This window comes from Streptomyces sp. NPDC051172, assembly GCF_040682555.1.
Lineage (GTDB): Bacteria > Actinomycetota > Actinomycetes > Streptomycetales > Streptomycetaceae > Streptomyces.
Genome location: NZ_JBFBBE010000020.1, coordinates 1 through 57,671, shown reverse-complemented (window position 1 = coordinate 57,671; position 57,671 = coordinate 1). Strand labels below are relative to the sequence as shown.

Genomic DNA, 57,671 nt, shown 5'->3' with positions numbered 1-57,671 from the left:
GCCGGGCTCGCCGCCGCTTGTGCCGATCTGATCGGGCGCGTCTACGCCAGCCGGGTCGTGCTGCTCGTCGGGAGCGGGGACAACGGCGGCGACGCGCTGTATGCCGGGGCGCGGCTCGCCCGGCGGGGGGCGGCCGTTGCGGCCGTGTTGCTGGCGCCCGAACGGGCCCATGCCGGAGGACTTGCCGCCCTGTTGCGGGCCGGCGGGCGGGTCGTAGGCAGCGGGGCGGGCGCCGGGGCAGCTGCCTCCGCCGGGGTCGGTGCCGTCGAAGAGGTGATCCTTCGGGCCGATCTCGTCGTCGACGGGATCGTCGGGATCGGCGGGACGGGTGGACTTCGGCCTGATGCCGCGCAGTTGGCCGCGTGCGTCGAGGAATCCGGTGCCGCCGTCGTCGCCGTCGATCTGCCGAGCGGTGTCGACGCCGATACGGGGGAGGTGCGCGGTGCCGCCATCCGGGCCGATCTCACCGTCACGTTCGGGACGCACAAACCGGGGCTGCTGATCGATCCCGCGCGGGAGTACGCCGGGTCGGTGCGGCTCGTCGACATCGGGCTCGGGGAGGTGCTGCCCGCCGAGCCGGAGCTGGAGGCCCTGCAGCACGCGGACGTGGCGCGGTTGCTGCCCGTGCCGGGTGCCGAGAGTGACAAGTACCGGCGCGGGGTGGTGGGGATCGCCGCCGGGTCCGCGCGCTATCCCGGGGCCGCTGTCCTCGCCGTGTCCGGGGCGCTGAGGGGTGGTGCGGGAGCCGTGCGGTACGTCGGGCCCGCCGGGGACGCCGTCGTCTCGCGGTTCCCGGAGACCCTCGTATCGGATCAGGGGCCCGCGAAGGCAGGGCGGGTGCAGGCATGGGTGGTCGGGCCCGGCGCGGGGGACGACGCCGCGACCGTGGCCGAGGTGCTGGAAGCGGACGTGCCCGTGCTCGTCGACGCGGACGGGCTGCGACTTGCCGAACGGGATGCCGTACGGGCCCGCAGCGCCCCCACGCTCATGACCCCGCACGCAGGGGAGGCCGCCGCGCTGCTCGGTGTGGCGCGGGAGGAGGTCGAGGGGGCGCGGCTGGCCTCGGCGCGCGAACTCGCCTCGCGCTACGGGGCGACCGTGTTGCTCAAGGGGTCCACCACGCTCGTCGCCGACTGGGGTGGCGGGGTCGTGCGGGTCAATGCGACCGGGACGCCGTGGCTCGCCACCGCGGGCAGTGGGGATGTGCTCTCGGGGCTCGCCGGGTCGCTGCTGGCGTCCGGGCTCTCCGCGCTGGACGCGGGGAGTGCGGCGGCCTATCTGCACGGGCTGGCCGGGCGGTTTGCCGCCGACGGGGCGCCGGCCGGGGCGCACGACGTGGCCGAGGCGATTCCGGGGGCGTGGCGGGACGTGCGGAACTGACCGGGCGGCCTGGCCGCCGCTCGGTGCCGTCGATCGGGTGCGGTGTCATCGTGGCTGGTCGCGGCCGACACCGCTGCCGTCGCCCCGGCGGCACTCGTCGGAAAGGGTGAACCCGCCGCGCGCCGCTCCCGGCCTGTCGGCCCTGCGCGTTTCTCTGACTGCATGATCAATAGACATTTTGCGCATATCGCCTGCCAGGGTGTCGCGGTCGTGCTCGCCGCCGTCGCCGTCCTCCCTGCCGGCGCTCCCTCGGCCTCCGCCGCGCCCCCGCCTCCGGACCCGAGGTCGAGCTCGGTTCACCGGCCCACCGACGACGAGGATGCCGTGGCGGACGGGGATCTCGTCGAGGTCGTGCCGCACGAGGACGCCGCCGGGAAGGTGAAGTGCAGCCGGAGGACCGGGCCCTATCAGAGGGCGGTCGAGAAGTGGCTGAAGCTGAAGGTGGACGGGAAGCAGTCGGCCGCCGACTGCCGGGCTGTCCGGGACTTTCAGGAGCAGCACGGGATCAAGCCCGCGATCGGGTTCGCCGGGCCCGCCACCTGGGCCACCATGCAGCTCATCTCCGCCAAGGACGATCCGAACGCGAGGCACAAGTGCCCCGTGCGCAAGCACCGGGTCGCGTGTGTCGATCTCGACCGGCAGGTGACCTGGGTGCAGAAGGGCGGCGAGGTGGTCTACGGGCCCGTCCCGATGCGCAGCGGGCGGGTCGGGCACGCCACCCGGACCGGGTGGCACAAGATCTACTGGAAGCACAGGAACCACTGGTCGACGCTGTACAACGCGCCCATGCCCTATGCCCAGTTCTTCAGCGGCGGGCAGGCCTTCCACGGCGTCCACGACAGCATTTACACAACCCTCGGCTCCTGGGGGTGCATCAATCTGCGGCTGGACGATGCCCGGAAGCTGTGGCGGGTGCTGAAGAAGGGTGACCGTGTGTATGTGTGGGGACACCGGCCCGGGAAGTAGGCGCTTGGCAGGGGGCCGGTGCCTCGGGGGGTGTCCGACCCCTCTGAGACACTGGGGACGCCATGACTGAGACAGCAGCTGCCCCGACCGCGCCCCTGCGCGCCCGCGCCGAGATCGATCTGGCCGCCCTGCGCGCCAACGTGCGGACCCTGCGCGCCCTCGCGCCGGGAGCTGCCCTCATGGCCGTGGTCAAGTCCGACGCGTACGGCCACGGTGCCGTGCCGTGCGCCCGGGCCGCCGTGGCGGCGGGGGCCGCATGGCTGGGGACCGCAACCCCCGAGGAGGCGCTCGCACTGCGGGCCGCCGGTCTGCCCGGACGCATCATGTGCTGGCTGTGGACACCGGGCGGGCCCTGGCGGGAGGCCGTCGAGGCCGACATCGACGTGTCGGTGAGCGGGATGTGGGCGCTGGACGAGGTCACCGCGGCCGCCCGCGCGGCAGGCATTCCCGCGCGCGTACAGCTCAAGGCCGACACCGGGCTGGGGCGTAACGGCTGCCAGCCGGGGGAGGACTGGGCCGAGCTGGTCGCAGCCGCCCTGCGCGCCGAGGCCGAAGGGATCCTGCGCATCACCGGACTCTGGTCGCACTTCGCGTGCGCCGACGAACCCGGACACCCCTCCATCGACCTCCAGCTCACCCGCTTCCGCGAGATGCTCGCCTATGCCGAAGGCCGGGGCGTGCGCCCCGAGGTGCGGCACATCGCCAACTCGCCCGCCACGCTCACCCTCCCCGAGGCCCACTTCGACCTGGTACGGACCGGTATCGCCCTCTACGGCATCTCGCCGAGCCCCGAGATGGGCAGTCCCGCCGACTTCGGGCTGCGTCCGGTGATGACACTGTCGGCGTCCATCGCGCTCGTGAAGCACGTTCCGGGGGGCCACGGCGTCAGTTACGGGCATCACTACGTCACCCCCGGCGCGACGACCCTCGGACTCGTGCCCGTCGGGTACGCCGACGGCGTTCCGCGGCACGCCTCCGGGACCGGCCCGGTGCTGGTCGGCGGCAAGTGGCGGACCGTCGCCGGGCGGGTCGCCATGGACCAGTTCGTCGTCGATCTCGGCGGGGACGAGCCACCGGTCGGCACCGAAGCGGTGCTGTTCGGGCCCGGCGACCGCGGCGAGCCCACCGCCGAGGACTGGGCGCAGGCCGCGGGCACCATCGCGTACGAGATCGTCACGCGGATCGGAACGCGCGTTCCCCGCGTCTACGTGAATGAGCAACAAAGCGGGTAACCGCACAGAGGCCCGACAGTCCACGGACCGCCAGAAGTGCAGCACCCGTAAGCCGAGCAACATCAGGCAGTCGACCGACAGCGGTACCAAACAGGCAACACGTGTAACGCAAGCAACACCTGCATCACCCGACCCAGCGAACAGCAGTAATGATCCGGCGAAGAGGAGCGGTACGTGAGCGAGAGCAGTGCGGAGGCCGTCGCAGCAGCCGTCGCCTCCGCCACGGGGGCGGCCGGGAACTGGCGCAGGGCGACCGGCATCGCGGGCGCCGCGATAGGCGTGGTCGCCGCGGGCGCGGCGGCCGGAGTCGCCATAGAGCGGCTCACCGTCGGCCGCGGAATGCGGAAGAAGGCGCGGCTCGCGCTCGACTCGACCGGACCGTACGGGGCGCTGCGCGGCACGCCCGGCAAGGCCACGGCCGACGACGGCACCGAGCTGTACTACGAGGTCGACGACGTCGACCCGGACGCCGTCCCCGCGCTCGGCCCGCGCCGCCGCCGCCTGTTCGGCCGTAAGGCGCCCGCTCCCGTCACCGTCGTCTTCAGCCACGGCTACTGCCTCAACCAGGACTCCTGGCACTTCCAGCGGGCGGCCCTGCGCGGCGTCGTACGGACCGTGCACTGGGACCAGCGCAGCCACGGGCGGTCCGCGCGGGGTGCGCAGCAGGTGCAGGACGGCGTGCCGGTCAGCATCGACCAGCTGGGCCGCGATCTGAAGGCCGTCATCGACGCCGCCGCGCCGGAAGGCCCGATAGTGCTCGTCGGACACTCCATGGGCGGCATGACCATGATGGCGCTGGCCGACCAGTATCCCGAGCTGATCCGTGACCGGGTGGTCGCCACCGCCTTCGTCGGTACGTCGTCCGGGCGGCTCGGCGAGGTCAACTTCGGGCTGCCGGTCGCGGGCGTCAACGCGGTGCGGCGGGTGCTCCCCGGAGTGCTGAAGGCGCTGGGGCAGCAGGCCGCGCTGGTGGAGAAGGGGCGGCGGGCGACCGCCGATCTGTTCGCCGGGATCATCAAGCGGTACTCGTTCGCCTCGCGGGACGTGGACCCGGCCGTCGCGCGGTTCGCCGAGCGGATGATCGAGGGCACGCCGATCGACGTGGTCGCCGAGTTCTACCCGGCGTTCACGGAGCACGACAAGACCGAGGCGCTGGTGCACTTCGCGGATCTGCCGGTGCTGGTGCTGGCCGGGATCGGCGATCTCGTCACCCCCAGCGAGCACAGCGAGGCGATCGCCGACCTGCTGTCGGACGCCGAACTGGTGCTGGTCCCGGACGCCGGGCACCTGGTGATGCTGGAGCACCCGGAGGTGGTCACCGACCGGCTGGCCGACCTGCTCACCCGTGCGGGTGCCGTCCCGGCAGGAGCTACCGTGGGTGGCTATGGAAGCACCAGCAGCACCGCACAACCCGGCTGAGACCGAGGCCTCCGGGTCCCCCGCCGTGCCTTCTGCGGAGATCACCGTCATCTCCCCCGAGCAGATGCGGGACCTGGGTCGCCGCCTCGCCAAGCTGCTGCGCGCCGGCGACCTCGTGATGCTCAACGGGGAGCTCGGCGCGGGCAAGACGACGCTCACCCGCGGGCTGGGTGAAGGGCTCGGCGTCCGGGGCGCGGTCACCTCGCCGACCTTCGTGATCGCCCGTGTGCATCCGTCGCTGGGCGACGGCCCGCCGCTCGTGCATGTCGACGCGTACCGCCTGGGCGGCGGGCTCGACGAGATGGAGGACCTCGACCTCGACGTCTCGCTGCCCGAGTCGGTGATCGTCGTGGAGTGGGGCGAGGGCAAGGTCGAGGAGCTGACCGAGGACCGGCTGCACGTCGTCATCCACCGGGCCGTCGGAGACACCACCGACGAGGTGCGGCACGTGACCGTGACGGGGCTCGGGGAGCGATGGTCGGCGGTGGACCTGAGCGTGCTGTCCGCCTGATGGCCGCATGGCCGGCGCACAATTCCGTGAACGTTCCGACAAGACGTCGGCAAGATGTTGCATTCGGTGTCTTGTGCGTGGTCACATGGTATCCAGTTCCTAGTTAGGTGTACCTAACTCGGCCTGCCCCCGGGTCCTCAGGAGGCGTCCATGCCGGCCACCGAGAGCAACGCGCAGCCGCAGCAGCCGCAGAAGCCGTACGCCGTCGTAGCCGGTGTCTCCATGCGCGAACTACTGGCGTCGTGTGTCGCGGCGGACGCGGTCTCGACCCCGCCGCGGCTGCCGGACCCCGAGCAGTCCGGGCCATCGGCCCGGCAGCGGGAAGCCGCGTAGAGAAGCCGCTCAGGGGATCACGGCGATCTGTGCGCCGATCGTGGCGAACTCCCACAGGGCGGCGCCGTCCTTGCGGGACTCGCGGATGCCGCCCGTGCGCACTGTCGGGTCGGGTGCCGCCGGCGAGGTTCTGACCGCCGCGCTGAAGCCGACGGGGACGCCTTCCACGCTGGTGAAACGCACGACGTGCTCGATGGTGGTCCCGTCGGTGCCGATGGCGGAGTTCGAGCGGGAAGTGACCCCGTAGACGCCGGGCGCCGGGTCGACATTGCCCGGGGCGACCGTGAAGCTGCGCAGGACCTGGTTGTGCGCGTCGACCAGCCAGACCCGGTCGGAGCCCACCGAGTAGACGACACGCTCCCCGGCGCCGGACGCGGCGGGCGGCAGGTCCGGGTGGCGCTGGGCGCCGGGCGCTCCCGGGACGGCCACGGTGGGTGAGGCGCTCGCCTGCGGCTTGCCGAAGGCGGCCGGCGCGGTCACCGAGGCCCGGTAACCGAGGAAGCCGACGGTGGCCAGGGCGGCCACGGTGAGCCCGAACACGAATCCGGAGCTGCTCCTCGCCACGGCCGCCACCTGCCCCATTCGCCTCGAACGTCATGCTTTGCGGCGACCGTAGCAGCCCGTACACGCCTGACCGGGGCGGCGATGCCCGAGGTGGGGGCCCGTGTCGGACGCCCCGCGACGCCCGGCACGCACCACCCCCTCTCGGGATCGCACGCTGCGCCACGCTCGAACAACCTCGCGCGGAACCCCATGGCGCCGCGGGGCCCGCGCCTCCGGGCGGACGACTGGGCGTCCGACACGGGCCCCGGGAGCCGTAGGCTGTTTGCGTGCTCTTGCTCGCTCTGGATACCGCAACCCCAGCCGTGACCGTCGCTCTGCACGACGGCACGGACGTCATCGCCTCCTCGAGCCAGGTGGACGCCCGCCGGCACGGCGAGCTGCTGCTGCCGGCCGTCGACCGGGTGCTCGCCGAGGCCGGGCTCGGGCTCGACGCCGTCACCGGCATCGTCGTCGGCATCGGGCCCGGCCCCTACACCGGGCTGCGCGTCGGCCTGATGACCGCGGACACCTTCGGGCTCGCGCTCGGTGTCCCCGTGCACGGCGTGTGCACGCTCGACGGTCTGGCGTACGCGGCCGACATCGAGAAGGGCCCCTTCGTCGTGGCGACCGACGCCCGGCGCAAGGAGGTCTACTGGGCGCGCTACGCCGACTCCCGGACCCGGCTGACCGACCCCGCCGTCGACCGGCCCGCCGACATCGCCGACCGGGTGGCGGGGCTGCCCGCCGTCGGCGCGGGCGCGCTGCTGTACCCGGACACCTTCCCGAACGCGCACGAGCCGGAGCACGTGTCGGCCGCCGCGCTCGCGAGCCTGGCCGCCGAGCGGCTGGCCGAGGGCGAGGAACTGCCCGAGGCCCGGCCGCTGTACCTGCGCCGCCCGGACGCCCAGGTCCCCAAGAACTACAAGGTGGTCACCCCCAAGTGACCGAACCCGTGACCTCTCGACTGCGCGAGATGCGCTGGTGGGACATCGACCGCGTGCTCGAACTGGAGAAGGACCTCTTCCCCGAGGACGCCTGGTCCCGCGGCATGTTCTGGTCGGAACTCGCCCACGCCCGCGGCCCCGAGGCGACCCGCCGCTATGTCGTCGCCGAGGACGGCGAGGGGCGGGTGGTCGGGTATGCGGGCCTCGCCGCCTCCGGGGACCTTGCCGACATCCAGACGATCGCCGTCACCCGCGAGCAGTGGGGCACCGGGCTCGGCGGACGGCTCCTCGCCGAGCTGCTGCGGGCCGCCACCGCCTTCGAGTGCGCCGAAGTGATGCTGGAGTGCCGCATCGACAACATCCGCGCCCAGAAGCTCTACGAGCGCTACGGCTTCGAGGCCATCGGCTTCCGGCGCGGCTACTACCAGCCCGGCAATGTGGACGCCCTGGTGATGCGTCTGACCACGCAATCCGACAGCGGCTCCGCCGCGGGACCGACTTCCGAACGAGAAACCGAGATCCATGGCTGACGAACCCCTGGTCCTGGGAATCGAGACCTCCTGCGACGAGACCGGCGTCGGCATCGTCCGGGGCACCACCCTGCTGGCCGACGCCGTCGCCTCCAGCGTCGACGAGCACGCCCGCTTCGGCGGCGTCGTCCCGGAGGTCGCCTCCCGGGCGCACCTGGAGGCGATGGTGCCGACCATCGACCGCGCGCTGAAGGAGGCGGGGGTGAGCGCGCGGGACCTGGACGGCATCGCGGTCACCGCCGGCCCGGGTCTGGCCGGTGCCCTGCTGGTCGGCGTGTCGGCGGCGAAGGCGTATGCGTACGCGCTGGGCAAGCCGCTCTACGGCGTGAACCACCTCGCCTCCCACATCTGCGTGGACCAGCTGGAGCACGGCGCGCTGCCCGAGCCGACGATGGCGCTGCTGGTGTCCGGCGGGCACAGCTCGCTGCTGCTGTCGACGGACATCACCTCGGACGTACGTCCCCTGGGCGCGACGATCGACGACGCGGCCGGCGAGGCCTTCGACAAGATCGCTCGGGTGCTGAACCTCGGCTTCCCCGGCGGCCCGGTCATCGACCGCTACGCACGCGAGGGCGACCCCTCTGCGATCGCGTTCCCGCGCGGGCTGACCGGTCCGCGCGACCCGGCGTACGACTTCTCCTTCTCCGGACTGAAGACCGCCGTGGCCCGCTGGATCGAGGCCAAGCGGGCGGCGGGCGAGGAGGTGCCGGTGCGGGACGTGGCGGCCTCCTTCCAGGAGGCGGTCGTCGACGTGCTGACCCGCAAGGCCGTACGGGCCTGCAAGGACGAGGGCGTCGGGCATCTGATGATCGGCGGCGGTGTGGCCGCCAACTCCCGGCTGCGCGCGCTGGCGCAGGAGCGGTGCGAGGCGGCCGGCATCCAACTCCGCGTGCCCCGGCCGAAGTTGTGCACCGACAACGGGGCGATGGTGGCCGCGCTCGGCGCGGAGCTGGTGGCCCGCAACCGGGCGGCGTCGAACTGGGACCTGTCCGCCGACTCCTCGCTGCCGGTGACCGAGGCGCACGTACCCGGGCACACGCACGACCACGATCACGTCCACGAGGTCAGCAAGGAGAACCTGTACTCGTGACGGTCGCGTTGATGTGGGAGGCGCGGGCGGCCGAGGGCCGGGGCGAGGAGCTGCTCGCCTGGGCGCGGGCCCAGGAACTCCCGGCGCGACCGGTGCGCCGGGAGACCTTCCGGGCCGCGCAGGACCGCGTCCTCGTCATCACCTGGTGGGACGCGGCCCCCGACGCCGAGCTGCCCGAACTGCCCGAGCCGGCCGGCGAGCTGGTCATGCGGGCGGTGCACCGGTGGCGGTTCGAGTCGCTGGGGGAGGGCTGAGCGGCGAGTACGCCAGCTGCCGCTCCCCGTCCTCGTCGGACACCCGCCACAGCAGCTTGCCGTGCCGGCGTTGCCAGAGGCCGCCGACAGCCGCCTTGGCCAGGTAGTCCGAGGCCACCAGCAGAACGAAGACCCAGATGTCGGACCAGACGTAGACGAGGCCGGCCGCCAGCGCGAAGAGGAAGACGGAGCGCACCGCGGTCTCTTCGCGGCCGGACGCCTGGTCGGCCTCCGGCAACGGGCCCGCGGACTCGAAGTCCCGGCGGTGGCCGAAACGGGTGGAGCGCACGAGTGCCGCGATGACCAGGAAGGCGAGGGCCGCGATCGCGGCGTTCTGCGTGTCGGTGGCCGACCACTGCCGGCTCTCCCGCGTGCCGACCGCCATCGCCGTACCGGCCACGATCCCGGCCAGCTTCGCCGCCCCTGACGCCAGTTCGTGGCGCACGTATCCGACCATCGCATCCCCCGGGTTCCTCGGCCCGGGGTCACCCGGCTCCCGACACCTCCGTCTCGCAGCGCAGGCGCCGCTCGCTGCCGAGCACCCGCACCGGGCCGCTGAGCTGGAGGTGTGCCGTGTGTCGTACCTCTGCGCTCGACGTGGCCAACCGTAGTTCGAGGGCGCCCGGCTCGACCACCCGGCGGCCCGAACGGTCGGTGAACGCCGAGAGGTCGGTGTGGAAATGGAAGGTGACCCGGGAGGCCTCTCCCGGGTCCAGCTCCACCCGCCGGTAGCCGATGAGGCGTACGTCCGGGCGGGTCACCGAGGCCACCGGGTCGTGCAGGTAGAGCTGCACGACCTCCGTACCCGCCCGCTCGCCCGCGTTGCTGACGGTGACCGTCACGTCGTACGAGCCGTCCGTGCCGATCTCCGCCCCGGCGGACTCGGACTCCCACGCGAACCTCGTGTACGAGCGGCCGTGGCCGAAGGGGTACAGCGGGGTCGGGTCGAGGTTGCTGACCTCGCCCGCGAGGCCCAGCGGGGGCTGGAGGTACGTCCACGGCTGGCCTCCGGGGTCCCGCGGGACGCTCACCGGGAGGCGGCCCGAGGGGTTGACGCGGCCCGACAGCACTCCCGCCACCGCCGGGCCGCCCTCCTCCCCGGGGAAGAACGCCTGCACCACCGCGGCCAGCCGTCCGTGCCAGCGGCCGAGGGCGTACGGGCGGCCGGTGAGCAGGACAAGCACCACGGGGACTCCAGTGGCGACCAGCGCGTCCAGCAAGTCGCCCTGTACGCCCGGAAGTCGGAGATCCGTCACATCGCAGCCCTCGCCCGAGGTGCCCCGCCCGAACAGGCCCGCCCGGTCGCCGAGGACCGCCACGCACACGTCCGCCTCGGCGGTCCGCGCCACCGCCTCCTCGATCCCCGACAGGTCCGGGTCCGAGGTGTCGCAGCCCTGAGCGAACGTCACCTTGGCGTCCGGGAGTTCGGCGCGCAGCGCCTCCAGGACGGTCGGGATCTCCACGCCCATGGGAACGTCGGGGTGGTGGGCCAGGACGTGGGACGGGAAGGAGTAGCAGCCGAGCATCGCCAGCGCGTCGGCCGCGCGCGGGCCCACCACCGCGACACGGGTGTCGGGCGGAAGGGGAAGGACCCCGGCCGGGTTGTCCAGGAGCACCACCGACTCCTCGGCGAGACGGCGGGCCAGGGCCCGGTTCGCGGCCGAGTCCAGGTCGATCACGGCGGCGGGCTCGGGGTTCCAGTCCTCGTCCAGGAGGCCCAGCTCGCACTTCTGGAGCAGCACCCGGCGGGCCGCGCGGTCCACCAGCGCCTGAGGTACCGCGCCCGCCCGTACCGCCTCCAGCAGGGGCTTGCCGTAGCACTTGAGCGTCGGCAGCTCCACGTCGATGCCGGCCGCCAGCGCCGCGTGCGCCGCCTCGGCGGGGGAGCCCGCCACCCGGTGCAGGGTCTCCAGGAAGCCGATGCCGAAGTAGTCCGCGACCACCGTGCCGGTGAACCCCCAGTCCTCGCGCAGGAGTTCCGTCAGCAGCGACGGGTCCGCGGAGGCCGGGATACCGTCCGTGTCGGTGTACGCCGCCATGACCGAGCGGGCCCCGCCCTCGCGCAGCGCCAGCTCGAACGGCGGCAGCGTCACGTCCGCGAACTCGCGGATGCCGGCCCGGACGGGCGCGAGATTGCGGGCGCCCGCCGAGGACGCGTACCCGGCGAAGTGCTTGAGCGTGGCGACGATCCCGGCGGACTCCAGTCCGCGCACATAGGCCGCCCCGATCGTGCCCACCAGGTACGGGTCCTCGCCGATCGTCTCCTCGACCCGTCCCCAGCGCGGGTCGCGTACGACGTCCAGGACCGGGGCGAGGCCCTGGTGCACCCCGGCCGTGCGCAGGTCGCCGCCGATGGCGCGGGCCATCTCCTCGACCAGCGGCGGATCGAAGCTCGCGCCCCAGGCCAGCGGGACGGGGTAGGCGGTGGCGCCCCAGGCCGTGAACCCGGCCAGGCACTCCTCGTGCGCCACGGCCGGGATGCCGAACCGGCCCGCCTCGGTGATACGGCGCTGGGCGCGGGCCAGTGCCTGCGCGCCCAGCGCCGGGTCCACGGGGGCGGTGCCGTAGGAACGGGTGAGCTGGCCCAGGCCGTGGGTGATCAGCTCGTCCCAGTCGTAGTCGGCGGTCATCTCGCTCTGCAGGGGGGCGACTCCGTCGCCGTCCGTGGCGGCGCCCACCCACACGCCGTACAGCTGGGCGGTCTTCTCCTCGAGGGTCATCCGGGAGAGGAGGTCGTCGACGCGGGCGGCGGCGGGCAGGGCGGGGTCACGCCAGGGGGCGGTGGTCATGAAACTCCTGCTCTGGTCGAGTGGGTGGGGCCCTCTCACGAACGCTGGCAAACTCTGGCGACGAATGTTTCGCTATGTATATCGAATGTTCCGGGAACCTAGGCCCGTCCGGAGGCTTCGTCAAGAGGCCGTGCAGGGATACGATCGCCGCCATGACACCCCCGGAGCCCGTTGAAACGCGGACGACAACCCCGACGGTGGGCCGGTCGGCACAGACCGCGACGCTCGCCGAGATCGCCCGCGAGGCCGGCGTGTCCGCGCCGACTGTTTCGAAGGTCCTCAACGGCCGCGCGGACGTGGCCCCGGCCACCCGCGGCCGCGTCGAGGAACTGCTGCGCGCCCACGGCTACCGGCGCCGACGAGCCGAGGCGAGCCGCTCGCCGCTGATCGACCTGGTCTTCCACGAGCTGGAGAGCGCGTGGGCGATGGAGGTCATCCGGGGCGTGGAGAACGTGGCCCGGGACGCGGGCCTCAGCGTGGTGCTGAGCGAGAGCGCCGGGCGGCTGACACCCGGGCGGACCTGGGCGGACCAGGTCGCCGCCCGCCGCCCGCACGGCGTGGTCCTGGTGCTGTCCGGGCTCGACGAGTCCCAGCGGGCGCTGCTGACCAGCCGCTCCATCCCGTTCGTGGTGATGGACCCGGCAGGCGACCCCGGCGTCGACGTCCCCTCGATCGGCGCGACCAACTGGCAGGGCGGTCTGGCCGCCACCCGGCACCTGATCGAACTCGGCCACACCCGCATCGGCGCCATCACGGGACCGTCCCGGATGATGTGCAGCCGCGCCCGCGTCGACGGCTACCGGGCCGCGCTGGAGACCGCGGGCCTGCCGGTCGACCCGGCGCTGATCGCGACCGGCGACTTCCACCACGAGGCCGGCTACCGGCAGGGCCTGGAGCTGCTGCGTCGCCCGGACCGGCCCACCGCGGTGTTCGCGCTCAACGACCTCCAGGCGCTCGGTCTGTACGAGGCCGCGCGCGAACTGGGCCTGCGCATCCCCGAGGACCTGAGCGTGGTCGGCTTCGACGATCTGCCCGTCGCGCGCTGGGTGGGGCCGCCGCTGACCTCCGTACGGCAGCCGCTGACGGAGATGGCGGAGGCGGCGGCCAGGCTCGTCCTCGACCTCGGGCGGGAGGACCAGGCGCCGGTGGCCACCCGGGTGGAACTGGCGACCAGCCTGGTGGTGCGCAGCAGCACGGCACCGCCACCGGCGTGACGAACGTGCCCTGGGTGGCCGGAAGTTGACGTATTGACGGGTGGTACGGCCGCCTCCACACTCCTCCGAAGCCAATCGGTTGCACGACCGAAACTTTCGGAGGCACCCGCGATGAGATCTCTGAGAACATCTCTGAGTACTTCTCTGAGAACAGGCTCATTCCTGGCGGCTCTCGCCACCGGCGCCGCGCTGCTGTTCACGGCACCCGCGGCGCACGCCGCCGATACCCCGCTGCGCGACCTCGCCGCCGCCAAGGGCAAGGTCATCGGCACGGCGGTGACCGGCTCCAAGCTCACCGGGACGTACGGCGACCTCGCCGGTGCGCAGTTCAACTCGCTGACCCCCGGAAACGCCATGAAGTGGGGCTCGGTCGAGCCCACCCGGGGCAGCTTCGACTGGACGGAGGCCGACCAGATCGTCGCCTTCGCACAGGCCCACAACCAGCAGGTGCGCGGCCACACCCTGGTCTGGCACAACCAGAACCCGAGCTGGCTGACCAACGGCAGCTGGACGGCGGCCCAGCTCGGCAGCCTCCTCCAGAACCACATCTCCACCGAGGTCGGCCGCTACAAAGGCAGGATCACCGCCTGGGACGTGGTCAACGAACCCTTCAACGAGGACGGCACCCATCGGTCCGACCTCTGGTACGACACCCTCGGCGCGGACTACATCGCCAACGCGCTGACCTGGGCACATGCCGCCGACCCGGCCGCCAAGCTGTACATCAACGACTACAACGTCGAGGGCGTCAACGCGAAGTCGACCGCCCTGTACAACCTGGTGAAGGACCTCAAGAACCGGGGTGTCCCGATCGACGGCGTGGGCCTGCAGGCACATCTGATCCTCGGTCAGGTGCCCTCCTCGTTGCAGCAGAACATCCAGCGCTTCGCCGACCTCGGCGTCGACGTGTCGATCACCGAGCTGGACGTGCGCATGGCGCTTCCGGCGGACAGCACGAAGCTCGCCCAGCAGGCCGCCGACTACAGGTCGGTGCTGAACGTCTGCGTGGCCGTCACCCGGTGCGCGGGCGTCACGGTCTGGGGCTTCACCGACTCCGACTCCTGGGTGCCGAGCACCTTCCCCGGCTACGGGGCGGCCACGCCGTACGACGAGAACTACGCGCCGAAACCGGCGTACCACGCGATCGCGGAGGCCCTCGGCGGCACGACGACCCAGCCGCCCTCCGGTGCCTGCACGGCGACGTACAGCGTGACCAGCCAGTGGAACACCGGGTTCACCGGCCAGGTGACGATCGCCTGCTCGGGCGCCTCGCTGTCGTCCTGGAAGGCGAACTGGACGTTCGGCGCGGGCCAGCAGATCACCCAGGCCTGGAACGCCATCTGCAGTCAGTCGGGCGCGGCCGTCACGTGCACGAACGCCTCCTACAACGGCTCGGTGCCGGACGGCGGTTCGGTGAGCTTCGGCTTCAACGGGTCCTGGAGCGGCGGCAATCCGGTGCCGACGGTGACGCTGGGCTGAGCGTGAGAATTTCCGAAGAAAACCGTTTCACGCCGTCGTCACTAACAATCCCCTAATAATTCGGACTTACGTTCCTGTCCGTGACGGGACACGAGGACAGCGCGGACGCGGGCAGACCCGGGGGCCGGCGGTCGAAAGCACTGAAGGCCGTCGGCCTCACCGTGGCGGGCCTGCTGGTGCTGGGCGCGGGTGCGGCGGGCTGGGCGTACTGGCATCTCGACCACAACATCAAGAGCGTCGACATCAACCAGGCCCTCGGCGACGACCGCCCCGCGAAGGCGGTGATCACACCCTCGCCGTCCGCCTCCCCCCTCCCGACCGGTTCCCTGAACATCCTGGTGCTGGGTTCGGACTCGCGCGACGGCAAGGAGAACAAGGCGCTCGGCGGGGGCGACAGCTCCGGCGCCCGCTCCGACACGGCGATGGTCGTGCACATCGACGCGGGCCGGAAGAAGGCCACCGTCGCCAGCATCCCGCGCGACACGCTCGTCACCCGTCCGTCCTGCCCGCTGAAGTCCGGCGGGGCGACGGCGGTGGCGTACAACTCGATGTTCAACAGCGCCTATTCGGTGGGCGGCGCGGTCTGCGCCGTGAAGACGGTCGAGTCGGTCACGAACGTCCGCATGGACCACTACATCGAGATCGACTTCTCGGGCTTCGCGAAGCTGGTGAACGCGCTCGGCGGCGTCACCGTGACCACCGACCAGGACATCAACGACGACGACAGCCACCTCCACCTGCAGGCGGGCACCCACACCCTGAACGGCACGCAGGCGCTGGCCCTGGCCCGTACCCGGCACGGCATAGGCGACGGCAGCGACCTCGGCCGCATAGGCCTGCAGCAGAAGCTGGTGAAGGCGCTGCTGGAGCAGATCTCCTCGACGAACCTGTTCACCGACCCGGCCAAGCTGTACACCGTGGCCGAGGCGGTCACCAGCAGCCTGACCACCGACACCGGCCTGGGCTCGCTGAGCCAACTGGTCGGCCTCGGCGAGAGCCTGAAGGGCCTGTCCCCGGACCGGGTGAAGACGGTGATGATGCCGGTGGTGACCGCGCCCTCGGACCCCAACCGGGTGGTGGCGAAGGAACCGGCGGCGAGCGAGCTGTGGCAATCCCTGCGCTGAAAGTGAGCCGTGGGACTACAACCATCGGGTGACACCGGGGGTCTCCTGGGTGACTGCATTGCCGTAACCAGGGGGATTTCAGATGTCCATCTCGCGTTCGTGCAAAGCAACTTGGTCCGTGCCGTTGATCGCCGGTGTGCTGGCGCTCGGGGGTGTCCCCGCGCTGGCGGGCAGCGCCGCGGCCGCCGCCCCGAAGACCGTCCGGGACGACTTCGACGGCGACGGTTACAAGGACCTCGCCATCGGTGCCCCGGGCGCCACGGTCGGCGGCCAGAAGGGGGCGGGCGAGGTCGTCGTCATGTACGGCGGCCCGCACGGCCTGACCAAGGACCGGCGCACGGTCATCAGCCGTGCCAGCAGCGGCATTCCGGGCAGCCCCCAGGCGGGCGACAGCTTCGGCATCCAGCTGTCCAAGGGCGACCTGGACGGCGACGGGCGCACCGACCTGATCGTCGGGGAGGCCTCCCCGGTACGCGACGCGGTCGTCGTCTGGGGCGGCAAGAGCGGCCTGTCCGGCGGGGTGTCGGTGCCCGCCGCGGTCACCCAGGCCGGCGACTTCGACGGTGACGGCAGGCAGGACCTCGTGCTGTTCCGCGGGGGCCGCTCCGGGCACGACGAACCCGGGGGCACCACGGCCACCGTCTGGACCGGCCCGATCTCCCGTACCGGCAAGCCGGCCGCCACCAGGGCCTTCGGCGCGACCGACTTCCAGTACGACGACGTCCTGGACACCGCCGCCGGCGACGTCAACGGCGACGGACGCGACGACCTCGCGCTGACCGACTACATCGGCGAGGGCGCCTCCACCTCCCGGTTCTACCTGGCCAACGCCTCCTCGGACGCCTTCACGCCCGCCAAGGCCCCCGAAGGCGACGGCGGGGTGGCCTTCGGCGACATCAACCACGACGGCTACGCCGACGTCGTCCGGGGCGCCGAGAACTACAACACGATCACCGTGGCCCTCGGCTCGGCCTCCGGTCTGAGGCCGGAGTCCACATGGAAGACGTACAGCCAGAACACCGAGGGCGTCCCCGGCGGCAAGGAGACCGTGGACGAGTTCGGCGCCGCGGTGGCGGTCGGTGACATCAACGGCGACGGCTACGACGACGTGGCCGTGGGCGCGCCCGCCGAGGAACTCGGCTACAACGACGGGGCCGGCATGGTGAACGTCCTGTACGGCACCCGGAGCGGTCTGACCGGCAAGGGCGCCCAGGGCTTCACCCAGAACACCAAGGGCGTCCCGGGAGCCGTCGAGACGAGCGACAACTTCGGCGGCGCGGTCAGCCTCCTCGACATCAACGGCAACGGCTACGCGGACCTCGCGGCGGCGGCGGCCCACGAGAACGCCGGCGACGGCGCGGTCTGGTCCCTGCGGGGGCGTCCCACGGGCATCGTGACGGACGCGGCGTTCACCTTCGGCGGGCGGACGGTCGGGGCGCCGTACACGAAGGCCGCTTTCGGCTGGGAGCTGTCCTAGCAGGTTCTGGCAGGTCAGGGCTCCGGGAAAAAACTCCGAAGAAATCCGCGGAGTCTGTCGATCCCGGCCTCTCCCGGTCGACGCACTGGTGAGAGGCCGGGAAGGACCGGCCCCGTAGCGATCGAGGAGTCACCATGCCGCGTTACCTGTCGATGGTCCAGATCGACGAGAAGACCGCCCCCGCCGAGGGTCCCAGCGAGGCCCTGATGCAGCGCATGGGCGAGCTGATCGAGGAGATGACGAAGGCCGGGGTGCTGCTCGACACCGCCGGGCTCACGCCGACCGCGCAGGGGACCCGGGTGCGGTGGGAGAACGGGCAGCTGTCGGTGACCGACGGCCCCTTCACCGAGGCGAAGGAGGTCGTCGGGGGGTACGCGATCATCCAGGCCAAGGACATGGCCGAGGCGATCGAGTGGACCAAGCGCTTCCTGAAGGTGCACGAGGAGCACTGGACGGTCACCTGCGAGGTCCGGGAGATCATGGAGGGCTGAGCCGCTTCCTTGGCTGCGGGGACGTACGGGTGTCGAATGGGGGGTTGTGACCTCACAGCCCCCCACCACCGATGCCCGCTCCTGCGTGGAGACGGTCGTGGAGACCGTCTTCCGCATGGAGTCGCCGCGCATCATCGCAGGTGTCACCCGTGTCGTCCGGGACGTCGGCATCGCCGAGGAGCTCGCGCAGGACGCGCTGGTCGCCGCGCTGGAGCAGTGGCCGCGCGACGGCGTTCCCGACAACCCGGGCGCCTGGCTCACGGCCGTCGAGCGGCGCCGGGCCGTGGACCTGGTCCGCCGCCGGGAGAACTACGCCCGCAAGCTGACCGAGATCGGCCGGGACCTGTCGGAGACCGCACCGCCCCAGGAGCCCGCCGACCCCGAGGACATCGACGACGACCTGCTGAGGCTCGTCTTCACCACCTGTCACCCGGTGCTGTCCGCGGAGGCCCGCACCGCCCTCACCCTGCGCCTGCTCGGCGGTCTGACCACGCCGGAGATCGCCCGCGCCTTCCTCGTCCCGGAGCCCACGGTCGCCCAGCGCATCGTCCGCGCCAAGAAGACCCTCGCCACCAGGAACATCGCCTTCGAGGTGCCCTACGGCCCCGAACGCGAGGCCCGGCTCGGCTCCGTCCTCGACGTCATCTACCTGATCTTCAACGAGGGTTACGCCGCCACGGCCCTCGACGACTGGCTGCGCCCCGCACTGTGCGAGGATGCGCTGCGCCTGGCCCGCGTGCTGTCCGCTCTGATGCCCAAGGAGCCCGAGGTGCACGCCCTGACCTCCCTCCTGGAGTTCCAGGCGTCCCGTGCGGCCGCCCGCACCGGCCCCGACGGGGAACCCGTCCTCCTCAAGGACCAGAACCGCCGCCGCTGGAACCGCATGCTCATCGCCCGCGGCATCACGGCTCTCCACCGCGCCGACGCCACTGCCACCGGCGCCCCGGGCCCCTACGCCCTGCAGGCCGCCATCGCCGCCTGCCACGCGCACGCGTACACCTACGAGGAGACCGACTGGAAGAGCATCGCGACGCTGTACGGCCTGCTCGCCGCCCGCGCCCCGTCCCCCGTCGTCGAACTCAACCGCGCGGTCGCCGTCTCCATGGCGGAGGGACCGGCGCAGGGGCTGGCGATCGTCGACGCCCTGGCCGCCGAACCCACCCTGCGCGACTACCACCTGCTGCCCAGCGTGCGCGGCGACCTGCTGGCACGGCTGGGGCGTACGGCCGAGGCGCGCGAGGAGTTCGTACGGGCGGCGGGACTTGCGCGCAACGAGCGGGAGCGGGAGCTGCTGCTGCGCCGTGCGGCCGATCCGTCCTGATCAGGCGGAGTGCCCGAGCAGCATGGTCGGCGCCCCCGCCACCCGGGTCAGGAACACGGTGGCCGAGCCCGGTCCCTGGGGCTTGACCTTCTTCCGCAACTCCTCCGGCTCCACCGCCGACCCCCGCTTCTTCACGGTCAGCGTCCCGACCCCGCGCTCCCGCAGCAGTGCCTTCAACTTCTTGACGTTGAACGGGAGTTGATCGGTGATCTCGTACGAGGCTGCATACGGCGTCGGCCGCAACTCGTCGGCGGTGACGTACGCGATGGTCGCGTCGACCAGCCCGCCGTCCAGCTGCTCGGCCACCTCGGCGACCAGATGGGCCCGGATGACGGCGCCGTCCGGCTCGTACAAGTACCGTCCGACGGGCCGGACTCGGGGGTCCGGCAGGCTCTTCCCGAGCAGCGTGCGCGGCCCCGGCAGCAGTGTCGCCCGCACCGCCCCCGGGTCCGTCCCGAACCACAGCACGGCTTCTTTCACATCCCCGCCGTCCGAGATCCACTCGGCCTCGGCGTCGGCGGGCACGGCCTCGTGCGGAATGCCGGGTGCGACCTTGAGCGCGGCGGCGCGGGACGCCTTGCGGGCGGCCTCGACGGCCCACGACAGGGGTGGCGAGTAGGCCTCCGGGTCGAAGATGCGGCCGCGCCCGCCGCGCCGGGCCGGGTCGACGAACACGGCGTCGTAGCCGGCCGTGTCCACCTCCGTGACGTCCGCCTCGCGCACCTCGATCAGCTCGGCCAGCCCGAGCGCGTCGGCGTTCGCGCGCGCCACGGCCGCCGTCGCCGGATCCCGGTCCACGGCCAGCACCCGGATCCCGGCCCGGGCCAGGGCGATGGCATCGCCGCCGATCCCGCAGCACAGGTCGGCGAGCGAGGTGACCCCCAGCGCCTTCAGCCGCTCGGCCCGGTAGGCGGCGACACTCGCCCGGGTCGACTGCTCCACCCCGTTCGGCGTGAAGAACATCCGCTCCGCGTCCTCGGTGCCGAACTTGGCCGCCGCCCGCTGCCGCAGCCGCGCCTGCCCGAGCGCCGCCGACACCAGCTCGGCGGGATGTTCGCGGCGCAGCCGGGTGGCGACGGCGAGCTCGTCGGCAGGGGCGGTGCCGCGCACCTCGTCGAGGAGAGCGCGGCCTTCGGGGGTGAGCAGGTCGGCGAGGTCGTTCACCGGCCCATTGTGGGCCAGTCGGGGGACGGTACGCCTCCGGCCGCGTGGCGGGCCGGGATCCGGACGGTGGCCTGCGATGATCCGGCACCATGCGAGCAGTAGTACAAAACGATAAAAATCGCGCTTATGGGGTGACGTGGGTCCGCGGTGGAATCGCCGTGCTCGCCGTCGCGGCCATCGCCTCGGGCTGCGCCCAGTTCGGCGGCCCGCCGGTGCACCCGGCCCCCGGCCAGGAGCCGCCCCTGCACGCGCCCCCGGCCCGCGCCCTCGACTCGTACGCCACGAAGCTGCGCTCCGCGTACCTCGCCCGCGCCGCCGCTGCGCGCCACTGGGACCTGGCAGGGGTCCCGCTGACGGCTCCGCCACCGCCCGCGGGGAAGCCGAAGATCAGGGCACGCAAGGGCTTCGAGGTGGACGACCAGGAGGAGCTGAACCTGCCGCCCGTCTTCACGACCATCCCGACCAAGCAGAAGGTCGTCTTCCTGACCATCGACGACGGTGCCGAGAAGGACCCGGCGTTCCTGCGGATGATGAGCGACCTGAAGATCCCGTACTCCGCCTTCCTCAGCGACTTCGCGGTGAAGGACGACTACGCCTACTTCCGCCGGATGCAGTCCGAGGGGGTGACCCTCAACAACCACACGCTCACCCACCCCTACCTCCCGGGCCTGTCGTACCGGGAGCAGAAGCACGAGATCTGCGGGATGCAGAAGATCATGAAGAGGCAGTTCGGCAAGGCCCCGACCGTCTTCCGGCCGCCCTTCGGCAACTACAACCAGGACACCCTGGTGGCCGCCAAGTCCTGTGGCATCAGGTACGCGCCCATCTGGGACGAGGAGGTCTTCGTCGACCACTGGGAGTACCGCGAGGACGACATGGACCTGCACCCCGGCGACATCGTCCTCACCCACTTCCGCGGCCGTGACGAGTGGAACGGCACGATGGTCGACGACATGCGCCGCTTCCTGAACAGGGTCACCGCAGAGGGCTATGCGGTCGCCCGCCTGGAGGACTACCTGTGAGCCTTCGGGGCCTGGCGGCCGCCGTCCTGGCGTGCGTGCTCCTCACCGGCTGCGCCCAGTCCGTCGGCCCCATCGAACGGCTGGGCGAGAAAGCGGCCCAGCGCGTCCGGCCGCACGGGCCCACCGGAACACCCCGGCGGCCGTACTGCCGCTGGGGCCTCACGGCCCCGCTGCCGCCCGCCCCGAAGCCGCGCCGGGCGACGCCGAGAAGGACCCCCGCTTCGTCGGCCCGGTCCGTGAACTGCGGCTGCCGGTCGGCATGTTCCTCACGGACGGTGTGGCCGGGCCGGGGTACGGCCACTTCGCCAGGCTCCGCTCGATCGGCGCGAGCATCCAGGACCACACCCCCGACCACCCTGCCCTGAGCGGCCCGCTTACGGCGGCCGGTCGTTTCAGCCCGTCGTGGGGGTCCCCCCGCTCGAGCGAAGCCGAGAGTGGGGGAGTTTGAGGACGAGGCCGTTCAGGCCGATAGCGGGGGCGCGGGGGCGGCAGCCCCCGGGACGCTCACCGAGCCCCCGGTCGACCGAAACCCCGCCGACGCGCCGCGGGCATTGGCACTCCGCTTGACCGAGTGCTAATCACGGTCATAGTCTCGGCTCTGGCACTCCCCACTGGAGAGTGCCAACTACGCGACGGGCAGGTCCGGCACCCGCGACGACGGATCCACCTGGTCGCCACCTCAGACAGTTAACCCCGTGAGATCTCCGAAGGGGGAGGTCGGATCGTGACGACCACCAGCTCCAAGGTTGCCATCAAGCCGCTCGAGGACCGCATCGTGGTCCAGCCGCTCGACGCCGAGCAGACCACCGCCTCTGGCCTGGTCATCCCGGACACTGCCAAGGAGAAGCCCCAGGAGGGCGTCGTCCTGGCCGTGGGCCCGGGCCGCTTCGAGAACGGCGAGCGCCTGCCGCTCGACGTCAAGACCGGCGACATCGTGCTGTACAGCAAGTACGGCGGCACCGAGGTGAAGTACAACGGCGAGGAGTACCTCGTCCTCTCGGCTCGCGACGTGCTCGCGATCATCGAGAAGTAAGGGGGTCTGGGGGTCACCCCCAGAAATCCTGCACCCGCTTCCTTACCGAAGCACATTGCTTGTGAGCTGCGCCCCGGGTTCCCGCGACCTTATGAAGCCGGGCGTCCGGGGCGCAGTTCGTTTCACCCACGTTTTCCGAGAGGGCTGAACCGCTCCCATGGCGAAGATCCTGAAGTTCGACGAGGACGCCCGTCGCGCCCTCGAGCGCGGCGTCAACAAGCTGGCCGACACGGTCAAGGTGACGATCGGCCCCAAGGGCCGCAACGTCGTCATCGACAAGAAGTTCGGCGCGCCCACCATCACCAACGACGGCGTCACCATCGCCCGTGAGGTCGAGGTCGAGGACCCGTACGAGAACCTCGGCGCCCAGCTGGTGAAGGAGGTGGCGACCAAGACCAACGACATCGCGGGTGACGGCACCACCACCGCCACCGTGCTCGCCCAGGCGCTGGTGCGCGAGGGCCTGAAGAACGTCGCCGCCGGTGCCTCCCCGGCGCTGCTGAAGAAGGGCATCGACGCGGCTGTGGCGGCCGTCTCCGAGGACCTCCTCGCCACCGCCCGCCCGATCGACGAGAAGTCCGACATCGCCGCCGTGGCCGCGCTCTCCGCGCAGGACCAGCAGGTCGGCGAGCTCATCGCCGAGGCGATGGACAAGGTCGGCAAGGACGGTGTCATCACCGTCGAGGAGTCCAACACCTTCGGTCTGGAGCTGGACTTCACCGAGGGCATGGCCTTCGACAAGGGCTACCTGTCGCCGTACTTCGTCACGGACCAGGAGCGCATGGAGGCCGTCCTGGAGGACCCCTACATCCTCATCAACCAGGGCAAGATCTCCTCCATTGCCGACCTGCTGCCGCTGCTGGAGAAGGTCATCCAGACCAACTCCTCCAAGCCGCTGCTGATCATCGCCGAGGACGTCGAGGGCGAGGCCCTGTCCACCCTGGTCGTCAACAAGATCCGCGGCACCTTCAACGCCGTCGCGGTGAAGGCCCCGGGCTTCGGCGACCGCCGCAAGGCGATGCTGCAGGACATGGCGGTCCTCACCGGCGCCACCGTCATCTCCGAGGAGGTCGGCCTCAAGCTCGACCAGGTCGGCCTGGACGTGCTCGGCTCCGCCCGCCGCGTCACGGTCACCAAGGACGACACCACCCTCGTCGACGGTGCCGGCAACTCCGAGGACGTCGTCGGCCGCGTCGCCCAGATCAAGGCCGAGATCGAGAACACGGACTCCGACTGGGACCGCGAGAAGCTCCAGGAGCGCCTCGCGAAGCTGGCCGGCGGCGTGTGCGTGATCAAGGTCGGCGCCGCCACCGAGGTGGAGCTGAAGGAGAAGAAGCACCGTCTGGAGGACGCCATCTCCGCGACCCGCGCCGCGGTCGAGGAGGGCATCGTCTCCGGTGGTGGCTCCGCGCTGGTGCACGCCGCCAAGGTGCTCGAGGGCTCCCTCGGCAAGACCGGCGACGAGGCCACCGGTGTCGCCGTCGTCCGCCGCGCGGTCGTCGAGCCGCTGCGCTGGATCGCCGAGAACGCGGGCCTGGAGGGCTACGTCATCACCTCCAAGGTGGCCGAGCTCGAGAAGGGCCAGGGCTTCAACGCCGCCACCGGCGAGTACGGCGACCTGGTCAAGGCCGGCGTCATCGACCCGGTCAAGGTCACCCGCTCCGCCCTGGAGAACGCCGCCTCCATCGCCTCCCTCCTGCTGACGACCGAGACCCTGGTCGTCGAGAAGAAGGAAGAGGAAGAGCCGGCCGCCGCGGGCCACGGCCACGGCCACGCCCACTGACCTCGCTCAGTAGCGGTACGAAGGCCCGGCGCCCTTGGGGGTGCCGGGCCTTTCGCCGTCCTGCTACTGCTCCAGCCCCTCCAGCGCGCCGAGTTGCGCCATCAGCCCGAGCCGGTCGTACTGCCACCAGCCCTCGACGATCTTCCCTTCCTCATTGCACCGGAAGAGGGTCGTGCCGGTCATGACGACGTTCTTCCCGGCGGACGGGAGCCCCATGAACTCACCGGTCTGGGTGCCGTGCCAGGTCCACCGGGTGCTCACCCGGTCACCCCGGGAGATCTGGTCCTCGACGTCGAAGGTGAAGTCGAAACCGCTGCGCCACATGCCGATCTCACGCCGCATGGCGTCCATGCCCATGGTGTCCTGCTCGTTGGCGGGATCGTGGTCGTGGTAGTTCTCGGCGATGAGACCGTCGAGCGGCGGCAGCTCACCCTTGGTGGCGATGGTCTCGAAGAACCGCCGCACGTTCGCCGCGTACAACTGCTCGTCGCGCACGACGTCCAGGTCGGTGAAGGTCGGCATCTCGTCGCAGAGAGCCACCATCTCCCGGAAGATCTTGTCGGTCTCGGGCAGGTTGGAGTTCCGCACCGCCTCCTCGTACGAGGGGAACTCCACGATCTCGATGAGGTGGGACGCGTCGGAGTGGTCCTTGCCGACCAGCGCGTGCGTCGCCGTCCGCTTCCCCCTGGTCTGTTCGACCCATGTGTCCATCAGCCGGTTGATGTCGTCGAACCGGCTCGTCTTGCAGTCGATGATCTGAACGAAGGTCATGATCTTGCCTCCGGTCCCCGGAGTCCGGTCGAAACAGCACCATTCTCCCACCGGGGCTCCACGGCGCCCCCCGAGCGCCGGGAGGCTACTGCGGCCCGTACTTCCGACCGGTCCGCGAGGTGATCCCACCCAGCAGACCCCGGGGCGTCACCTTCACGATCCCCATCAGCGCCTTGTAACGGGCGTCCGGAACGGACAGCGACTTCCCCCGCGCCAGGTCCGACAGCGCCGCCGCCACCAGCTTGTCGGCATCGAGCCACATCCATCCGGGGATGTTGTCCGTGCCCATCCCGGCCCGCTGGTGGAACTCGGTCCGCACGAACCCCGGGCACAGCGCCATCAACCGCACCCCGCTGCCCGCCAGGTCCTTCGCCGCCCCCTGCGTGAACTGCACGACCCACGCCTTGGAGGCGCCGTACGTGCCGCGCGGTACGAAGGCGGCCACGGACGCGACGTTGACGACCCCGCCGCGGCCGCGCTCGCGCATCGCCTCCGTCGCCGCCGCAGTGAGGCGCAGCACCGCCTCGCAGTGCACCTTGAGCATCGTCAGCTCGTCGGCCATCGCCACGTCGAGGAAGCGGCCCTTGTTGCCGAAGCCCGCGTTGTTGATCAGCAGGTCGACGGGGTTCTTGCGGTCGGCGAGGCGCGCGGCCACGGCCTCGATGCCCTCGTCCGTGGCGAGGTCGGCGGTGAGCACCTCCGCCTCGATGCCGTGCCGGTCGTGCAGTTCGGTCGCCTGTTCCTGCAACCGCTTGGTGTCGCGGGCGACAAGCACCAGATTGTGCCCGTCGGCCGACAGCCGCCGTGCGAACGCGGCGCCGATGCCCGCGGTCGATCCCGTAATCAGAGCCGTTGTCATGGCCCAAGGGTAGTGACCCGGACTGTGGGAATCCGATCTCTGCACAGGGCCCGACGGTGGTGAAGCACCTGGGAAGACCGTATATCTGACGGTGCGTCAGGATCCGTGCTTCTCCAGGTACAGACGCGCCGCCTCGCGGCCGTCCGGATGCAGCGCCGTACCCGCCGCCAGCAGCCGCGGCAGCAGTTTCCGCTCCGTCGTGACCGCCCGGAACTGCAGCGCCACCGTCACGTCGTGGTCCGGCCGGTGCACGATCTCGACCGGATCGCCGGAGCGGATCTCGCCGGGCTCGATCACCCGCAGGTACGCGCCCGGAGCACCCTTCTGCGTGAACCGCTTCACCCACCCCTTCTCGCCCAGATGGCCCTGGAAGGTGAGGCAGGGGATCCGGCCGGAGGTGACCTCCAGGACGACCTCCGCTCCGATCCGCCAGCGCTCGCCGATCAGTGCGCCCGATATGTCGAGGCCCTCGGTGGTGAGGTTCTCGCCGAACGAGCCGCTCGGCAGCAGTCGCCCCAGCTCGCGCTCCCAGTCGTCGAGGTCCTCGCGCGCGACCGCGTACACCGCCTGGTCGTCGCCCCCGTGGTGGCGCAGTTCGCACACCGCGTCCCCGGCCAGCCCGCTCGCGCCGACCCCCTTGGGCCCGGGCGCCGCCACCCGCACCGGTCCGTCGACCGGCCGCTTGTCGATGCCGGTCACCCCGTCCGGCTGGCCGGTGTACGGCACGGCCTTCGGGCGGCCGAGGTTCACAGACAGTAGTTTCATGCCCGAACAGTAGGTGAAGCCGGATCAAAGCGTCGACGCATTAAGGGGCGCCTGGTCAAAGGATCGCTTATCCTCGAACCGTGATCGAAGCCCGTCATCTGCGCGTTCTGCGCGCCGTCGCCACCACCGGCTCCTTCTCGGCCGCCGGGCGCGAACTGGGCTGTACGCAGCCCGCCGTCAGCCAGCAGATGAAGGCCCTGGAGGCGTCGGTCGGCACGCCGCTGCTCGTCCGCGGCGGGCGCGAGATGCGGCTGACCCAGGCCGGTGAGGCACTGGTGCGGCATGCCTCGGGGATCCTGGCCGGGCTCACGGCGGCGGAGGAGGAGGTCGCCGCCATCGCGGGGCTGCGCGCCGGACGCGTACGGCTCGTCTCGTTCCCGAGCGGCAGCTCGACGCTCGTGCCCACCGCCCTCGCGGCCCTGCGCGCCGCGCACCCCGGCACCCGGGTCTCCTTGGAGGAGGCCGAACCGCCCGCCTCCGTCGAGTTGCTGCGCGAGGGCGACTGCGACGTGGCGCTGGCCTTCCGCTACGAGCGCGCGGCGGGCGCGGAGGAGTGGGACGACCTGGTCGTACGGCCGCTGCTGAGCGACCGGCTCGTCGGGCTCGTGCCCGAGCGGCACCGGCTCGCGCAGGCCTCGGCCGTGGCCATCGGGGACCTCGCGCACGAGCCGTGGATCGCCGGATGCCCGCGCTGCCGCGGACAGTTGGTCGAGGTGTGCGAGAGCGCCGGGTTCACCCCGCGCATCGACTTCGCCACCGACGACTATCCGGCCGTCGTCGGCCTGGTCGGCGCCGGCCTCGGCGTCGCAGTCCTGCCGCAGCTCGCCATCGAGTCGGTACGGCCGCGGCACGCGCGCGTGCTGACGCTGGAGCCGGCGGTGCGGCGGGAGATCGTGGCGCTGACGCTGCCCGACCTGGCCCAGGTGCCCGCGGTCGCGGCGACCCTGGAGCAACTGGCGCGCGCAGCCGCCCGGCAGTGAAGAAGGGCACGCGCGCGTGCCCTTCTCATGGGAGCTCGGGGTCCGGGAGCTCAGGGACCCGGGAACGCAGAAACGTTCCTTCAGTTGTTCGAGACGCCGTCCCCGGCGGTCGCCGCCGCCACCAGCCGGTTCCGTGCCCGCCCCATCAGCTCTTCGCGCTCGTCCTCGGTCAGGCCGCCCCACACGCCGTACGGCTCTCTCACCGCCAGCGCGTGCGCCGCGCACTGCGCGCGCACCGGGCACCTCATGCAGACCTCCTTGGCCGAGTTCTCGCGAGCGCTCCGGGCCGCACCGCGCTCACCCTCCGGATGAAAGAAGAGTGAGCTGTCCACCCCGCGGCAGGCGGCCAGGAGCTGCCAGTCCCACAGGTCCGCGTTCGGTCCGGGAAGGCGGGAGAAATCTGCCATTACGTGACCCCTTGTAGCCGTTCTGAGCGGATACGGTGCCCATGACCGTATATCTACGATCTAAGGAAATGAAAATATGACTCATTGCGAATCTAGCCTCAGACACCAGTAGATGGGAAGAAAAAGGGCTAAATGGGGCATGGGTTGTGATGAAACGTTGAGAGTCCGCCCTGCATGTCTGCACCGTGTCCGTGCCCTCACGTAGAGTGCCGAAGATGGCACACGGCCCCGTAACTCTTTCGAGTGACCATCGTTGAGAGTGCGGAGGCGGTTGAAGCAACAAGTGCTCGGGCAGGCGTCCGAGACGGTCGACCGCACAGGTGACGATTTCGTACCAGCCTGGAGGCTCAAGGTGACGTGCATCAGCTGCGGAGGGCGGCCATGACATCCGTCCTCGTCTGCGACGACTCCCCGCTTGCCCGAGAGGCGCTCCGCCGCGCGGTCGCGACCGTGCCCGGCGTCGAGCGCGTGACGACCGCGGCCAACGGCGAGGAAGTCCTCCGCCGCTGGGGCGCCGACCGTTCGGACCTGATTCTGATGGACGTACGCATGCCCGGACTGGGCGGCGTCGAGACCGTCCGCCGGCTGCTGTCCGCCGACCCCGGAGCGCGCATCATCATGCTCACCGTCGCCGAGGACCTGGACGGCGTGGCCCTCGCGGTCGCCGCGGGCGCCCGCGGCTATCTGCACAAGGACGCCTCGCGCGCGGAGTTGCGCGCGACCGTCACACAGGCGCTCGCCGACCCGACCTGGCGGCTGGCCCCGCGCCGGCTGCGCTCCGCCGAGATGGGCGCCGCGCCCACGCTCACCGCGCGTGAGATCCAGGTCCTGGAGGGCATGAGCCACGGCCGCTCCAACGCGGAGATCGGCCGCGAGCTGTTCCTCTCCGAGGACACCGTGAAGACGCACGCCCGGCGGCTCTTCAAGAAGCTCGGCGCCTCGGACCGGGCGCACGCCGTGGCGCTCGGCTTCCGCTGGGGCCTGGTCCGCTAGGCCGGTCGGGTGTGTTGCAGCGGGGGTTCGAGAACCCCCGCCCATCGCAAGGTGGGTGGGACCGGGCGACCCCGAGGGAGTTCGGGCACGTCCCCACACCGCCGGTCGCGCGCGCTTCGGTGCACTGGTCAAAGGCCCTGGCAGCTGTGCTGCGAGGGCCTTCGTCCGGCATGCCGTAAGCACGCACCGGCCTCGACGCCGCGGCCGCTGCCGTGGGCCGCGGGGAAAGTCACCCGCACGCCCTCGGAGCCGCTTGTCAAAAGGCCCCGCCGGGTACCCGATGCTCGTTTCGGCGCGGATGCCGCATCCTTGAGGTGTGGAGTCTCTCGGGGACGAGTCGGTCGAGCGGAAGGGGAGGGCGCAAGGGATGAGTTCCGGCGCACCTGCTCATAACGCTTCGGTGCACAACATCGGACACGGTGCCACGGCCCGCGCGGCCGCAAGGCACCATGGACCGATGCGCGACGACGAGGCGGCGAGTGCCGCAGGGGCGATCGGTGCACTCGTCCATCGCGCCGTGGACGGGGACGAGCAGGCCACACACGACCTGCTGGCCCATGTCCACCCCCTGGCGCTGCGCTACTGCCGCACGCGCCTGTCCCGTCTGCCGGGTGATGCCCGGCACTTCGTGGAGGACCTCGCGCAGGAGGTCTGCGTCGCCGTCCTGCTCGCGCTGCCGCGCTACAAGGACACCGGCCGCCCCTTCGAGGCGTTCGTCTTCGCCATCGCCGCACACAAGGTCGCGGACCTGCAGCGGGCGGCGATGCGGCACCCGGGGTCGACGGCGGTCCCGTCCGACGAGATGCCCGAGCGGCCGGACGACTCGCTCGGCCCGGAGGAGCGGGCGCTGCTCAGCAGCGACGCCGAATGGGCCAAGAAACTGCTGGCCAACCTGCCGGAGAACCAGCGCGAGCTGCTCCTGCTGCGGATCGCGGTGGGTCTCACGGCCGAGGAGACGGGACAGATGTTGGGAATGTCACCCGGAGCGGTGCGGGTCGCACAGCACCGGGCACTGAGCCGGCTCAGGGCGCTCGCAGAGCAGTGATCCCACTGCCGTAAGCGCCTTCCTTGAACAGGGCTCCCGACGATTCCGTACGAACATACGAAGCCCAGGGTCCTGCGGAACCGTGGAATTCGAGAGCCGTGCTTCCCGTTAGCATGGACATCCGCACCGATCAAGGCCATTTGGGGAAGGTGTCATGACTGCAAACGTCGACGGAGTGCCCGGTAAATTCGCGACACTCGGGCTGACCTACGACGACGTGCTGCTGCTGCCGGGCGCATCCGAGGTGCTCCCCAACGCGGTCGACACCTCGTCCCGCATCTCCCGCAACGTCCGGGTCAACATCCCGCTGCTCTCCGCGGCGATGGACAAGGTGACCGAGTCCCGCATGGCGATCGCGATGGCCCGCCTCGGCGGTGTCGGCGTGCTGCACCGCAACCTGTCCGTGGAGGACCAGGTCAATCAGGTCGACCTGGTCAAGCGGTCCGAGTCGGGCATGGTCACCGACCCGATCACGGTGCACCCGGAGGCGACGCTCGCCGACGCGGACGCCCTGTGCGCCAAGTTCCGCATCAGCGGTGTCCCCGTCACCGACCCGGCCGGCAAGCTGCTCGGCATCGTCACCAACCGTGACATGGCCTTCGAGTCCGACCGCAGCCGCCAGGTGCGCGAGGTCATGACGCCGATGCCGCTGGTCACCGGCAAGGTCGGCATCTCCGGTGTGGACGCCATGGAGCTGCTGCGCCGCCACAAGATCGAGAAGCTTCCCCTGGTCGACGAGGCCGGTGTCCTCAAGGGCCTCATCACGGTCAAGGACTTCGTCAAGGCCGAGAAGTACCCGAACGCCGCCAAGGACGCCGAGGGCCGGCTGCTCGTCGGTGCCGCCGTGGGCGCCAGCCCCGAGGCCCTGGAGCGCGCCCAGGCGCTCGCCGAGGCCGGTGTGGACTTCCTGGTCGTGGACACCTCGCACGGCCACAACAGCAACGCGCTGAGCTGGATGTCGAAGATCAAGTCGAGCGTCTCCGTCGACGTGATCGGCGGCAACGTCGCCACCCGCGACGGCGCGCAGGCCCTCATCGACGCCGGTGTCGACGGCATCAAGGTGGGCGTGGGCCCCGGCTCCATCTGTACGACCCGAGTGGTCGCCGGCATCGGCGTCCCGCAGGTCACCGCCATCTACGAGGCCTCCCTCGCGGCCCGCCCGGCGGGCATCCCGCTGATCGGCGACGGCGGCCTGCAGTACTCCGGCGACATCGGCAAGGCCCTCGCGGCCGGCGCCGACACGGTCATGCTCGGCTCGCTGCTCGCGGGCTGCGAGGAGTCGCCCGGCGAGCTGCAGTTCATCAACGGCAAGCAGTTCAAGTCGTACCGCGGCATGGGCTCGCTCGGCGCCATGCAGTCCCGCGGCCAGGCGAAGTCGTACTCGAAGGACCGCTACTTCCAGGGCGAGGTCTCCTCCGACGACAAGCTCGTGCCCGAGGGCATCGAGGGCCAGGTGCCCTACCGCGGCCCGCTGTCCAGCGTTCTGCACCAGCTCGTCGGCGGTCTGCGCCAGACCATGGGCTATGTGGGCGCGGCCACCATCGAGGAGATGGAGTCCAAGGGCCGCTTCGTGCGGATCACCTCCGCGGGCCTCAAGGAGAGCCACCCGCACGACATCCAGATGACGGTCGAGGCGCCGAACTACAGCCGCAAGTAGTCGTCCGAGCAGTCAGCAGGCTCCTTCAAGGGCGGTCCCGGAAGCACCGGGGCCGCCCTTGTCGTACCTGTCGGCGATACTGGAAGACGCTGCAACGCATCAGGGAAAGGCCACAGACGTGACTGAGATCGAGATCGGGCGCGGCAAGCGCGGCCGCCGGGCGTACGCCTTCGACGACATCGCCGTCGTCCCCAGCCGCCGTACGCGGGACCCGAAGGAGGTCTCGATCGCCTGGCAGATCGACGCCTACCGCTTCGAGCTGCCGTTCCTGGCCGCCCCCATGGACTCCGTGGTCTCCCCGGCCACCGCGATCCGCATCGGCGAACTCGGCGGCCTCGGCGTGCTGAACCTCGAGGGCCTGTGGACGAGGTACGAGGACCCGCAGCCGCTGCTCGACGAGATCGTCGGCCTCGACGCGGACCGGGCCACGCGCCGGCTCCAGGAGATCTACGCCGCTCCCATCAAGGAGGAGCTGATCGGCGCGCGCCTGAAGGAGGTGCGCGACTCCGGCGTGGTCACCGCGGCCGCGCTCTCCCCGCAGCGCACGGCCCAGTTCTCCAAGGCCGTCGTGGACGCGGGCGTGGACATCTTCGTCATCCGCGGTACGACGGTCTCCGCGGAGCACGTCTCCGGCTCGCACGAGCCGCTGAACCTGAAGCAGTTCATCTACGAGCTCGACGTCCCGGTGATCGTCGGCGGCTGCGCCACGTACACGGCGGCCCTGCACCTGATGCGTACGGGCGCGGCGGGCGTGCTCGTCGGCTTCGGCGGCGGCGCCGCGCACACCACGCGCAACGTGCTGGGCATCCAGGTCCCGATGGCGACCGCGGTCGCGGACGTGGCGGCGGCCCGCCGTGACTACATGGACGAGTCCGGCGGCCGGTACGTGCACGTGATCGCCGACGGCGGTGTGGGCTGGTCCGGCGACCTGCCGAAGGCGATCGCCTGCGGCGCGGACGCCGTGATGATGGGCTCCCCGCTCGCCCGCGCGACGGACGCGCCCGGCAAGGGCAACCACTGGGGCATGGAGGCCGTCAACGAGGAGCTCCCGCGCGGCAAGAAGGTCGACCTCGGCACGGTCGGCACCATCGAGGAGGTGCTGACCGGCCCGTCGCACACCCCTGACGGCTCCATGAACCTCTTCGGCGCACTGCGGCGGGCGATGGCCACGACCGGCTACAGCGAGCTGAAGGAGTTCCAGCGGGTCGAGGTCACGGTGGCGGACTCGCAGCACAAGCGGTAGGGCGTACGGCGTGAAGGGGGCCGGTCACCTGGTGAGGTGACCGGCCCCCTTCGTGTGCCCGGGGCTTGCGCGGGGCGCGTGGGGTGATGCGGGGGCGTGCGGTTGCGTTCGGGAAGGAAACGGGCTGGTCAGCGGTTCCGAGGGCGATAACGTCCGTGTCGGCGCCCCAGGTTGCTGGAGCGCCCCCTTCCAAGGATTTGGTTCCGGACCCCGCTCCTCGGGGCCCGGCCCGATTTCCAACGGACCGTCTACCGGGCAAATGGGCGGCGTCGTGGAAGGGGGCGCCCATGGGACGTCACCGCAAGCCCACTCGCTGGGACCGGATCCGTCTTCGGATGGTGAAGTGCCGGAGGAGGTGGATCTTGCGGATTTTCGGATGGTGAGCGGCCGCCCCCAAGCAGCGTAGGGGCGGACACTCCGTGAACCATCCAGGAGCCTGCCGCAGTTCCCGCTGCGGTGGGCTCCACCTAGTGGGTGTGATGGTGAGCGGCCGCCCCCAGACAACGTAGGGGCGGACTCTCCGTGATCCATCCGTGAGCCTGCCGCAGTGCCACCTACGGCCGACCCCACCTGTCTCCGTAAGGTACCCGCGCCGCGCCCGGCATGCCACCAGCCCCGGAGCCTGTTGCACTCGCGCGCCCCCCTTCACAACCGACGCGCCGCCCCACCCCGCACCGGCAGCGTCAGACCGCCGCCTTCTTGGCCCCCGTGAAGGCCACATACGCGGCGATCGCGAAGAACACGAACGTCAGCGGGTCGGCGTCCGCCTTCCAGGCCTCCTGGACCACGCCGAGGTGCTGGAAGAAGACCTCGTTGAAGCCGACCTTCACCTGGTCCGCGATGGGCATGGCCTCGCCCACCAGATGGCCGACGTAGACGGCGGCCAGCGACAGGACCGCGCTCGCGACCGGCAGGACCGGGTTGCGGCCGCCGAGCCGACCCGCGGCAAGGCCGATCAGGAAGCCGACGCCGACCGCCGCCCACCCGATCTCGTGCTTGGTCAGGCCGATGATCACGCCGTAGACACCGGCGACGACCACGGCGGCAGCGAACGCGGCCCCCAGACCGAGCCCGATGTTGTTCTTCACGGGAGCAGGCACCGGAACGGGCGCGTACGGAACGCCCGGCGCCGGAGGCTGCGGCGGCGTTGGAGTTGACTGGCTCATGACAGAAATCCGCCCATGGGATGGAGCAAGCGGATGGTGCAGCGAAAAAACTGTGCGCATGTATGTGCGACGAGTAAAGGGAGAGTAGCAGCCGAGGGTGACAGTGCGGCCGGCGAAATATGCGGTCAGAGCCGGTGGGCGGCCCCCGTCGGAACCGCTCCGCGCGTGTCCAGAAGCAACTGTGCCTTCACCGACAGGCCTTGGAGGTCGTACGTCCGGTGCTGCTGCAGCAGGATCGTCAGATCGGCCTCGGCCGCGGCCTCGTAGAGGGCGTCCGCGCGCGGGACTGGGCGGTCCTGCACGCTCCAGGACGGTACGTGCGGGTCGTGGTAGCTGATGGAGGCGCCCAGTTCCATGAGGCGGACGGCGATCTCCGGGGCGGTGGTGCCCTGTTGGTCGGCGAGGTCCGGCTTGTAGGTGACGCCGAGGAGCAGCAGGCGTGCGCCGCGCGCCGACTTGCCGTGCTCGTTGAGGAGGGCCGCGGCGCGCTGGACGACGTAACGGGGCATCTGGCTGTTGACCTGCTGGGCCAGTTCGACCATGCGCAGGGTGCGGCCGGGGAAGCCGGTCAGGTCCTGGGGGACGGCGTGGCCGCCGACGCCGGGGCCGGGGCGGAAGGCCTCGAAGCCGAACGGCTTGGTCTCCGCGCAGCGGATGACGTCCCAGACGTCGACTCCGAGGTGGTTGCAGAGGACCGCCATCTCGTTGACGAGCGCGATGTTGACGTGCCGGAAGTTGGTCTCGAGCAGCTGTACGGTCTCCGCCTCGCGCAGTCCACGCGCGCGTACCACCTTGTCGGTGAGGCGGCCGTAGAACGCGGCGGCGGACTCGGTGCAGGCGGGGGTGAGGCCGCCGATCACCTTGGGGATGTTGGCCGGGGTGAAGTCGCGGTTGCCGGGGTCGACCCGGCTGGGGGAGTAGGCGAGGTGGAAGTCGCGGCCTGCCTGCAGTCCGGAGCCCTCCTCAAGGAGGGTGCGCAGGAACTCCTCGGTGGTGCCCGGCGGGACGGGCGACTCCAGGATGACCGTGGTGTGCGGGCGCAGTCGCGCGGCCAGGACGCGGGCGGCCGCCTCCACCTGGCCGAGGTCGAGCTTGCCGTCGGCGCCGCGCGGGGTCGGCGCGCAGATGACCGCGGTGCGTACCCGGCCGAGCTCGGCCGGGCTGGTGGCGTGCCGGAAGCCCCCCGAGAGCATCCGGCGCAGTTCGGCGGGGCTGAGGGAGCCCTGCTCGGGCCCGGTCCGATAGCCGAGTGTGGGGATGCCGGCCGCGACGGCTGCCTGGGCCAGGGGCAGGCCGAACGGGCCGAGTCCGATGACGGCGAGATCTGCGGGCATGGGGTGGGCCGTCCTCCCAGTAACCGAAGCGGGGCAGGTGCGCAAGTCCTGTGGACAGGACAGGCGAAGTGCAATGTCACACTAGGAGTAAATATGACCGATTTGCGGGATTGGTTGTCCGTGTTTTCCGCAGGTCTCGGGAATGTTGTCCACAGGCTGGGGGCGACTGGTGGCTGAAGCCGGGCAAGCCGGTCAGAATTTGGGCATGGGGGATAGGAACCGGGCTTCGCCCGACGGGTGCGGCCGACGCTACCGATAGCGGGAGGCAGCGGTGAGGACAGCGACACTGGGGCCGGCGCAGCGAGCCGAGTCACTGGCGGGAATGGCCGAGCGCGAGCTGGACGTACTGGTGGTGGGCGGCGGCGTGGTCGGTGCGGGCACCGCCCTGGACGCCGTGACACGCGGACTGTCCACCGGTCTGGTCGAGGCGCGTGACTGGGCTTCGGGCACATCCAGCAGGTCCAGCAAGCTGATCCACGGCGGACTGCGCTATCTGGAGATGCTCGACTTCGCGCTCGTACGCGAGGCGCTGAAGGAGCGCGGCCTGCTGCTGGAGCGGCTGGCCCCGCATCTGGTGAAGCCGGTGCCGTTCCTCTACCCGCTGCAGCACAAGGGCTGGGAGCGCCTGTACGCCGGTTCGGGCGTCGCGCTCTACGACGCGATGTCGATGGCCCGCGGACACGGCCGCGGCCTGCCCACGCACCGTCATCTGACCCGCCGCCATGCCCTGCGCGTGGCACCCGCCTTGAAGAAGGACGCGCTGGTCGGCGCCCTGCAGTACTACGACGCCCAGATGGACGACGCGCGTTATGTGGCCACCTTGGTGCGCACGGCGGCGGCGTACGGCACGAAGGTCGCCAACCGCGCGCGCGTGACGGGCTTCCTGAGGGAGGGCGAACGCGTCGTCGGCGCGCGTGTGCAGGACGTCGAGGCGGGCGGCGAGTACGAGATCCGCGCCAAGCAGATCGTCAACGCGACCGGTGTGTGGACCGACGACACCCAGGGCATGGTCGGCGAGCGCGGCCAGTTCCACGTCCGGGCGTCCAAGGGCATCCACCTGGTCGTACCGAAGGACCGCATCAGTTCCTCGTCCGGGCTGATCCTGCGCACCGAGAAGTCCGTGCTGTTCGTCATCCCCTGGGGCCGGCACTGGATCGTCGGCACCACGGACACCGACTGGGACCTCGACAAGGCGCATCCGGCCGCGTCCAGCGCGGACATCGACTACCTGCTGGAGCATGTGAACTCGGTGCTCGCGGTGCCGCTGACCCGGGACGACGTGCAGGGCGTGTATGCGGGGCTGCGGCCGCTGCTGGCCGGCGAGTCGGAGGCCACCAGCAAGCTGTCGCGCGAGCACACCGTGGCGCATCCCGCGCCCGGGCTCGTCGTGGTGGCGGGCGGCAAGTACACGACGTACCGGGTGATGGCCAAGGACGCGGTGGACGAGGCGGTCCACGGCCTCGACCTCCGGGTCGCCGAGTGCGTGACGGAGGAGGTGCCGCTGCTGGGGGCCGAGGGCTACCGGGCGCTGTGGAACGCGCGGGCGCGGATCGCGGCGCGGACGGGTCTTCATGTGGTGCGCGTGGAGCATCTGTTGAACCGGTACGGATCGATGGCGGAGGAGGTCCTCGACCTCGTCACCGCGGACGCCTCGCTCGGGGAGCCGCTGCAGGCCGCCGACGACTATCTGCGCGCCGAGGTCGTGTACGCCGCCTCGCACGAGGGTGCCCGGCACCTGGACGACGTGCTGACCCGCCGCACCCGCATCTCCATCGAGACCTTCGACCGGGGGACGCGCAGCGCACGGGAGGCGGCCGAGCTCATGGCGCCGGTGCTCGGCTGGGACAAGGACCAGATCGAGCGGGAGATCGAGCACTACGAGAAGCGGGTGGAGGCCGAGCGGGAGTCGCAGCGGCAGCCGGACGACCTGACGGCGGATGCCGCGCGTTTGGGGGCGCCGGACATCGTGCCGCTGTAGGACGCCGGGCATCCGGGCACCGGGACACCACTCGAACGAGTGGCGCGATCCGGGATCTTCGTTCGGAACCCGGCCGTTCTACGGAGTGCGAGGGCAGAACTCGGCGGCGAACAGGGCCGGTGCGAGGCCGGGATCTGCGATCGCCGTCGTGTTCACGCGGAAGGTGAGGACATGCCGGCCGTCGGCGGTGGCTGCGGTGCGCACGTAGCTGCCGGAGATGCGTCCGTTGTGTCCCCACACCGTGATGCCGCACGACAGCTTCCCGGGAAGCAGCCCATGCCGTACAGGCCGTGTGCGGTGCGGGTGTCACGCATCTCGCGCACCCGGCGCGAGGGCAGCAGTTCGCCGCCCAGCAGGGCCGCGTAGAAGCGGCCCAGGTCGGCGAGTGTGATCGCCAGCTCGCCCGCGGCTGTCCGTGGCCGGTGCCGCGGGGGCCGAGGAGGGTGCCGGCGACAGGGTGAGGAGCACCGGCGACGCGGGCGCGGCCAGTGGGGTCCTGAGCGGCGGCATCGCGAGGTCCGCCCTTGTCGCGGCCCATCATCCAGGGCGGCGCGACGCTCGGCCCGGCGGGGTCCCGGGTGCACCGGCTCCTCGTACGGCACCAGGGGCACCCTGGGCGTCGGGCACTTGTCGGGTGAGGGACAATGGAGGCTCTGTCAGGGCGGGTTGCATGAGGGGACGCATGTCGGAGGCGGAGCGGGCGGGGACATCTCGTCAGGACACTCGTCAGGACAACAGCGAGCGTCTTCTCGCCGGGCGGTACCGGCTGGGGAGGGTGCTCGGCCGCGGCGGCATGGGCACGGTGTGGCGGGCCGAGGACGAGACCCTGGGCCGGACGGTCGCCGTCAAGGAGCTGCGGTTCCCGTCGAACATCGACGAGGACGAGAAACGGCGGCTGATCACACGGACGCTGCGCGAGGCCAAGGCGATCGCGCGGATCCGCAACAACAGCGCGGTGACGGTCTTCGACGTGGTCGAGGAGGACGACCGGCCGTGGATCGTGATGGAACTCGTCGAGGGCAAGTCGCTCGCCGAGGTCATCCGGGAGGACGGCCTGCTCGAGCCCAGGCGCGCGGCCGAGGTCGGTCTTGCGATCCTCGACGTGCTGCGCTCGGCGCACCGCGAGGGCATCCTGCACCGTGACGTGAAGCCGTCCAACGTGCTTCTGGAGTCCGACACCGACCGGGTCGTGCTCACCGACTTCGGTATCGCCCAGGTCGAGGGCGATCCGTCCATCACCTCGACCGGCATGCTCGTCGGCGCGCCCTCCTACATCTCCCCGGAGCGGGCCCGCGGGCACAAGCCGGGCCCCGCGGCCGACCTGTGGTCGCTCGGCGGACTGCTGTACGCGGCCGTCGAGGGCGTGCCGCCGTACGACAAGGGTTCCGCGATCGCCACCCTCACCGCCGTGATGACCGAGCCGTTGGAGGAGCCGAAGAACGCGGGGCCGCTGAGGGACGTCATCTACGGGCTGCTGACCAAGGATCCCGCCAAGCGGCTCGACGACGCGGGTGCGCGGGCGATGCTCAACCGTGTGATCCACGCGCCCGAGCCGAAGGAGGCCGAGCCGGAGCCGCCGATGGACGCGACGCGGGTCGTGCCGTTGCCGGTGCAGCCCGATGCGCCCAAGGGCAAGGGGAGTTCGGGCGGCTCCGGAGGCAAGCGGGGCGAGGAGGCGGCGGAGAAGCTGCGCGGGGCGCTGCGTTCCGTGCGAAAGGCCGCCGTGGCGGCGGGAGCGGCGGCCGGTTCGGCGGCTGCGACCCGCGGCAAGTCGGGGAGCAGTACGGCTGGTTCGGAGTCCGGCGGCACCAAGTCCGCCGGGGCGTCGGGTGCGGCCGGTTCTTCGGCTCCGCCGGCACCTTCTGCTCCTCCGGCCCCTCCCGCTGCGACGACTCCGATGCCTGCGGTGCCTTCGGTTCCACGGCCGGCCGCGTCGCCGTCCTCGGCGTCGTCCGCGTCGGCGCAGCCCTCGGCTTCGTCGGCTGCTTCGGGAGCCAAGGCGCCTTCCGGTACCTCTGCCGGTTCCGGTTCATCGGCGGCATCGGGTTCCGCGGGTGCCTCGGCCGCTTCGGCCGGTGTGGCTTCCGGGGGCCGGGAGAGCGCGGCGCAAGGGGGGAATGCGCAGGCCGGTGGGCGCAGTTCGGGTTGGCCGGTCGTGCCGCCGCCGGACCTGCCGCCGCGGCCCGTGCCGCGGGCGCCGCTCACCGACGTGGTGCCGAAGCGGACGCTGGTGATCATCGCGGTGGTGGTCGTGCTCGCCGTGGTCGGGACCGTGCTGGCCATCGTGCTCGGCGGGGACGGCAAGAGCTCGAACGGCGGCAGGAACAGCGGCGGGAAGGCCGCGGCCAGTGCCTCCGCCGGTGCCCGCACCAAGGAGGACGCGAGCGGCGGCACCCGTGCGGGCGGAGCCGACTCGCAGTCCGGGTCGGCGTCGACGGACGGCAGCACTGCCAGCAACAGCCCGACCGCGTCCGGCGGCAGCAGCGCGGGAGCCGGCGGATCGTCCGGGGACGACGGCGCGGTGCAGACGAAGTACACGGGGAGCCAGGGGTACTCGATAGGACTGCCCAAGGGGTGGAAGTACCAGTCGGCGAGTTCTGCCGGGGACCGGTTCACCGGGCCCGACGGGCAGAAGCTGCTCGTCGCCTGGACGTCCACGCCCAAGGGCGACCCGGTGGCCGACTGGAAGAACCAGGAGCGCTACATGACGCGCTCGCAGTACCAGAAGATCCGGATAGAGCAGGTGGACTACCGCGGCTGGAACACGGCCGACTGGGAGTTCACCTATGTGGAGGGCGGGACGGAGTACCGGACGATCGACCGCGGGTTCGTCGTCAACGACCATCTCGGATATGCGCTGATGTACACGGCGAAAGCCGCGAACTGGGACAGTGACCTGCGCAAGGCCACCTGGGACACCCTCGCGAAGACGTTCGAACCCAAGTCGTGATGTCACCGAGCCCGTGTTTGAGCCGTGAGATCTGGCATCCCCTCATTGCAGGTTGCCTCCGGCACGTATCGTGAGTGTTTGCGGACCGTACGCATCCAGGTATGGGTTCGGAACGGGGCGCGAGACGAACGGAATTGACCAACCGGGCGGCCGGGGGAGGCAACGTGGACGACTATGCGGGACGGGTTCTCGCCGACCGCTACCGCCTGCCGCTGCCACCCGCCGACGAGTACGAACTCACAGACACCCGCGCCTTCGACACCTACAGCGGCCAGGAAGTCCTGGTCAGGCAGGTACCGTTGCCCGAAGTCGTCGAGGCGGAGGTGCTCGACGCGGAGGGGCTGCCGGACGGTTTCACGGCGCGTGACCCGCGGCAGCGGGGGAGCGGCCGGTCCGCGGCGCGCACCGGGGTGCGGCGGCCCACCGACCCGGCGGTACGGCGCGCGGTGGAGGCCGCGCAGGCCGCGGCGCAGATCCCCGACCATCCGCGACTCGACCAGGTCTTCGATGTGTTCGCCGAGGGCGGTTCGCTGTGGATCGTCAGCGAGTTGGTGTCGGCGCGGCCGCTCGCGGCGCTGCTCGCCGAGAAGCCGCTCACGCCGTATCGGGCGGCCGAGGTGGCCTCCGACGTCCTCATGGCGCTGCGGGTGCTGCACGCCCATGGCTGGGTGCACCGGAACATCACCGCCCGTACGGTGCTGGTCTGCGACGACGGCCGGGTGATGCTCACCGGGCTCGCGGTCGGGGCGGCGGAGGAGGCGCTGTGCGGGTACGACCCGGTGCCGGCTCCGGAGGGTGACGGGGACGGCGGGTTCGGACCTGCGGGCGGTTCGCCGGGCGGACCGGGCCTGCCGGGTGTCCAGGGGGCACAGGGTGCCCCGGGCCCCACCGGATACCAGGGTGCTCAGGGCGGTCCCGGGGGCGGCGACCCCGAGGCCGCTCGGCGTGCGGCCATCCGGGCGCGTACGGCCGGGGGACTGCCGAGCGCCGGGGCGGACACGGCGAACGGGGCGGGGGCGCCGGGTGCGCTCGCGCCCAAGGCCCTGGAGACCGGCGGGGACATCCGGGCCGCGCGGGCCGGGGCGATCGCCGCGTACCGGGCGGGTGCCCGGGCCGCGGCCAGGGTCCAGGAGGCACAGGAGAGCGGGCGGGCGGCGCTGCCCGGTGCCCGTTCCGCGCCCGAGGGCGGCCCCGCCTCACAGGCCAACGGCACGGCGCAGCCTTACACTTCGGGCGACGGGGCCGAGACCTCGTCGCGCTCCACGAACCCGCCGGGTCGGATAGCCGACCCATACGGCGTGAGCGCCTGGCACGGGGCCGCGCCCCGGAGCGGAGTCGGCGGGGCACCGGCCGCCGAGGGCGGTGGAGCGGCCGGTCTCGCGGGCCAGGGCGGTCGTACGGCACTCCCGCCGGGCGACCGCGGCTCCTACGCCGGCGGCAGCCCCTACCGCAGCGGCGGCACCTCGGCGCCGGGCACCGGTGCTCCCTCGGCCTCCGGCGTTCCGGCCCCCCGCCTCGACAAGGCTCCCCCGACGGGTGTTCCGGCACCCGGCTCCCGCACTCCCGCGCCGCTCCCGCCCGGTGCCGCGCCCGCCGGCCACTGGGACGACCTCGTGGCCGGCACCCCCGCCCCGCGCGGCCCCGCCACCCCGCTCGCCGCCGAGCGGGCCCGGCAGGCGCGGATGGCCGTGGTGGGGCCCGTGACGGAGCGGTGGGCGCCGGAGCAGGCCGGACCCGTGCACGAGAACTGGCAGCTGGCGGCGCCCATCGGGCCCGCGACCGACCTGTGGGCGCTCGGAGCGCTGCTCTTCAGGGCCGTACAGGGGCATGCGCCGTATCCGGAGGAGTCGACGGCCGAGCTGGTGCAGATGGTGTGCGCCGAGCCGCCCGCCTTCGCGGAGGAGTGCGGGCCGCTGCGGCCGGTCGTGGAGTCGCTGCTGCGTCAGGACCCCACCGAGCGGCTGGACTTCGAGGAGCTCGCGGGCTGGCTGCGGTCCCTCGTGCGGTCCGCGCCCGAACCCGACGCCGGTACGCATGTCATCGCTGCGCCTCCTGCCGACCCGAACCGGCTGCCGATCGTACGGCGGCGGGGCGAACTGGTGCGCAGGCGGCGCGCCGGACTGCCCGCGACCAGCGCGCACGGACGGCACAAGCGGGCCAAGGAGCAGGCGGGTTCGCCGCGCAGCCTCGGCCGCACCCTGCTGGTGCTGATACTGCTCCTGCTGGCCGCGGCGGTCGCGTACGCCGTGCTCTTCATGCCGAAGGCCGGGCAGAAGGACGCGGCGGGCAGCGACCGTACCGGCAGTGCGGGGGAGGTCAGCCCCGCGCCCGAACAGTCGGACAAGGGTGCGAACAGCCAGCCGCGCCCCGACCAGACCTCGCCCAAGTCCGAGGACAGCCCCTCGAATTCGGCGAGTGCGACCGAGAGCCAGACCAACGGGCCGGCCGTCGCCGACGGTTTCACGCTGCGCAACGACCCGGAGGGTTTCCGGATCGCCGTGGCCAAGGGCTGGTCCCGGGCCGGAAAGAACGACTGGAACCAGGTGGTGTACTCGCACGGCGCCTTCGAGCTCATCGTCGTGAAGGGACGCGACGGCGCGGTCACCTACGGCAGCGACCCTATGGCGTACCAGCGGGACACGGAGCACGAGTTGCAGCCGTACCGCAGCTCCAGCTGGGCCACCGCGACCGGGCTGCGCACCGTCACGGTGGGCACGCGCACCATGGCCGAGGGGCAGTTCACCTGGACCGACGACAGCGGCAACGACCTGTATGTGCGCAACCTCGCGATGCTCATCGACGGGCGGTACCACATCGTGCAGGTGCGCGGTCCCGAGTCGCAGCGGGACGAGGTGACGAAGCTGTACGAGCAGGCGTCGGCCACCTATCAGGTGACCGGCTGACCTCACCTGTGAACGGTCCGTGAAGCGAAAACGGTTGCTGTACGGACCCCTGAGCGACAACCGTCACAGTGCGGTCTCCTTGGGACCCCCGTTGTTCCCTGTTTGCGGGCCGGTCCTTAGTCTGACCCTGTCAAGAGCATTGCGGGGCAACGTGAATCAGATGCAGGGCCAGCTTGTCGCGGGCCGCTACCGGCTCGCCGACTCGATCGGCAGCGGCGGCATGGGCCGTGTGTGGCGCGCACACGACGAGGTGCTCCACCGCGCCGTCGCCATCAAGGAGTTGACCGCCGCGCTCTATGTGTCCGAGAGTGAACAGGAGCGGCTGCTCGCGCGCACCCGGGCGGAGGCGCGCGCCGCCGCGCGCATCAACCACTCCGCCGTGGTCACCGTGCACGACGTGCTCGAACACGACGGCCGCCCGTGGATCGTGATGGAGCTGGTCGAGGGTTACTCGCTGGCCGACGCCGTCAAGGAGCGGGGCCGCATCGAGCCCGCCGAGGCCGCGCGCATCGGGCTGTGGGTGCTGCGGGCGCTGCGCGCCGCGCACGCCGCCGGAGTGCTGCACCGCGACGTGAAGCCCGGCAACGTCCTCATCGGCCACGACGGCCGCGTCCTGCTCACCGACTTCGGCATCGCCCAGATCGAGGGCGATACGACGATCACCCGCACCGGAGAGGTCGTCGGCTCCGTCGACTACCTCGCCCCCGAGCGGGTCCGCGGCCACGACCCGGGCCCCGCCTCCGACCTGTGGGCGCTCGGCGCCACGCTGTACACGGCGGTGGAAGGCAGGTCGCCGTTCCGCCGCACCTCGCCGCTGTCCACCATGCAGGCGGTCGTGGAGGAGAACGCCGCCGATCCGCAGCACGCCGGTCCGCTCGGGCCCGTCATGGCCGCGCTGCTGCACAAGGACCCCGCCGCACGGCCGTCCGCGGCCGAGGCAGAGCAGATGCTCGCCGAGGCGGCGGAGGGCCGGCGGGCGAACGAGGCGCAGGCATACGTGCCGACACAGCACACGGGCTCCCGCTACGAGACCGGGACCACCGCCACGGGACCGCACACCGGCTCCGGATCGGGACCGCAGACGGGCTCCGCCACGCCGTACCCGCCGACGTCCGGGCCGACGTCGATCGGGCCGACCGGGATGGGCCCGGAGCACCGGACGGGCACCGGCCCCGCACCGAAACGCCGTCGTCTGCGCACCGTGGTCCTCTCGATAGCCCTCGCGGCGATCGTCGGCGCAGGCGCGGCCGTGGCGCTCCAGTCGGGGGACAAGGAGACGCCGAGCGGCACTGCCGGTACCTCCACGCCACAGAGCCCGACGCCCACGAAACCATCCAGCCCGAACGCCAACGGAACCGTTCCTGCCGCATGGCAGCGCTACGACGACCCCTGGGGCTTCAGCCTCTATCTGCCCAAGGGCTGGAGCCGGAAGGTCTTCGGCGTCTCCGGCGAGATCAGGCAGGTCGACTACACACCCGACGACGGCAAGCACTTCGTCCGCATCGCCATGGACACGGCACCGGACTTCAAGGACGCCTACTCCCACCAGGTGAGCCTGGACCACCAGCTCCAGCGGCGCTTCGCCGACTACCACAGCGTACGGCTGGAAGCGAACATCTACCGCGACCGGCCCGGCTCCGTCTGGGAGTACACCTGGACCGCGTTGAAGGGGCAGCAGGGGGTCCCCTTCCCCGGTCCGCGCCGCGCCGTCGAGGAGACGTACATGTCCGGGGACGGCACCGAGTACGCGATCTACATCTCGTCGCCCGCGGCCGACTGGGCCACCACGAGCAAGCAGTTCAGGTGGGTCCTGCAGGGCTGGCAGGAGAAGACCTCCCAGTAACCGTTGGGCCGGACGGGGGTTGGCCGGTCACCGCCCCGGAGCACGTCCGTCCGGTGGGGCATGATGGGGCGCATGGGGACCGAGGGGGAAGGCGTCCGTGTCGTAGCGGGCCGTTATCGGCTCGAGGCGAGAATCGGGCGCGGTGGCATGGGCGTGGTGTGGCGGGCGACCGACGAGTTGCTCGGCAGGCAGGTGGCGGTCAAGGAGCTTCCTCTCGACCTCGACGAGACGCTCTCCGCGGAGGAGACCAGGCGGCAGCGCGACCGCACCCTGCGCGAGGCGCGTGCGGTGGCCCAGTTGCGCCACCGGCACATCATCGTCGTCCACGATGTCGTCGAGCACGACGAACGCCCGTACATCGTCATGGAGTTGATCGACGGCGGCTCCCTCGCCGACCGCATCTCCCAGCGCGGGCCGCTCACCCCCGCCGAGGCCGCCCGGATCGGCGCCGCCCTGCTGAGCGCCCTGCGCGCGGCGCACGAGGCGGGGGTGCTGCACCGCGACATCAAGCCCGCCAACGTCCTCCTTGAATCCGGCACGGACCGGGTCGTCCTCACCGACTTCGGCATCGCGCAGGTCGCGGGCGCCACCACGCTCACCGAGACCGGCTCGTTCGTAGGCTCGCCCGAGTACACCGCGCCGGAGCGGATGTCCGGGGCGAGGACCGGCCCCGAGTCCGACCTGTGGTCGCTGGGCGCGCTGCTGTGCACCGCGCTGAGCGGTGAATCCCCGTTCCGGCGCGACTCGCTCGGCGGCATCCTGCACGCGGTCGTGTTCGACGAGATACGGCCGCCCGCGCAGGCCGAACCGCTTCTGCCCGTCGTCCTGGGCCTGCTGGAGCGCGATCCCGACCGCCGGCTGGACGCGGCGCAGGCCGAGCGCATGCTGCGGGCCTACACCGACACCGGCCGCACCCCGGCGCTGCCCCCCGGCTACACACCGACCGAGCAGGACGTGCCCCGCCCGCCCGCGCCGCAGCCCGCGCCGACACCGACACCGACGCCGTCGCCCACGGTGGAGACCAGGCAGTCCACCCGGGGCGTGCTGGTGGCCGCGCTGCTGGTCGCCGCGATGGCGGGGGCGGGGGTCTCGGCGGCGGCGCTGCTCATGAACGGGGGCGGCGAAGGGGGTGGTACGCCGACGAGTCCGGCGCCGCGGACCTCGGTGAGCGCGTCGCCGTCACCCACCTCCAGTACGCCCAGCCCCTCGCGCACGCCGTCCAAGTCGCCCGTCACCGCGACCCGCCCCTCCGCCCCCTCCGGCTACCGCGTCGCCGAGGACCCGGCCGGCTTCTCCCTCGCCGTACCGGAGGACTTCACCCGCTCACCGCAGGGCGAGCGCGTCTTCTACCTGTCACCGGGGGAGACCTTCCGGCTCGGCATCAAGGCCACCGACCCGCAGACGGGCGGCCCGCTCGCGGTGATGCGGCGCGCCGCCGCCCAGGGCTCCGACACCAACCCCGGCTACCACGACGGCCGGGTCACCTCGACCACCCAGCACGGACAACCCGCCGCCCTCTGGGAGTTCACCTGGAACGGCTTCAGCACGGCCGAGGGCCCCCGGCACACCTACGACCTGTGCTGGGAGGAGGGCGGCCGGATGTACGACGTGTGGGTGTCGGCGCCGGTCGGCAAGGTGCGGGAGGCGAAGGAGTACTTCGACGTCGCGGTGGACACGTTCGTGGCCGGGTGAGGCGCAGGTCCGGGATTCGCGCCGCCCTGGATCCAGGCTGACGACGTACGAGAACAAACCGTCCGCCGAGAACACGGTGGCCCCGCGATCGCGAATCCGGCTATCGACAAGCTCTGCCCCGCCGTCAGCGCCGCACCTGAGCCCGGTATCTCCCCGGCGTCACCCCGAACTCCCTGCTGAACGCGTGCGACAGGGCGTACGGGCTGCTGTATCCCGCCTCGCGGGCCACCGAGGCCAGCGGGGCGTCGGTGTCGCGCAGGAGCGTGGCCGTGCGGGTCAGCCGCCACCAGGTCAGGTACGCCATGGGCGGGCGGCCGACCAGGGCGGTGAACCGGCGGGCCAGCGTGGCACGGGAGACGCCCGCCTCGGCGGCCAGACGGTCGTTGGTCCACGGGGCGGCCGGGTCCGAGTGCAGGGCGCGGAGGGCGGCCGTGGTCACCGGGTCGCCGAGCACGGCCGGCCAGGCGCCCGTGGCCGTGTCCGTCTCCGTCGTCCACGCCCGCACCATGTAGATCAGCAGCAGGTCGAGCAGGCTCGGCAGAGCCAGACAGGAACCCGGGCGGCGCTCGTCGAGCTCGCGGGCCAACAGGTCCACGGCTGCGCGCAGTTCGGGATGGGAGCCGACCCGGTTCGGCAGATGGACGACCTGCGGCAGCTCCGCGAGCAGCGGGTGCACCCGGCTGCGGTCGAGGCGGTACTTGCCGCACAACAGCTCCACCTCACGCCCGCCCGGCGCCCCCGCGGGCGGTCCCATCTCCTCGAACGGCACGGCCCGCGTCGTATCGCCAGGTGCGTCCGCCAGCACATGCCCCGCCCCGTGCGGCAGCAGTACGACGTCCCCGGCGGCCAGCGTCACCGGCTCGCCGCCCCCGTCGGGCAACAGCCAGCAGCCACCCGCGAGGACCACGTGGAACCCGGCGCCCTCGTACGGGGCGAGCCGCGTGCACCAGGTGCCGGCGACCCGCAGCCGGTTGGAGGAGGGCTGCCCGATGCGTATCGCGGAGATCGCGTCGCTCACCACGTCCATGAGACGCAAGCGTATCCGAATGAGCTGGACAGGCATTGGGTTGCTCACGGAAGCGCTTCTAAAGTCCTTGTTATGGCTGATGAGAACGTGCAGAATTTCATGATCGGTGACGTCGAGGTGCACCGGGTCGTCGAGTGGCGGGCGCCCTACGCCCCGGCCCGGGACCTCGTTCCGGGCGTCGGCCCCGAGGTGTGGCGGGACAACCGGGAGGCGCTCGTCCCGGACCACTGGGAGCCGGGCAGCGACCGTGCCGTGGTCGCGCTGCAGACCTGGGTGCTCCGCAGCGCCGGTCGCACCGTTGTCGTCGACACCGGCGTGGGCAACGGCCGCGAGCGGCCCGGCAACGCCCTCTTCCACCAGCGGCAGGGCGACTTCCCGGACCGCCTGGCGCAGGCCGGAGTGCGCCCGGAGGACGTCGACGTCGTCGTGAACACCCACATCCACGGCGACCACGTCGGCTGGAACACCCACGACGTGGAGGGCGGCTGGCTCCCCACCTTCCCGAACGCCACCTACCTCCTCCCGGCCGCGGACGACCACCACTTCGGCCCGGACGGCGGATACGGCGGCGGTGTGCGCCCCGACGACCGGCTGATCTACGAGGACAGCATCGCTCCCGTGCACAAGTCGGGACAGGCCCGGTTGTGGGACGGAGAGCACCGCATCGACGAGCACCTGACCCTGGAGTCCGCCCCCGGCCACACCCCCGGCTCGTCCGTCCTGCGCCTCGCCTCGCGCGGTGAACGGGCCGTGTTCGTCGGGGACTTGCTGCACAGCCCGGTCCAGATCCTGCACCCCGAGTGCAGCAGCTGCTTCTGCCTGGACCCAGGGCGGGCGGCCACCAGTCGCCGCCGGGTCCTCGAACGAGCCGTGTCCGAGGGCGAGTTGCTGATTCCCGCGCACTTCGGCGGATCGGGGGTCGTGGAGGTGCGGCGACGGGGCGACGCCCTCGCCTTCGCCCGCTGGACTCCGTAACACGGGCCCCGCGTCGACAAGTCCCCGTTCCGCAAGGTACTCATGAGGCATGAGTGCAGGCGGCGAACGGACGCGCGAAGGTCGGCTGCTCGGCGGGCGCTACCGGCTGACCGAGCGCATCGGCTCCGGCGGCATGGGCACCGTCTGGCAGGCGTACGACGAACTCGTGGAGCGGGACGTCGCCGTCAAGCAGCCGCGGCTGCCCGGCGACCCGGAGGACGAGCACCACCGGCGGGCCGCCCACCGCCTCTACCGCGAGGCCCGCGCCGCCGCCCGCGTCGACCACCCGGCCGCCGTCTCCATCCATGACGTCGTGGTCGAGGAGGACGGACTGCCCTGGATCGTCATGGAGTTGATCCGCGGCGAGTCCCTCCACGAAGTCCTCAGGCGCGGCCCGGTCGAGGCGTCCGAGGCCGCCCGTATCGGCCTCGCCGTCCTCGGCGCCCTGGATGCGGCGCACGCCGTCGGCATCGTGCACCGGGACGTCAAGCCCGCCAACGTCCTGCTCGGCGCCCACGGCCGAGTCGTCCTCACCGACTTCGGCATCGCCCACGTCCAGGGCGAGGAATCCCTCACCGTGAGCGGTGAGTTCGTCGGCTCCCTGGAGTTCGTCGCGCCCGAGCGGATGTCGGGCCGGGGCGCCGGTCCCGCCTCCGACCTGTGGTCGCTGGGCGTGCTGCTGTACGCGGCCGCGGAGGGAATCTCCCCGTTCCGGCGTACGACGGTGGAGTCCACACTCGCCGCGGTCATCGCCTCCGAGGCGCCCGAGCCGAAACAGGCCGGACCGCTCGGCCCGCTGATCGCCCGGCTGCTGGTGAAGCAGCCGGAGCAGCGGCCCGGCGCGAAGGAGGCCGGCGCGGTGCTGGAGGCGGTGGCGGAGGGCTGGCCGGTCCCGCAGGTCGAGCCCGGTGCGACGGTGGCCCAGGGCACGGCAGGGTTGCGGGAGTTCGCCGACGACAGGGGGACCGTACGACTGGGGGCTGCGCCCGTCCCGGACACGCCGGCCCCTGCGGTCAAGGCGGCGGCCTCCGCGGCCGTACCGGAATCCGACACCGCGCCCACCTCCGGGCCCCGGCGGGCATCCGAGCCGTCCGCCGAACCCGCGACCGCCAGTGTCCCGCACCCCGTCGCGGCTCCGAAGCGCGCCCTGCTGCTCCGCCGCACCTCCCTCGCCGCGCTCGCCGCCCTGCTCGTCGGCGGCACCTGGCTCGGCATGCCCTACTTCGTCGAGACCGACAGCGGAGGCGTCACCGAACGGACCGCCACCCTCACCGAGACTCCCGCCCGCGAGGCGACCCCCGGCCCCGGCGCCACCGCCTGGACCGCCCACCGGGAACAGGGCATGAACGCCGTGCTGACCCTGCCGAGCCGGTACCGGGAGTCCGCCAGGGAAGGCGGCGCCGCGAGGCCGCCCCGTCTCGTCGAGTACGACGGGCCCGACGGGAAGGTCACCATCCGCCTCACCCAGTGGGACAAGGCCCCCCGCTCCCCGATGGCCGAGGCGCAGCAGGCGCACGCCGACTGGAACAGCTACAGCGGTGACGCCCGCACCCAGTACACCCGCACCGCCTTCCACGGCTACGAGGCCGTCCAGGCCGACACCACCTACGGCCTGGACGGCACCCCGGCCCGGGTGATGCAGCTGATGATCCGCACCGACGACGGTCGCATGTACGAACTGCGCGTGGACATGCCCAAGGGGACACCGGCCGAGAAGAAGGGCACCACCCTCTTCAAAGGCGCACGTGACCGTCTCGTGATCGGAAAAGGCTGACCCGCTCCCCGTCGTCCCCGCACAACGCCTGATCAGCGCAAACCTTGCCAGTGAGCACTGGCGGCGTGTGTGTACTGCGTGAAGCCGCGTTACCGACGGGTACCCAAAGGCCCCGCGCCGTCATACCCTGCGGCTCATGACGGAAGCGCATGCCGAGGCCAAGACCGGCACGAACCCTCTCGCCCCCGCCCCCGAAGGTGCCCGTACCGCCGCCGACGTGGTCACCCCCGAGCTGGTCGCGCAGCTCACCAAGGGCGTGGTCGGCTCCGGACGCACCGCCAACCACACGCCGTTCACCGGCGAGAAGCTGGCCGACCTGCCCGAGTCCACGCCCGAGGACGTCGCCAAGGCCTTCGACGCGGCCCGCGCGGCGCAGGCGGTCTGGGCGCAGACACCGGTCCGGCAGCGCGCGGCCGTCCTGCTCCGCTTCCACGACCTGATCCTCGCCCGCCAGGCCGAGGTCCTCGACCTGATCCAGCTGGAGACCGGCAAGGCCCGGCTGCACGCCCACGAGGAGGTCCAGGCCGTCGCGGTCGCGTCCCGCCACTACGGACGCCGGGCCGCCGCGTACCTGAAGCCGAAGCGGCACACGGGCGCCATGCCGACGCTGACGAAGGTCACCGAACTCCGTCACCCGCGCGGTGTGGTCGGCCAGATCGCCCCGTGGAACTACCCCCTGGAACTCTCGGTCGGCGATGCGCTCCCGGCCTTCGTGGCGGGCAACGCGGTCGTCATGAAGCCGGACACGGAGACCTGCCTGACCGCCCTGTGGGCACGCGACCTGCTCATCGAGGCGGGCCTCCCGGCCGACGTCTTCCAGGTCGTCCTCGGCGAGGGCCCGGTCGTCGGCCCCGAGGTCGTCAAGCACGCCGACTACGTCTCCTTCACCGGCTCCACCCGCACCGGCCGCGAGGTCGCCCAGGGTGCCGCCGCCCGCCTGGTCGGCGTCTCCCTCGAACTCGGCGGCAAGAACGCCATGCTGGTCCTCGACGACGCCGACATCGAGAAGGCGGCCGCGGGCGCGGTCCGCGCCTGCTTCTCCTCCGCCGGCCAGCTCTGCATCTCCATCGAGCGGCTGTACGTCCACGAGTCGATCGCGGACACCTTCCTGGAGCGCTTCGCCACCCGCACCAAGGCCATGCGCCTCGGCACGTCCCTCGCATACGGCGCCGACATGGGCTCCCTGGTCGGCGAACGCCAGCTGGAGACCGTCACCCGCCACGTCGAGGAGGCCGTGGCGAAGGGCGCGAAGGTCGTCGCCGGCGGTGTCGCCCGCCCGGACATCGGCCCGTACTTCTTCGAGCCGACCATCCTCGACGGCGTGACCGAGCCGATGTCGGTCTGCACCGAGGAGACCTTCGGCCCGGTCGTCTCGATCTACCGCTTCAAGACCGACGAGGAGGCGATCGAGCACGCCAACTCCACGCCGTACGGCCTGAACTCCTCGGTCTGGACGAAGAACGGCAGCCGCGGCCGCGAGGTCGCCTCCCGTCTGCGCACGGGCACCGTGAACGTCAACGACGGCTACGCCCCCGCCTACGGCAGTGTCCAGTCCCCCATGGGCGGCATGAAGGACTCCGGCCTCGGCCGTCGCCACGGCTCCGAGGGCATCCTCAAGTACACGGAGGCCCAGACGGTCGCCCACCAGCGGCTCCTGCCGATGGCCCCGTCGCTGGGGATGGACGACGAGAAGTACGCGCAGTTCATGAGTCGCAGCCTGCGGCTGATGAAGACCCTGCGCTTCAAGTAGAAACGCCCGTTCTCAACGAGGAGAGCACGTGTCACAGGACACCTACGACTACGACGTCATCGTCGTCGGATCGGGTTTCGGCGGCTCGGTGACCGCCCTGCGCCTGACGGAGAAGGGCTACCGCGTAGGTGTCCTGGAGGCCGGCCGCCGCTTCACCCGGGAGTCCCTCCCCAAGAACTCCTGGGACCTCAGGAACTACCTCTGGGCTCCGAAACTCGGCATGTACGGCATCCAGCGCATCCATCTGCTGGGCAACGTCATGGTCCTGGCCGGCGCAGGCGTCGGCGGCGGCTCCCTCAACTACGCCAACACCCTCTACGTACCGCCGAAGCCGTTCTTCGACGACCCCCAGTGGCGTGACATCACGGACTGGCAGGAGGAGCTGAAGCCTTACTACGACCAGGCCCAGCGCATGCTCGGCGTACGGCTGAACCCGACGATGACCCCCTCCGACGTGCACCTGAAGGCCGCGGCCGAGCGGATGGGCGTCGGCGACACCTTCCACATGGCACCGGTCGGCGTGTTCTTCGGCGACGGGAAGGACGCGGAGGGGAAGTCGAAGGCGGCGCCCGGCGGGCAGGTCGACGACCCGTACTTCGGCGGCGCGGGCCCGGCCCGAAAGGCGTGCACCGAGTGCGGCGAGTGCATGACCGGCTGCCGGCACGGCGCGAAGAACACCCTCAACGAGAACTACCTCCACCTCGCCGAGAAGGCGGGCGCGGTCGTGCACCCGATGACGACGGTCGTGTCGATCACGGACGACTCGCAGGGCGGCTACGCCGTCGCCACCCTCCCCACCGACGAGAAGAAGAAGAGCAGGGGCCGCATCTTCAAGGCCCGCCGGGTGGTCCTTGCCGCCGGCACCTACGGCACCCAGACCCTGCTGCACCGCATGAAGGCGGGCCGTCAACTCCCGTACATCTCGGACAGGTTGGGCGAGCTCACCCGCACGAACTCCGAGGCGCTGGTCGGCGCGCAGACGGACGACCGCCGCTACCGCAAGGCGACCGGCCAACCGAAGGTCGACTTCACCCGGGGCGTCGCCATCACCTCGTCCATCCACCCGGACGAGAACACCCACATCGAGCCGGTCCGCTACGGCAAGGGCTCCAACTCGATGGGCAGCCTCTCCATCCTCCAGGTGCCGTACGCGGAGGGCTCGTCGAGGGTCATGGGCTGGCTCGCGAACGCGGCCCGCCACCCCCTCCTCGTGCTGCGCTCCCTCTCCAACCGCCGCTGGTCGGAGAAGACCATCATCGGCCTGGTGATGCAGTCGCTGGACAACTCCCTGACGACGTACCTCAAGCCGGACGGCGTCGGGAAGGGTCTGCTCACCGCCCGCCAGGGCCACGGCGCCCCCAACCCCAAGCAGATCAGGGCCGCTTCGGAGGGCGCATCGGCGATCGCCGCCGACATCAACGGCTTCGCCGGATCGAACGTCGGCGAACTCATGGGCACCCCCCTCACCGCCCACTTCCTGGGCGGCTGCCCGATCGGCAGTTCGCGCGAGACCGGCGTGATCGACCCTTACCACCGCCTCTACGGCCACCCCGGCATCTCGGTGGTGGACGGCGCGGCGGTCTCGGCCAACCTGGGCGTGAACCCGTCCCTCACCATCACCGCCCAGGCCGAGCGCGCGATGTCGTACTGGCCCAACAAGGGCGAGGAGGACCCGCGTCCGGCCCAGGGAGCGGCGTACGAACGCCTGAAGCCGGTGGAGCCCAAGGCCCCCGCGGTCCCGGCGGACGCCTTCGGTGCACTGAAGCTGCCGTTCCTGGGAATGCCGGCCGTGCCGCCGAAGAAGTAGCCGCTCAGGCACGGCGAAGGACCCGTACCCCCCTCCGAGTGCGGGTCCTTCTCTCCTTGCAGTGAGCTGCTGTTACGCGCCCGCGCCGGCCCGACGGCGACGCACCGCGAACACCGCACCCGCACCGGCGACGACGGCGACACCGCCGACGAGGCCGATCACCGGCAGGGCGGAGCCGGCGCCGGTCTCGGCGAGGTTGCCGGTCGGCAGGGCGGAGATCTCGCCCTGCGGCTTCTTCACCGAGTCCTTGCTGCCCTTGTCGCTCGGGGTGGCGGAGCCCGGGTCGGTGTTGGCCGAACCGGCCTTCAGCACCTTGAAGTCGTACTGTGCCCAGCCCTCGGCGATGCAGTCCTGTCCCTCGACGTTGTCGAGGTAGGCACCGGAACCGAAGGAGTAGGCGTCGCCGGCCGGGGCCTTTGAGTCGATGCTGACGCGCAGGGCGACGGTCTGGCTCTGACCGGCCTTCAGCTCCTTGACGAAGAAGAAGTAGTCACCCGCCCAGTCGTCGGAACCGATGCGGTCCCAGGAGCCGGTCTCGGGGTTCTTGAACTCCAGGTCGACGTACGGGCTCAGGTACTTCGACTCGTCGAGCTCGTAGTTCTCCACCTCGGCGTAGAAGGCGACGCCCTCCACCCTGGTCTTCGCGTCGTTGGTGACGGTCAGCTTGAAGTTGTGGAACCCGTCGCCCGCGACGATCTTGCCCGGCAGGCCCTTGATGTCCGCGGACACCTTGGCGCCCTCGTAGTTCTTGTCGACGTCCTCACAGAAGGGCACGTTCGGGTCCGAGGGGTCCTCGCTCGGCTCGGCCGAGGTGGAGGGGGTGGGCTCGCCCGACTGGCTCGCCGGGGCGCTCGCGGTCGGCGAACTGGACGCCGGGGCGGTAGGCGTGGCCGAGTCGGTCGGCAGGCCGGTGTCCGTCGGCGTCGCCGTGGCCGTGTCGCTCGGCGTCTCGGTGGGCGTCTCGGACACGGTCTCGGTGGCGCCTGCGGTCGGCGTCTCGTCCGCAAAGGCGGCGGGCGCGGACAGCAGCGCGAGGGGCGCGATGACCGCGGTGGCGGCCGCGACGCCCATGGCACAACGAAGCTTCATGACAACCTCAAGGGAGTCCAGTCCAATGGGAGGGCTCCGCGTGTGGGGCGCGGGTGTGGCCCTTGGTTCGCAGGTTGGATCCGTGAGGCCTGTGAATGGTTGTACGGGCTCTCACGGAATTCTTACGTGGCCTACGTCGCCGACTCCAGGCAAGCGGCAGTTCACGAAGCCGCCATTCTTTGCGCGAGCCGGGTCACGTACGCTCTGCTGCTCGTCAGGCGATGCACATGACAGCCGCCGACGAGCAGCCTCGATGAGTCCCGAAGAACCCGAAGAGCCTGAAGAGCCCTGGCAGAAAGGCGTCCGAGTCGTGGCCGACAGACCGTCCGAAGAGCGGAGATCCGGTTCCGGCGAGGAGCCTTCCATACCCGACGACGTGTGGGAGAAGTTCGTCAAGGACACCGAGGCGGAACTCGGGTCCGCCCCCAAGGAGCCCTCGGCCCGCGCCCGTATGGTCACCGAGCGGCTGCGGCAGCAGGACGCGCGCGGCGAGAGCCCGGACAACTGGCGCGCCGGTCCGGCCCGCCCCGAACGGCGCCGCCGCGTCCGGCCGGTGCTCGGGGTCCTCCTCGCCGCTGCGGTGGCCGTCGTGGCCGTGAAGCCGTCGGTCATCCCCGGCGACCCCTTGGGCACGAAGGACCACGCGGCCCCCTCCGTCTCCCCCCTCCCGGCGGAGACCGCGGCCCCCGCCGCCCCGCCCTCCCCGGCCGACTCCGAAACCCCCTCCTTCGCCCGGCCGTTCGCCGGCTCCCCGGCCGAGCGCTGGGCCGACGGTGCGGCGGGCATCGTCCTGCCGAAGGCGACCCCCGTCGGCACGCTCTCCAAGGCCCAGGTCGAGCAGGCCCTGCAGCAGACCAGAACCCTCCTGGTCGACGCGAACCTCAACTCGGCCACCCTGCGCGGCGAACGCCCCGCCACCGCGCTCGGCGTGATCGAACCGCAGCAGACGGACCTCCTCACACGGCTCGACACGGCCTTGGCCAAGCCGGACGAGAAGCACGACCCGCTGTCCATGTTCAGCCGCTTCGACCCGGCGGAGGTCAAACTCGTCGGCGACGTGATCAAGACCCGCGGCCGCATCACCTTCAAAGCCGGCGAACAGTCCTCCGTCGCCGTGCACGCCGACTACACCTTCGTCTACCCGGTCGCCCGCACCGACGGCTCGAAGGAGGTCACCCGCACCATCGTGCGCCGCGTCCTCGACATCCAGATGTCCGACCCGGCCCGCTACAAGGTCACCCCCGGCAAGATCACCATCCGCCGCTACGACCGCGACATCGGCAACTCCGCCTGTGATGTCTACGACGGCTATCTGCACCCGGGGTTCACGTCGGACACCGCGACCGGCGCCCCTCCCACGGGCCCGACGTCGGACCCGTACGACCGCAGCAAGGGCATCGACGACGGCCTCACGAAGGGCTGCGGGACGGCGTCCAGGGTCTGACCGGTGCCCGTGGGGCCGACCGGTGCACGGACATGCGAAGGGCCCCGCGGGCTTGGGCCGCGGGGCCCTTCTCCGTCAGCACCGACGTCAGGGCAGCGCCGGTGCCTGGGAGCGGCGCCGGGGGGTTGCGCCGCTTGTCGTGTGTGCCCTGGGTCGCCGCCCCGGCGCATTCGGGGCGCGCGGATGGTCTCGACCTCTGACGGTACGGAAGTGCAAGCAATGCAGTTGTCCGCGGCGGGACTTGGGGGCTTTCTACGCATCGTGCTGGATGGACGGGGCGTACGCAACCGTTTGACCCAGGGTTGTGCATTTTTGCATTTTCCGCCGGTCGGCCCCGGGCGTCCCCGGGGCCGACCGTTTACTTGGGTGACCGGGCTGCTGTCCCCTGCCGTCCGGTCACAACCCTGGAGTGAGGTCCCACGACGTTCGGCACGACCCGTACGTCTCATCACCCCAGCAAGCCACGCGTGGTTCCTTCGGGCCCGCCCCTGGCTGGCGCGGACACCACCACCAACGAAGGGGCTCGCCGGGCGGTCACGCGCCGTACGGGTTAAAGGGGCTGCGAACTCAGATGCGACCGCGGCACAGTTCGAGCAGCGTCATGGCGAGGGACGTACCGGGCTTGCCGAGGGCCTCGCTGTAGTGGCCGAGGACCTCCATCTCGCGGGACAGGTTCACGCGCTGCGGGCCTGCTGGATGACGGCGGAGACGGCCATCCGTTCCTGGATCAGGCCGATGATCCGGTCGTCGAGAGCGTCGATGCGCTCCCGAGCGCCGGTGATCACGCCGGCGGCCTCGGTGGTACGGGCGCCGGTCTTCTCGGCTGCGGTGGCGGTCATGTCGGGGGCTCCTCATCGGTGGGTGGGACGCGGTGCCCCGGAGCGGCAGGACCCGGAAGACGACAGGCGCCCCGGGCCTTGTCGGCCCGGGGCGCCTGGGAAGTCGCTTGTCAGTAGCTCAAGCAGCACGACCATGGCAGCCGGCGGGCCGGTTGCCATAGGTAAAGAGGAAGGTCGGGTGTGTGAGCATGGGGCCAGTATGCCCGGCCCGGCGATGTGGTCCAACACGGTTCGCATCGTGAGACTGGGGGTCGCCGACCCCAACGTGGGTCCGGCATCCC

The 57,671-nt window shown here is 71.5% G+C and carries 46 protein-coding genes and 3 pseudogenes (1 of these 49 running past the window's edge); 35 read left to right on the top strand and 14 right to left on the bottom strand.

The window, feature by feature from the left end:
* From AB0N07_RS14885 to AB0N07_RS14860, 6 genes are all read left to right on the top strand, one after another.
* A protein-coding gene (locus AB0N07_RS14885) for an NAD(P)H-hydrate dehydratase (protein WP_365834902.1) crosses the window boundary here: on the top strand, window positions 1-1,380 show its 3' portion. The gene continues 93 nt to the left of window position 1, outside the view; the window shows 1,380 of its 1,473 coding nt (coding positions 94-1,473); the start codon falls outside the window, past its left edge; its stop codon occupies window positions 1,378-1,380.
* A 162-nt stretch (window positions 1,381-1,542) separates the two neighbouring features.
* Window positions 1,543-2,346 (top strand): L,D-transpeptidase family protein, encoded by an 804-nt coding sequence (locus tag AB0N07_RS14880; RefSeq protein WP_365834900.1) that lies wholly within the window; start codon window positions 1,543-1,545, stop codon window positions 2,344-2,346.
* A 62-nt stretch (window positions 2,347-2,408) separates the two neighbouring features.
* Entirely contained in the window at window positions 2,409-3,578 is a 1,170-nt protein-coding gene (gene alr, locus AB0N07_RS14875) for an alanine racemase (protein WP_365834898.1), read from the top strand.
* Between the two features lie 174 nt (window positions 3,579-3,752).
* Window positions 3,753-4,997, top strand: coding sequence for an alpha/beta hydrolase (locus AB0N07_RS14870; RefSeq protein ID WP_365834896.1), 1,245 nt, complete (start codon window positions 3,753-3,755; stop codon window positions 4,995-4,997).
* A complete protein-coding gene (gene tsaE, locus AB0N07_RS14865; RefSeq protein ID WP_365834894.1) occupies window positions 4,963-5,508 on the top strand; it encodes a tRNA (adenosine(37)-N6)-threonylcarbamoyltransferase complex ATPase subunit type 1 TsaE in 546 nt (181 codons plus the stop codon). Before AB0N07_RS14870 ends, tsaE begins: the two co-directional genes overlap by 35 nt.
* A 150-nt stretch (window positions 5,509-5,658) precedes the next feature.
* Complete coding sequence (locus tag AB0N07_RS14860) at window positions 5,659-5,841, top strand: hypothetical protein (RefSeq protein WP_365834892.1); 183 nt, start codon at window positions 5,659-5,661, stop codon at window positions 5,839-5,841.
* A 9-nt stretch (window positions 5,842-5,850) separates the two neighbouring features.
* Here the strand turns inward: AB0N07_RS14860 and AB0N07_RS14855 are convergent, their stop codons facing one another.
* Window positions 5,851-6,405, bottom strand: coding sequence for a hypothetical protein (locus tag AB0N07_RS14855; RefSeq protein ID WP_365834890.1), 555 nt, complete (start codon window positions 6,403-6,405; stop codon window positions 5,851-5,853).
* Window positions 6,406-6,671: 266 nt separating this feature from the next.
* Here AB0N07_RS14855 and tsaB point away from each other — a divergent pair, with 266 nt between their 5' ends.
* Genes tsaB through AB0N07_RS14835 form a run of 4 tightly spaced genes read left to right on the top strand, consistent with a single transcriptional unit; the run spans window position 6,672 to window position 9,202 of the window.
* Window positions 6,672-7,328, top strand: coding sequence for a tRNA (adenosine(37)-N6)-threonylcarbamoyltransferase complex dimerization subunit type 1 TsaB (tsaB, locus tag AB0N07_RS14850; protein WP_365834888.1), 657 nt, complete (start codon window positions 6,672-6,674; stop codon window positions 7,326-7,328).
* Window positions 7,325-7,858 (top strand): ribosomal protein S18-alanine N-acetyltransferase, encoded by a 534-nt coding sequence (gene rimI, locus AB0N07_RS14845; protein WP_365834886.1) that lies wholly within the window; start codon window positions 7,325-7,327, stop codon window positions 7,856-7,858. The genes tsaB and rimI overlap by 4 nt, the downstream gene beginning before the upstream one ends.
* On the top strand, window positions 7,851-8,948 hold the full coding sequence (tsaD, locus tag AB0N07_RS14840; RefSeq protein ID WP_365834884.1) for a tRNA (adenosine(37)-N6)-threonylcarbamoyltransferase complex transferase subunit TsaD: 1,098 nt from the start codon (window positions 7,851-7,853) through the stop codon (window positions 8,946-8,948). The genes rimI and tsaD overlap by 8 nt, the downstream gene beginning before the upstream one ends.
* A complete protein-coding gene (locus AB0N07_RS14835; RefSeq protein ID WP_365834882.1) occupies window positions 8,945-9,202 on the top strand; it encodes a hypothetical protein in 258 nt (85 codons plus the stop codon). The genes tsaD and AB0N07_RS14835 overlap by 4 nt, the downstream gene beginning before the upstream one ends.
* On the opposite strand, the gene AB0N07_RS14830 is transcribed toward AB0N07_RS14835, so the two are convergent.
* Both AB0N07_RS14830 and AB0N07_RS14825 read right to left on the bottom strand, forming a co-directional pair.
* Window positions 9,153-9,647: a hypothetical protein gene (locus AB0N07_RS14830; protein ID WP_365834881.1), complete on the bottom strand. Its 495-nt coding sequence runs from the start codon at window positions 9,645-9,647 to the stop codon at window positions 9,153-9,155. The genes AB0N07_RS14835 and AB0N07_RS14830 overlap by 50 nt on opposite strands.
* 40 nt (window positions 9,648-9,687) lie before the next feature.
* Complete coding sequence (locus AB0N07_RS14825) at window positions 9,688-11,991, bottom strand: glycoside hydrolase family 3 N-terminal domain-containing protein (protein WP_365834879.1); 2,304 nt, start codon at window positions 11,989-11,991, stop codon at window positions 9,688-9,690.
* A gap of 152 nt (window positions 11,992-12,143) precedes the next feature.
* On the opposite strand from AB0N07_RS14825, the gene AB0N07_RS14820 reads away from it, so the two are divergent.
* The 6 genes from AB0N07_RS14820 (at window position 12,144) to AB0N07_RS14795 (ending at window position 19,097) form a co-directional block, all read left to right on the top strand.
* Complete coding sequence (locus tag AB0N07_RS14820; RefSeq protein ID WP_365834877.1) at window positions 12,144-13,205, top strand: LacI family DNA-binding transcriptional regulator; 1,062 nt, start codon at window positions 12,144-12,146, stop codon at window positions 13,203-13,205.
* Window positions 13,206-13,316: 111 nt separating this feature from the next.
* On the top strand, window positions 13,317-14,684 hold the full coding sequence (locus AB0N07_RS14815) for an endo-1,4-beta-xylanase (RefSeq protein WP_365834875.1): 1,368 nt from the start codon (window positions 13,317-13,319) through the stop codon (window positions 14,682-14,684).
* An 80-nt stretch (window positions 14,685-14,764) separates the two neighbouring features.
* Window positions 14,765-15,808, top strand: coding sequence for an LCP family protein (locus AB0N07_RS14810; protein WP_365834873.1), 1,044 nt, complete (start codon window positions 14,765-14,767; stop codon window positions 15,806-15,808).
* A gap of 118 nt (window positions 15,809-15,926) precedes the next feature.
* On the top strand, window positions 15,927-17,285 hold the full coding sequence (locus AB0N07_RS14805; protein WP_365834871.1) for an FG-GAP-like repeat-containing protein: 1,359 nt from the start codon (window positions 15,927-15,929) through the stop codon (window positions 17,283-17,285).
* Window positions 17,286-17,419: 134 nt separating this feature from the next.
* Window positions 17,420-17,776: a YciI family protein gene (locus AB0N07_RS14800; RefSeq protein WP_365834869.1), complete on the top strand. Its 357-nt coding sequence runs from the start codon at window positions 17,420-17,422 to the stop codon at window positions 17,774-17,776.
* 115 nt (window positions 17,777-17,891) lie between these two features.
* Window positions 17,892-19,097, top strand: a complete 1,206-nt coding sequence (locus AB0N07_RS14795; RefSeq protein ID WP_365834989.1) for a sigma-70 family RNA polymerase sigma factor — start codon at window positions 17,892-17,894, stop codon at window positions 19,095-19,097.
* On the opposite strand, the gene AB0N07_RS14790 is transcribed toward AB0N07_RS14795, so the two are convergent.
* Complete coding sequence (locus AB0N07_RS14790; RefSeq protein ID WP_365834867.1) at window positions 19,098-20,261, bottom strand: class I SAM-dependent methyltransferase; 1,164 nt, start codon at window positions 20,259-20,261, stop codon at window positions 19,098-19,100.
* 89 nt (window positions 20,262-20,350) lie between these two features.
* Between AB0N07_RS14790 and AB0N07_RS14785 the strand changes: the two genes are divergently transcribed.
* The 4 genes and pseudogenes from AB0N07_RS14785 to groL all read left to right on the top strand — a co-directional run bounded on the left by AB0N07_RS14785 (window position 20,351) and on the right by groL (window position 24,099).
* Window positions 20,351-21,283: a polysaccharide deacetylase family protein gene (locus tag AB0N07_RS14785; protein WP_365834865.1), complete on the top strand. Its 933-nt coding sequence runs from the start codon at window positions 20,351-20,353 to the stop codon at window positions 21,281-21,283.
* Window positions 21,280-21,674: pseudogene (locus AB0N07_RS14780) on the top strand (polysaccharide deacetylase); the annotation flags it as partial. The gene AB0N07_RS14785 and the pseudogene AB0N07_RS14780, both read left to right, overlap by 4 nt.
* Window positions 21,675-22,007: 333 nt before the next feature.
* The gene (gene groES / locus AB0N07_RS14775) at window positions 22,008-22,316 is read left to right on the top strand and encodes a co-chaperone GroES (RefSeq protein WP_003998759.1); all 309 of its coding nucleotides are present in this window, start codon (window positions 22,008-22,010) and stop codon (window positions 22,314-22,316) included.
* A gap of 157 nt (window positions 22,317-22,473) precedes the next feature.
* Entirely contained in the window at window positions 22,474-24,099 is a 1,626-nt protein-coding gene (gene groL, locus AB0N07_RS14770) for a chaperonin GroEL (protein WP_365834863.1), read from the top strand.
* 63 nt (window positions 24,100-24,162) lie between these two features.
* Here the strand turns inward: groL and AB0N07_RS14765 are convergent, their stop codons facing one another.
* The 3 genes from AB0N07_RS14765 to AB0N07_RS14755 all read right to left on the bottom strand — a co-directional run bounded on the left by AB0N07_RS14765 (window position 24,163) and on the right by AB0N07_RS14755 (window position 26,494).
* A complete protein-coding gene (locus AB0N07_RS14765) occupies window positions 24,163-24,870 on the bottom strand; it encodes an ester cyclase (protein ID WP_365834861.1) in 708 nt (235 codons plus the stop codon).
* A gap of 85 nt (window positions 24,871-24,955) precedes the next feature.
* On the bottom strand, window positions 24,956-25,729 hold the full coding sequence (locus AB0N07_RS14760) for an SDR family oxidoreductase (RefSeq protein ID WP_365834859.1): 774 nt from the start codon (window positions 25,727-25,729) through the stop codon (window positions 24,956-24,958).
* A 96-nt stretch (window positions 25,730-25,825) separates the two neighbouring features.
* Window positions 25,826-26,494: an MOSC domain-containing protein gene (locus AB0N07_RS14755; protein ID WP_365834857.1), complete on the bottom strand. Its 669-nt coding sequence runs from the start codon at window positions 26,492-26,494 to the stop codon at window positions 25,826-25,828.
* A gap of 80 nt (window positions 26,495-26,574) precedes the next feature.
* Here AB0N07_RS14755 and AB0N07_RS14750 point away from each other — a divergent pair, with 80 nt between their 5' ends.
* Window positions 26,575-27,474: a LysR family transcriptional regulator gene (locus AB0N07_RS14750; protein WP_365834855.1), complete on the top strand. Its 900-nt coding sequence runs from the start codon at window positions 26,575-26,577 to the stop codon at window positions 27,472-27,474.
* A gap of 80 nt (window positions 27,475-27,554) precedes the next feature.
* Here the strand turns inward: AB0N07_RS14750 and AB0N07_RS14745 are convergent, their stop codons facing one another.
* Window positions 27,555-27,881: a WhiB family transcriptional regulator gene (locus AB0N07_RS14745; protein ID WP_115906403.1), complete on the bottom strand. Its 327-nt coding sequence runs from the start codon at window positions 27,879-27,881 to the stop codon at window positions 27,555-27,557.
* 381 nt (window positions 27,882-28,262) lie between these two features.
* On the opposite strand from AB0N07_RS14745, the gene AB0N07_RS14740 reads away from it, so the two are divergent.
* From AB0N07_RS14740 to AB0N07_RS14725, 4 genes are all read left to right on the top strand, one after another.
* Window positions 28,263-28,874: a response regulator transcription factor gene (locus AB0N07_RS14740; protein ID WP_003948568.1), complete on the top strand. Its 612-nt coding sequence runs from the start codon at window positions 28,263-28,265 to the stop codon at window positions 28,872-28,874.
* Between the two features lie 457 nt (window positions 28,875-29,331).
* Window positions 29,332-29,919, top strand: a complete 588-nt coding sequence (locus tag AB0N07_RS14735) for a sigma-70 family RNA polymerase sigma factor (protein ID WP_030930346.1) — start codon at window positions 29,332-29,334, stop codon at window positions 29,917-29,919.
* Window positions 29,920-30,073: 154 nt separating this feature from the next.
* A complete protein-coding gene (gene guaB, locus AB0N07_RS14730; protein ID WP_115906401.1) occupies window positions 30,074-31,576 on the top strand; it encodes an IMP dehydrogenase in 1,503 nt (500 codons plus the stop codon).
* A gap of 118 nt (window positions 31,577-31,694) precedes the next feature.
* Window positions 31,695-32,819: a GuaB3 family IMP dehydrogenase-related protein gene (locus tag AB0N07_RS14725; protein WP_351462435.1), complete on the top strand. Its 1,125-nt coding sequence runs from the start codon at window positions 31,695-31,697 to the stop codon at window positions 32,817-32,819.
* Window positions 32,820-33,502: 683 nt separating this feature from the next.
* Here the strand turns inward: AB0N07_RS14725 and AB0N07_RS14720 are convergent.
* Window positions 33,503-33,907: a hypothetical protein gene (locus AB0N07_RS14720; RefSeq protein WP_365834851.1), complete on the bottom strand. Its 405-nt coding sequence runs from the start codon at window positions 33,905-33,907 to the stop codon at window positions 33,503-33,505.
* A 203-nt stretch (window positions 33,908-34,110) separates the two neighbouring features.
* Window positions 34,111-35,319, bottom strand: a complete 1,209-nt coding sequence (locus AB0N07_RS14715) for a nucleotide sugar dehydrogenase (RefSeq protein ID WP_365834849.1) — start codon at window positions 35,317-35,319, stop codon at window positions 34,111-34,113.
* Window positions 35,320-35,590: 271 nt separating this feature from the next.
* On the opposite strand from AB0N07_RS14715, the gene AB0N07_RS14710 reads away from it, so the two are divergent.
* A complete protein-coding gene (locus tag AB0N07_RS14710) occupies window positions 35,591-37,297 on the top strand; it encodes a glycerol-3-phosphate dehydrogenase/oxidase (protein ID WP_365834847.1) in 1,707 nt (568 codons plus the stop codon).
* A gap of 78 nt (window positions 37,298-37,375) precedes the next feature.
* On the opposite strand, the pseudogene AB0N07_RS14705 reads toward AB0N07_RS14710, so the two are convergent.
* A pseudogene (locus AB0N07_RS14705) lies at window positions 37,376-37,707 on the bottom strand (serine hydrolase); the annotation flags it as partial.
* Window positions 37,708-37,979: 272 nt separating this feature from the next.
* On the opposite strand from AB0N07_RS14705, the gene AB0N07_RS14700 reads away from it, so the two are divergent.
* The 4 genes from AB0N07_RS14700 to AB0N07_RS14685 all read left to right on the top strand — a co-directional run bounded on the left by AB0N07_RS14700 (window position 37,980) and on the right by AB0N07_RS14685 (window position 46,685).
* Window positions 37,980-40,247 carry a serine/threonine-protein kinase gene (locus AB0N07_RS14700; RefSeq protein ID WP_365834845.1) on the top strand — a complete coding sequence of 756 codons (2,268 nt, stop codon included), beginning with the start codon at window positions 37,980-37,982 and terminating at the stop codon, window positions 40,245-40,247.
* A gap of 164 nt (window positions 40,248-40,411) precedes the next feature.
* Complete coding sequence (locus AB0N07_RS14695) at window positions 40,412-43,150, top strand: protein kinase (protein WP_365834843.1); 2,739 nt, start codon at window positions 40,412-40,414, stop codon at window positions 43,148-43,150.
* A gap of 160 nt (window positions 43,151-43,310) precedes the next feature.
* A complete protein-coding gene (locus AB0N07_RS14690; RefSeq protein WP_365834841.1) occupies window positions 43,311-44,993 on the top strand; it encodes a protein kinase in 1,683 nt (560 codons plus the stop codon).
* A 72-nt stretch (window positions 44,994-45,065) separates the two neighbouring features.
* Complete coding sequence (locus AB0N07_RS14685) at window positions 45,066-46,685, top strand: serine/threonine-protein kinase (RefSeq protein ID WP_365834839.1); 1,620 nt, start codon at window positions 45,066-45,068, stop codon at window positions 46,683-46,685.
* Between the two features lie 124 nt (window positions 46,686-46,809).
* Here AB0N07_RS14685 and AB0N07_RS14680 read toward each other — a convergent pair whose 3' ends face one another.
* Complete coding sequence (locus AB0N07_RS14680) at window positions 46,810-47,712, bottom strand: AraC family transcriptional regulator (RefSeq protein WP_365834837.1); 903 nt, start codon at window positions 47,710-47,712, stop codon at window positions 46,810-46,812.
* Window positions 47,713-47,784: 72 nt separating this feature from the next.
* Between AB0N07_RS14680 and AB0N07_RS14675 the strand changes: the two genes are divergently transcribed.
* From AB0N07_RS14675 to AB0N07_RS14660, 4 genes are all read left to right on the top strand, one after another.
* A complete protein-coding gene (locus AB0N07_RS14675; RefSeq protein WP_365834836.1) occupies window positions 47,785-48,687 on the top strand; it encodes an MBL fold metallo-hydrolase in 903 nt (300 codons plus the stop codon).
* Between the two features lie 49 nt (window positions 48,688-48,736).
* A complete protein-coding gene (locus AB0N07_RS14670; RefSeq protein ID WP_365834834.1) occupies window positions 48,737-50,461 on the top strand; it encodes a serine/threonine-protein kinase in 1,725 nt (574 codons plus the stop codon).
* Between the two features lie 136 nt (window positions 50,462-50,597).
* On the top strand, window positions 50,598-52,211 hold the full coding sequence (locus tag AB0N07_RS14665; RefSeq protein ID WP_365834832.1) for a succinic semialdehyde dehydrogenase: 1,614 nt from the start codon (window positions 50,598-50,600) through the stop codon (window positions 52,209-52,211).
* A gap of 28 nt (window positions 52,212-52,239) precedes the next feature.
* Window positions 52,240-54,018, top strand: a complete 1,779-nt coding sequence (locus AB0N07_RS14660) for a GMC family oxidoreductase (protein ID WP_365834830.1) — start codon at window positions 52,240-52,242, stop codon at window positions 54,016-54,018.
* Between the two features lie 72 nt (window positions 54,019-54,090).
* Here AB0N07_RS14660 and AB0N07_RS14655 read toward each other — a convergent pair whose 3' ends face one another.
* Window positions 54,091-55,107, bottom strand: a complete 1,017-nt coding sequence (locus tag AB0N07_RS14655; RefSeq protein WP_365834828.1) for an LPXTG cell wall anchor domain-containing protein — start codon at window positions 55,105-55,107, stop codon at window positions 54,091-54,093.
* Between the two features lie 310 nt (window positions 55,108-55,417).
* Between AB0N07_RS14655 and AB0N07_RS14650 the strand changes: the two genes are divergently transcribed.
* Complete coding sequence (locus AB0N07_RS14650; protein WP_365834826.1) at window positions 55,418-56,551, top strand: hypothetical protein; 1,134 nt, start codon at window positions 55,418-55,420, stop codon at window positions 56,549-56,551.
* Between the two features lie 567 nt (window positions 56,552-57,118).
* On the opposite strand, the pseudogene AB0N07_RS14645 reads toward AB0N07_RS14650, so the two are convergent.
* Window positions 57,119-57,390, bottom strand: a pseudogene (locus AB0N07_RS14645) (chorismate mutase).
* Between the last annotated feature and the right edge of the window lie 281 nt (window positions 57,391-57,671).

What these genes read in the sequence shown, in the direction of transcription:
- AB0N07_RS14880 (WP_365834900.1), top strand. Translation starts at nt 1,543, where the DNA reads ATGATCAATAGACATTTTGCGCATATCGCCTGCCAGGGTGTCGCGGTC.
- alr (WP_365834898.1), top strand. Translation starts at nt 2,409, where the DNA reads ATGACTGAGACAGCAGCTGCCCCGACCGCGCCCCTGCGCGCCCGCGCC.
- tsaE (WP_365834894.1), top strand. Translation starts at nt 4,963, where the DNA reads ATGGAAGCACCAGCAGCACCGCACAACCCGGCTGAGACCGAGGCCTCC.
- AB0N07_RS14860 (WP_365834892.1), top strand. Translation starts at nt 5,659, where the DNA reads ATGCCGGCCACCGAGAGCAACGCGCAGCCGCAGCAGCCGCAGAAGCCG.
- tsaD (WP_365834884.1), top strand. Translation starts at nt 7,851, where the DNA reads ATGGCTGACGAACCCCTGGTCCTGGGAATCGAGACCTCCTGCGACGAG.
- AB0N07_RS14825 (WP_365834879.1), bottom strand. Translation starts at nt 11,991, where the DNA reads ATGACCACCGCCCCCTGGCGTGACCCCGCCCTGCCCGCCGCCGCCCGC.
- AB0N07_RS14820 (WP_365834877.1), top strand. Translation starts at nt 12,144, where the DNA reads ATGACACCCCCGGAGCCCGTTGAAACGCGGACGACAACCCCGACGGTG.
- AB0N07_RS14815 (WP_365834875.1), top strand. Translation starts at nt 13,317, where the DNA reads ATGAGATCTCTGAGAACATCTCTGAGTACTTCTCTGAGAACAGGCTCA.
- AB0N07_RS14800 (WP_365834869.1), top strand. Translation starts at nt 17,420, where the DNA reads ATGCCGCGTTACCTGTCGATGGTCCAGATCGACGAGAAGACCGCCCCC.
- AB0N07_RS14795 (WP_365834989.1), top strand. Translation starts at nt 17,892, where the DNA reads ATGGAGTCGCCGCGCATCATCGCAGGTGTCACCCGTGTCGTCCGGGAC.
- AB0N07_RS14785 (WP_365834865.1), top strand. Translation starts at nt 20,351, where the DNA reads ATGCGAGCAGTAGTACAAAACGATAAAAATCGCGCTTATGGGGTGACG.
- groL (WP_365834863.1), top strand. Translation starts at nt 22,474, where the DNA reads ATGGCGAAGATCCTGAAGTTCGACGAGGACGCCCGTCGCGCCCTCGAG.
- AB0N07_RS14765 (WP_365834861.1), bottom strand. Translation starts at nt 24,870, where the DNA reads ATGACCTTCGTTCAGATCATCGACTGCAAGACGAGCCGGTTCGACGAC.
- AB0N07_RS14760 (WP_365834859.1), bottom strand. Translation starts at nt 25,729, where the DNA reads ATGACAACGGCTCTGATTACGGGATCGACCGCGGGCATCGGCGCCGCG.
- AB0N07_RS14755 (WP_365834857.1), bottom strand. Translation starts at nt 26,494, where the DNA reads ATGAAACTACTGTCTGTGAACCTCGGCCGCCCGAAGGCCGTGCCGTAC.
- AB0N07_RS14745 (WP_115906403.1), bottom strand. Translation starts at nt 27,881, where the DNA reads ATGGCAGATTTCTCCCGCCTTCCCGGACCGAACGCGGACCTGTGGGAC.
- AB0N07_RS14740 (WP_003948568.1), top strand. Translation starts at nt 28,263, where the DNA reads ATGACATCCGTCCTCGTCTGCGACGACTCCCCGCTTGCCCGAGAGGCG.
- AB0N07_RS14735 (WP_030930346.1), top strand. Translation starts at nt 29,332, where the DNA reads ATGCGCGACGACGAGGCGGCGAGTGCCGCAGGGGCGATCGGTGCACTC.
- guaB (WP_115906401.1), top strand. Translation starts at nt 30,074, where the DNA reads ATGACTGCAAACGTCGACGGAGTGCCCGGTAAATTCGCGACACTCGGG.
- AB0N07_RS14715 (WP_365834849.1), bottom strand. Translation starts at nt 35,319, where the DNA reads ATGCCCGCAGATCTCGCCGTCATCGGACTCGGCCCGTTCGGCCTGCCC.
- AB0N07_RS14700 (WP_365834845.1), top strand. Translation starts at nt 37,980, where the DNA reads ATGTCGGAGGCGGAGCGGGCGGGGACATCTCGTCAGGACACTCGTCAG.
- AB0N07_RS14690 (WP_365834841.1), top strand. Translation starts at nt 43,311, where the DNA reads ATGCAGGGCCAGCTTGTCGCGGGCCGCTACCGGCTCGCCGACTCGATC.
- AB0N07_RS14685 (WP_365834839.1), top strand. Translation starts at nt 45,066, where the DNA reads ATGGGGACCGAGGGGGAAGGCGTCCGTGTCGTAGCGGGCCGTTATCGG.
- AB0N07_RS14680 (WP_365834837.1), bottom strand. Translation starts at nt 47,712, where the DNA reads ATGGACGTGGTGAGCGACGCGATCTCCGCGATACGCATCGGGCAGCCC.
- AB0N07_RS14675 (WP_365834836.1), top strand. Translation starts at nt 47,785, where the DNA reads ATGGCTGATGAGAACGTGCAGAATTTCATGATCGGTGACGTCGAGGTG.
- AB0N07_RS14670 (WP_365834834.1), top strand. Translation starts at nt 48,737, where the DNA reads ATGAGTGCAGGCGGCGAACGGACGCGCGAAGGTCGGCTGCTCGGCGGG.
- AB0N07_RS14665 (WP_365834832.1), top strand. Translation starts at nt 50,598, where the DNA reads ATGACGGAAGCGCATGCCGAGGCCAAGACCGGCACGAACCCTCTCGCC.
- AB0N07_RS14655 (WP_365834828.1), bottom strand. Translation starts at nt 55,107, where the DNA reads ATGAAGCTTCGTTGTGCCATGGGCGTCGCGGCCGCCACCGCGGTCATC.